This window comes from Rhodoferax sp. GW821-FHT09E07 (assembly GCF_059416145.1).
The window spans coordinates 1-57,671 of the sequence record NZ_JBWKOP010000008.1; the positions used below are offsets into that span (position 1 = coordinate 1).

Annotated in this window: 51 protein-coding genes and 1 pseudogene (1 of these 52 running past the window's edge); 25 read left to right on the plus strand and 27 right to left on the minus strand. The window is 61.7% G+C overall.

Going from position 1 to position 57,671, the window contains the following annotated elements; genetic code table 11:
- Positions 1-55: 55 nt before the first annotated feature.
- From AC07OE_RS16145 to AC07OE_RS16160, 4 genes and pseudogenes are all read right to left on the minus strand, one after another.
- Positions 56-1,738 carry a putative bifunctional diguanylate cyclase/phosphodiesterase gene (locus tag AC07OE_RS16145; protein ID WP_495071601.1) on the minus strand — a complete coding sequence of 561 codons (1,683 nt, stop codon included), beginning with the start codon at positions 1,736-1,738 and terminating at the stop codon, positions 56-58.
- A complete protein-coding gene (locus tag AC07OE_RS16150) occupies positions 1,738-2,814 on the minus strand; it encodes a protein-glutamate methylesterase/protein-glutamine glutaminase (protein WP_495071602.1) in 1,077 nt (358 codons plus the stop codon). Before AC07OE_RS16150 ends, AC07OE_RS16145 begins: the two co-directional genes overlap by 1 nt.
- A pseudogene (locus AC07OE_RS16155) lies at positions 2,802-3,119 on the minus strand (chemotaxis protein CheD); the annotation flags it as partial. The pseudogene AC07OE_RS16155 and the gene AC07OE_RS16150, both read right to left, overlap by 13 nt.
- A 185-nt stretch (positions 3,120-3,304) precedes the next feature.
- Entirely contained in the window at positions 3,305-4,171 is an 867-nt protein-coding gene (locus AC07OE_RS16160; RefSeq protein WP_495071603.1) for a CheR family methyltransferase, read from the minus strand.
- Between the two features lie 320 nt (positions 4,172-4,491).
- On the opposite strand from AC07OE_RS16160, the gene AC07OE_RS16165 reads away from it, so the two are divergent.
- Both AC07OE_RS16165 and AC07OE_RS16170 read left to right on the plus strand, forming a co-directional pair.
- Positions 4,492-6,513: an ATP-binding protein gene (locus tag AC07OE_RS16165; protein WP_495071604.1), complete on the plus strand. Its 2,022-nt coding sequence runs from the start codon at positions 4,492-4,494 to the stop codon at positions 6,511-6,513.
- 13 nt (positions 6,514-6,526) lie between these two features.
- Positions 6,527-8,023, plus strand: coding sequence for a hybrid sensor histidine kinase/response regulator (locus tag AC07OE_RS16170; RefSeq protein ID WP_495071605.1), 1,497 nt, complete (start codon positions 6,527-6,529; stop codon positions 8,021-8,023).
- A 255-nt stretch (positions 8,024-8,278) separates the two neighbouring features.
- Here the strand turns inward: AC07OE_RS16170 and AC07OE_RS16175 are convergent, their stop codons facing one another.
- Positions 8,279-9,559 (minus strand): ABC transporter substrate-binding protein, encoded by a 1,281-nt coding sequence (locus AC07OE_RS16175; RefSeq protein ID WP_495071606.1) that lies wholly within the window; start codon positions 9,557-9,559, stop codon positions 8,279-8,281.
- 34 nt (positions 9,560-9,593) lie between these two features.
- Positions 9,594-11,672 carry a putative bifunctional diguanylate cyclase/phosphodiesterase gene (locus AC07OE_RS16180; protein WP_495071607.1) on the minus strand — a complete coding sequence of 693 codons (2,079 nt, stop codon included), beginning with the start codon at positions 11,670-11,672 and terminating at the stop codon, positions 9,594-9,596.
- A 545-nt stretch (positions 11,673-12,217) separates the two neighbouring features.
- Here AC07OE_RS16180 and AC07OE_RS16185 point away from each other — a divergent pair.
- Positions 12,218-13,687, plus strand: a complete 1,470-nt coding sequence (locus AC07OE_RS16185) for a DegQ family serine endoprotease (RefSeq protein WP_495071608.1) — start codon at positions 12,218-12,220, stop codon at positions 13,685-13,687.
- Positions 13,688-13,711: 24 nt separating this feature from the next.
- Here the strand turns inward: AC07OE_RS16185 and AC07OE_RS16190 are convergent, their stop codons facing one another.
- The gene (locus AC07OE_RS16190; protein WP_495071609.1) at positions 13,712-14,122 is read right to left on the minus strand and encodes a methylglyoxal synthase; all 411 of its coding nucleotides are present in this window, start codon (positions 14,120-14,122) and stop codon (positions 13,712-13,714) included.
- A gap of 10 nt (positions 14,123-14,132) precedes the next feature.
- A complete protein-coding gene (locus tag AC07OE_RS16195) occupies positions 14,133-14,690 on the minus strand; it encodes an HNH endonuclease (RefSeq protein WP_495071610.1) in 558 nt (185 codons plus the stop codon).
- A gap of 176 nt (positions 14,691-14,866) precedes the next feature.
- Here AC07OE_RS16195 and AC07OE_RS16200 point away from each other — a divergent pair, with 176 nt between their 5' ends.
- From AC07OE_RS16200 to AC07OE_RS16220, 5 genes are all read left to right on the plus strand, one after another.
- On the plus strand, positions 14,867-15,853 hold the full coding sequence (locus AC07OE_RS16200; protein ID WP_495071611.1) for a bifunctional riboflavin kinase/FAD synthetase: 987 nt from the start codon (positions 14,867-14,869) through the stop codon (positions 15,851-15,853).
- A gap of 93 nt (positions 15,854-15,946) precedes the next feature.
- A complete protein-coding gene (gene ileS / locus AC07OE_RS16205) occupies positions 15,947-18,835 on the plus strand; it encodes an isoleucine--tRNA ligase (RefSeq protein WP_495071612.1) in 2,889 nt (962 codons plus the stop codon).
- Complete coding sequence (gene lspA / locus AC07OE_RS16210) at positions 18,835-19,347, plus strand: signal peptidase II (RefSeq protein WP_495071613.1); 513 nt, start codon at positions 18,835-18,837, stop codon at positions 19,345-19,347. Before ileS ends, lspA begins: the two co-directional genes overlap by 1 nt.
- Before the next feature lie 21 nt (positions 19,348-19,368).
- Entirely contained in the window at positions 19,369-21,030 is a 1,662-nt protein-coding gene (locus AC07OE_RS16215) for a Na/Pi cotransporter family protein (protein ID WP_495071614.1), read from the plus strand.
- A gap of 44 nt (positions 21,031-21,074) precedes the next feature.
- Entirely contained in the window at positions 21,075-22,001 is a 927-nt protein-coding gene (locus AC07OE_RS16220) for a hypothetical protein (protein ID WP_495071615.1), read from the plus strand.
- On the opposite strand, the gene AC07OE_RS16225 is transcribed toward AC07OE_RS16220, so the two are convergent.
- A complete protein-coding gene (locus AC07OE_RS16225; RefSeq protein ID WP_495071616.1) occupies positions 21,998-22,993 on the minus strand; it encodes a quinone oxidoreductase family protein in 996 nt (331 codons plus the stop codon). The two genes, AC07OE_RS16220 and AC07OE_RS16225, sit on opposite strands and share 4 nt — an antisense overlap.
- 105 nt (positions 22,994-23,098) lie before the next feature.
- On the opposite strand from AC07OE_RS16225, the gene AC07OE_RS16230 reads away from it, so the two are divergent.
- Positions 23,099-24,001 (plus strand): DMT family transporter, encoded by a 903-nt coding sequence (locus AC07OE_RS16230; protein ID WP_495071617.1) that lies wholly within the window; start codon positions 23,099-23,101, stop codon positions 23,999-24,001.
- Here AC07OE_RS16230 and AC07OE_RS16235 read toward each other — a convergent pair.
- Positions 23,990-25,189, minus strand: coding sequence for an MFS transporter (locus tag AC07OE_RS16235; RefSeq protein ID WP_495071618.1), 1,200 nt, complete (start codon positions 25,187-25,189; stop codon positions 23,990-23,992). The genes AC07OE_RS16230 and AC07OE_RS16235 overlap by 12 nt on opposite strands.
- A 203-nt stretch (positions 25,190-25,392) precedes the next feature.
- Here AC07OE_RS16235 and AC07OE_RS16240 point away from each other — a divergent pair, with 203 nt between their 5' ends.
- The gene (locus tag AC07OE_RS16240) at positions 25,393-26,304 is read left to right on the plus strand and encodes a helix-turn-helix transcriptional regulator (RefSeq protein ID WP_495071619.1); all 912 of its coding nucleotides are present in this window, start codon (positions 25,393-25,395) and stop codon (positions 26,302-26,304) included.
- Positions 26,305-26,307: 3 nt separating this feature from the next.
- Here AC07OE_RS16240 and AC07OE_RS16245 read toward each other — a convergent pair whose 3' ends face one another.
- The 3 genes from AC07OE_RS16245 to AC07OE_RS16255 are packed head-to-tail and all read right to left on the minus strand — an operon-like array spanning position 26,308 to position 28,939.
- A complete protein-coding gene (locus AC07OE_RS16245) occupies positions 26,308-27,102 on the minus strand; it encodes an SDR family oxidoreductase (RefSeq protein WP_495071620.1) in 795 nt (264 codons plus the stop codon).
- Between the two features lie 13 nt (positions 27,103-27,115).
- Complete coding sequence (locus AC07OE_RS16250) at positions 27,116-28,039, minus strand: DMT family transporter (RefSeq protein WP_495071621.1); 924 nt, start codon at positions 28,037-28,039, stop codon at positions 27,116-27,118.
- Positions 28,040-28,057: 18 nt separating this feature from the next.
- Positions 28,058-28,939 carry a DUF808 domain-containing protein gene (locus tag AC07OE_RS16255; RefSeq protein WP_495071622.1) on the minus strand — a complete coding sequence of 294 codons (882 nt, stop codon included), beginning with the start codon at positions 28,937-28,939 and terminating at the stop codon, positions 28,058-28,060.
- Between the two features lie 133 nt (positions 28,940-29,072).
- Here AC07OE_RS16255 and AC07OE_RS16260 point away from each other — a divergent pair, with 133 nt between their 5' ends.
- Positions 29,073-29,564 (plus strand): 3'-5' exonuclease family protein, encoded by a 492-nt coding sequence (locus AC07OE_RS16260; RefSeq protein WP_495071623.1) that lies wholly within the window; start codon positions 29,073-29,075, stop codon positions 29,562-29,564.
- A 15-nt stretch (positions 29,565-29,579) separates the two neighbouring features.
- On the opposite strand, the gene AC07OE_RS16265 is transcribed toward AC07OE_RS16260, so the two are convergent.
- Positions 29,580-29,990 (minus strand): DUF3052 domain-containing protein, encoded by a 411-nt coding sequence (locus AC07OE_RS16265; protein WP_495071624.1) that lies wholly within the window; start codon positions 29,988-29,990, stop codon positions 29,580-29,582.
- Between the two features lie 112 nt (positions 29,991-30,102).
- Between AC07OE_RS16265 and AC07OE_RS16270 the strand changes: the two genes are divergently transcribed.
- On the plus strand, positions 30,103-30,573 hold the full coding sequence (locus tag AC07OE_RS16270) for an SRPBCC family protein (RefSeq protein ID WP_495071625.1): 471 nt from the start codon (positions 30,103-30,105) through the stop codon (positions 30,571-30,573).
- 101 nt (positions 30,574-30,674) lie between these two features.
- Here AC07OE_RS16270 and AC07OE_RS16275 read toward each other — a convergent pair whose 3' ends face one another.
- The 9 genes from AC07OE_RS16275 to AC07OE_RS16315 form a co-directional block, all read right to left on the minus strand.
- A complete protein-coding gene (locus AC07OE_RS16275) occupies positions 30,675-31,901 on the minus strand; it encodes a D-amino acid dehydrogenase (RefSeq protein WP_495071626.1) in 1,227 nt (408 codons plus the stop codon).
- Positions 31,898-32,851 carry an ornithine cyclodeaminase family protein gene (locus AC07OE_RS16280; RefSeq protein WP_495071627.1) on the minus strand — a complete coding sequence of 318 codons (954 nt, stop codon included), beginning with the start codon at positions 32,849-32,851 and terminating at the stop codon, positions 31,898-31,900. The genes AC07OE_RS16275 and AC07OE_RS16280 overlap by 4 nt, the downstream gene beginning before the upstream one ends.
- A gap of 34 nt (positions 32,852-32,885) precedes the next feature.
- A complete protein-coding gene (locus AC07OE_RS16285) occupies positions 32,886-34,502 on the minus strand; it encodes a methyl-accepting chemotaxis protein (RefSeq protein ID WP_495071628.1) in 1,617 nt (538 codons plus the stop codon).
- A 55-nt stretch (positions 34,503-34,557) separates the two neighbouring features.
- Complete coding sequence (locus AC07OE_RS16290; RefSeq protein ID WP_495071629.1) at positions 34,558-35,454, minus strand: amino acid ABC transporter substrate-binding protein; 897 nt, start codon at positions 35,452-35,454, stop codon at positions 34,558-34,560.
- 11 nt (positions 35,455-35,465) lie between these two features.
- Positions 35,466-36,869 (minus strand): amidase, encoded by a 1,404-nt coding sequence (locus AC07OE_RS16295; protein ID WP_495071630.1) that lies wholly within the window; start codon positions 36,867-36,869, stop codon positions 35,466-35,468.
- Complete coding sequence (locus tag AC07OE_RS16300) at positions 36,866-37,552, minus strand: amino acid ABC transporter permease (protein WP_495071631.1); 687 nt, start codon at positions 37,550-37,552, stop codon at positions 36,866-36,868. Before AC07OE_RS16300 ends, AC07OE_RS16295 begins: the two co-directional genes overlap by 4 nt.
- A complete protein-coding gene (locus AC07OE_RS16305) occupies positions 37,549-38,208 on the minus strand; it encodes an amino acid ABC transporter permease (RefSeq protein WP_495071632.1) in 660 nt (219 codons plus the stop codon). The genes AC07OE_RS16300 and AC07OE_RS16305 overlap by 4 nt, the downstream gene beginning before the upstream one ends.
- Positions 38,205-38,993, minus strand: a complete 789-nt coding sequence (locus AC07OE_RS16310) for an amino acid ABC transporter ATP-binding protein (RefSeq protein WP_495071633.1) — start codon at positions 38,991-38,993, stop codon at positions 38,205-38,207. The genes AC07OE_RS16305 and AC07OE_RS16310 overlap by 4 nt, the downstream gene beginning before the upstream one ends.
- 67 nt (positions 38,994-39,060) lie before the next feature.
- Positions 39,061-39,927, minus strand: coding sequence for an ABC transporter substrate-binding protein (locus tag AC07OE_RS16315; RefSeq protein ID WP_495071634.1), 867 nt, complete (start codon positions 39,925-39,927; stop codon positions 39,061-39,063).
- A gap of 152 nt (positions 39,928-40,079) precedes the next feature.
- Here AC07OE_RS16315 and AC07OE_RS16320 point away from each other — a divergent pair, with 152 nt between their 5' ends.
- Complete coding sequence (locus AC07OE_RS16320) at positions 40,080-41,180, plus strand: GlxA family transcriptional regulator (protein ID WP_495071635.1); 1,101 nt, start codon at positions 40,080-40,082, stop codon at positions 41,178-41,180.
- Between the two features lie 96 nt (positions 41,181-41,276).
- On the opposite strand, the gene AC07OE_RS16325 is transcribed toward AC07OE_RS16320, so the two are convergent.
- From AC07OE_RS16325 to ahr, 3 genes are all read right to left on the minus strand, one after another.
- A complete protein-coding gene (locus tag AC07OE_RS16325; RefSeq protein WP_495071904.1) occupies positions 41,277-41,639 on the minus strand; it encodes a hypothetical protein in 363 nt (120 codons plus the stop codon).
- 710 nt (positions 41,640-42,349) lie between these two features.
- The gene (locus AC07OE_RS16330; RefSeq protein WP_495071636.1) at positions 42,350-42,946 is read right to left on the minus strand and encodes a hypothetical protein; all 597 of its coding nucleotides are present in this window, start codon (positions 42,944-42,946) and stop codon (positions 42,350-42,352) included.
- Positions 42,947-43,182: 236 nt separating this feature from the next.
- A complete protein-coding gene (gene ahr / locus AC07OE_RS16335; protein ID WP_495071637.1) occupies positions 43,183-44,199 on the minus strand; it encodes an NADPH-dependent aldehyde reductase Ahr in 1,017 nt (338 codons plus the stop codon).
- A gap of 160 nt (positions 44,200-44,359) precedes the next feature.
- On the opposite strand from ahr, the gene AC07OE_RS16340 reads away from it, so the two are divergent.
- On the plus strand, positions 44,360-45,493 hold the full coding sequence (locus tag AC07OE_RS16340) for a beta-ketoacyl-ACP synthase III (RefSeq protein WP_495071638.1): 1,134 nt from the start codon (positions 44,360-44,362) through the stop codon (positions 45,491-45,493).
- Here the strand turns inward: AC07OE_RS16340 and AC07OE_RS16345 are convergent.
- Entirely contained in the window at positions 45,474-46,001 is a 528-nt protein-coding gene (locus tag AC07OE_RS16345; RefSeq protein WP_495071639.1) for a GNAT family N-acetyltransferase, read from the minus strand. The two genes, AC07OE_RS16340 and AC07OE_RS16345, sit on opposite strands and share 20 nt — an antisense overlap.
- Positions 46,002-46,084: 83 nt before the next feature.
- Here AC07OE_RS16345 and AC07OE_RS16350 point away from each other — a divergent pair, with 83 nt between their 5' ends.
- The 11 genes from AC07OE_RS16350 to AC07OE_RS16400 form a co-directional block, all read left to right on the plus strand.
- Positions 46,085-46,423, plus strand: a complete 339-nt coding sequence (locus tag AC07OE_RS16350) for a 2Fe-2S iron-sulfur cluster-binding protein (RefSeq protein ID WP_495071640.1) — start codon at positions 46,085-46,087, stop codon at positions 46,421-46,423.
- Between the two features lie 96 nt (positions 46,424-46,519).
- Positions 46,520-48,211 carry an AMP-binding protein gene (locus tag AC07OE_RS16355; protein ID WP_495071641.1) on the plus strand — a complete coding sequence of 564 codons (1,692 nt, stop codon included), beginning with the start codon at positions 46,520-46,522 and terminating at the stop codon, positions 48,209-48,211.
- A gap of 26 nt (positions 48,212-48,237) precedes the next feature.
- A complete protein-coding gene (locus tag AC07OE_RS16360; protein ID WP_495071642.1) occupies positions 48,238-48,972 on the plus strand; it encodes a c-type cytochrome in 735 nt (244 codons plus the stop codon).
- 3 nt (positions 48,973-48,975) lie between these two features.
- A complete protein-coding gene (locus AC07OE_RS16365; protein WP_495071643.1) occupies positions 48,976-50,268 on the plus strand; it encodes a c-type cytochrome in 1,293 nt (430 codons plus the stop codon).
- 9 nt (positions 50,269-50,277) lie between these two features.
- Complete coding sequence (gene ushA, locus AC07OE_RS16370) at positions 50,278-51,912, plus strand: bifunctional UDP-sugar hydrolase/5'-nucleotidase UshA (RefSeq protein ID WP_495071644.1); 1,635 nt, start codon at positions 50,278-50,280, stop codon at positions 51,910-51,912.
- Positions 51,913-51,996: 84 nt separating this feature from the next.
- Positions 51,997-54,117, plus strand: a complete 2,121-nt coding sequence (locus tag AC07OE_RS16375) for an ATP-binding protein (RefSeq protein WP_495071905.1) — start codon at positions 51,997-51,999, stop codon at positions 54,115-54,117.
- Positions 54,104-54,766, plus strand: coding sequence for an RluA family pseudouridine synthase (locus AC07OE_RS16380; RefSeq protein WP_495071645.1), 663 nt, complete (start codon positions 54,104-54,106; stop codon positions 54,764-54,766). The genes AC07OE_RS16375 and AC07OE_RS16380 overlap by 14 nt, the downstream gene beginning before the upstream one ends.
- A gap of 22 nt (positions 54,767-54,788) precedes the next feature.
- Complete coding sequence (locus AC07OE_RS16385) at positions 54,789-55,643, plus strand: 3',5'-nucleoside bisphosphate phosphatase (protein WP_495071646.1); 855 nt, start codon at positions 54,789-54,791, stop codon at positions 55,641-55,643.
- 36 nt (positions 55,644-55,679) lie between these two features.
- Positions 55,680-56,303 (plus strand): L-threonylcarbamoyladenylate synthase, encoded by a 624-nt coding sequence (locus tag AC07OE_RS16390; protein WP_495071647.1) that lies wholly within the window; start codon positions 55,680-55,682, stop codon positions 56,301-56,303.
- 41 nt (positions 56,304-56,344) lie between these two features.
- Positions 56,345-57,013, plus strand: coding sequence for a site-2 protease family protein (locus AC07OE_RS16395; RefSeq protein WP_495071648.1), 669 nt, complete (start codon positions 56,345-56,347; stop codon positions 57,011-57,013).
- 31 nt (positions 57,014-57,044) lie between these two features.
- On the plus strand, positions 57,045-57,671 hold the 5' portion of the coding sequence (locus AC07OE_RS16400; protein WP_495071649.1) for a tryptophan--tRNA ligase. It continues 678 nt past the right edge of the window; only the first 627 of its 1,305 coding nucleotides appear in the window; it begins with the start codon at positions 57,045-57,047; its stop codon lies beyond the right edge, outside the window.

Sequence of the window (57,671 nt, forward strand, 5' to 3'; positions counted from 1 at the left end):
ATGACCTGTCTCCTGTAGAGTTCGAGAAGCAATATTTCCTGAGACTCAGGTCTGTCTAGGAAACCCGGGGCGATTCATACGGTAATGGTTTGCTGAAGTAATAGCCCTGCATCTCATCGCAATCGTGTGCCAGCAAAAAATCCAGTTGCGCACGTGTTTCCACACCTTCCGCAATGACCTTCATTCCCAAGGTATGCGCCATGTCAATAATGGTTCGAACAATGGCGCAATCATTCAAATCGTCTGGCAAGTCAGCCACAAAGGAACGGCCTATCTTGAGATAGTCCAGCGGAAAGGTCTTGAGGTAACTGAGCGACGAATAACCCGTTCCAAAATCATCAATGGAGAGGCGGACTCCAATCTCCCTCAATGCCTCCAGCGCTTGTAAAACCCGCGCAGTATCGTGCACTAGCATGCTCTCGGTCAGCTCAAGTTCGAGCAAGTGGGCTGGCAAGCCCGTTTCCTCCAGTACGCGAACGACCAGCTTGAAGATGTCGGTGTCCCGCAGTTGGCGAACGGATAGATTGACCGCCACGTTGACTGCGAGATGGCCCTCATCCTGCCACTGCCGTGCCTGGTGGCACGCCTCCAACAACACCCACTCCCCTATGGGCAGAATCATGCCATTGCGTTCAGCTATGGGGATGAAATCGGTGGGGGATATCGGACCCGCATCCTGCGCACACCAGCGGATCAGCGCTTCAACCCCGGTCACTTTCCCATTGGCCAGCGACACGCGTGGCTGGAAATGCAAGGTGAACTCAGACTTTTTGAGCGCACTGCGCAACCGGCTACTGAGGTCAACGCGCCCTTGTATGGCTGAATCCATTTCGGGGGTGAACCACTGGGCTCGATTTCTTCCAGCGTCTTTCGCTCGGTACATAGCGGCCTCAGCGTTACGCAGTAGCGCATTGCCATCCCCCTGATTGAAGGAATAGATCGCGACGCCAATGCTGCAACTCACAATGATTTCGTGGCCTTCAATGACACGTGGTCGAGCAACTTCGCTCAACAAAGCTTTCACCCGCTGGCCGATTGCCGGCTGGCTACCGCCGTCCCCGATCAGCACAGAGAATCCATCAGCCCCCATCCGAGCCGCAGTGTCAGATGTGTCCATTGAGGACATTAGCTGCCAGGCCACGGCTTTGAGCACCTCATCCCCAATGGCGTGCCCCAATGTGTCGTTGATATCCTTGAAGTTGTCGAGATCAATGAACAAAATGCCCAGCACCTGGTCGCGGCACAGCGCAATAGCCCGCTCCAGTTGCTCACAGAAGAATCTGCGGTTTGGCAAGGCAGTCAAAGCATCGTAGCTGGCCTGAAACAGCATCTGCGATTCGTATTGCCGCAGGTCCGTTGCATCACGTAACACAAGGAAAATACCATGCACATCACCCGTCGCGTCACAAAATTGAGTCGCATTGCAAACAATGTCCGTCACGCCACCACTTGTATTTACGACTTTCCAAGCGTTATCGCGCACTTCCCGCTCCAGCAATATTCGCTGAAGAATCAGCAGAACCAGTTCAGGCTGAGAAAAATAAAGAACAAACTCGCTGCCCAGCAGCTGGGCACACGAAACCCCTGTCATCTTGGCCATGGCTGCGTTAGCTTCAATAATCGTGCCACGCAGATCAACAACGACCAAAGGGTCCGAACTGAACTCGAACACATCCGTAAACAAACGTCCTCTGGCTGACATGTCGGCCCAAGCGGACTGCGTGAGCGAGCGGCCCATTAGCGCCTACCCTGCAGCGCCCGAAGAATCTCCGCGGGGATGTCATACAACGGCAACACCCGATCCACAGCCCCGAGTTTCACAGCCTCCTTGGGCATGCCATACACCACGCAGGTCTCTTCATCCTGGGCCAGCGTATGGGCGCCAGTGTCATGCAGCTCCCTCAACCCACGCGCACCATCATCCCCCATGCCGGTCATGATGATGCCCAGTGCATTGCGTCCCGCGCACTTGGCCACGGAACGAAACAGCACGTCAACCGAGGGACGGTGGCGGCTCACCGGCGGGCCATCGACAATCTCCACATGATACTGGGCGCCACTGCGCTTGAGCAGCATGTGGCGTCCCCCAGGGGCAATCAGCGCCCGCCCAGGCATGACGCGATCGCCATTTTTTGCTTCACGCACTTCGAGCTTGCACAAGCTGTCAAGCCGGTTAGCAAAGGCCTCTGTGAATTTTTCCGGCATATGCTGAACGATCACAAGACCTGGGCACACGCGAGGCAGCGAGGTGAGCACAGCTTCGAGCGCCTGGGTGCCTCCGGTGGAGGTTCCAATTGCCACCACCCGATCTGTGGTCTCTGCCATGGCGTGGGTGGATGCGGACAGCACCGCGTCAGCCGACAGCTTGGGCGGCACGGTGTGCTGCGCACCGGCCGGGACCAAACGGCGCACATTGGCGCGCGCTGCTGCCTTGACCGCGCTGATCAAATCATTGGAGGTGTCATGCAGGAACTGTTTGAGGCCCAGTGTGGGCTTGGTGACGATGCTGACCGCCCCGGCCGCCAGCGCCTGCATGGTGGTAGTCGCGCCCTTTTCGGTCAGCGTAGAGCAAATCACCACGGGCGTGGGACTCTCGGCCATGAGTTTTTTTAGAAAGGTGATTCCGTCCATGCGCGGCATCTCCACATCCAGCACAATCACATCCGGCCATTGAATGCGCATACGCTCCATGGCAAACACGGGGTCGGACGCAGCCCCAATCACTTCGATTCCCGGGTCCTCACCCAGAGTTGCCGTGAGCACCTGGCGTACCACGGCGGAATCATCGACGATCAACACCTTCACTGCGCGCATAGCACGCCTTTTGAAATGTCGCCAAGCACCGGTGGTTCGTGGCGCATCCAAACGCGACCATTCCACAAGTCAAACATCAGGTTGCGATTCCCTGCTCCCCCTAAGTGTTCGGCGTGTATCAAAAAGCCATGGCGCTTCATTAACGCGCGCGCCATCTCCACATTTTTTTTGCCTACATGATCAACGCCAACAGTTTGATGTGCAGAGAATATATGCCCGCCACCAAAAAGCTTGGCCTGGTATTCCATAGGTGTGGTGCAGGCTTCGCGTATCTCGCGCAACATTAACTCCATGGCTTCATCGGCACAGTGGCATGCGGTCTTTCACGCAGAATGCGTGGCAACATGTAATGACACATGCCACCGGCCAGGGCGCCACATCGTGATGACCACGCAAAAGCCCAACAAGGTTCGTATGCGTGTATCGCGTACCCCAAAAAAGACACCGCCCGGCTGCAGAAAAATGTCAACAGTGTTTGCCGGTTTGTGCATCAGTCGGGCTTTCTGTATATCGCCGGCGCAACGGGTTTAACCTCGACTGTGATCCCATTGAGCGTCTCCGAGTGCCCCACCAAGAAATAGCCACCAGGACGAAGCAAGGGCAACAGATTTTTCATCACTTTTTGCTTAGTTTCCTGATCAAAATAAATCATCACGTTGCGCAGAAATATCACATTGAACTCACCGAGCTTCGCGGGCACATCCGTCAGGTTGTGTTGCAAGAAACGTACACGTTCACGCAAGGTTTTATCAATTAACAAGGTACCGTCGTATTCGCCAACCCCCTTGAGACAATGGCGGCTTAGGTATGGCCTGGGGATCTCAGGCAAACGCTCCAGACTGAACAGACCATTGCGCGCCTTGTCCAGAATACGGGTGCTGATGTCAGACGCCACCACCTCCCAGGGCTGGTTTCCCAGCAACTCGTCGAGAACCATGGCAATGCTGTAGGGCTCCTCACCACTGGAGCACGCCGCGCTCCACACACGAAAACTCATGCCCTTGGGGCGTTCGGGAATGATGCGCTGGCGCAAAAAATCAAAGTGCTTGGGTTCACGAAAGAAGTGCGTCTCGTTGGTGGTCAACATGTCCACCGCCATCTGCAATTCGTCCTTTCCCTGGGGTGAATTGATCAACCGGAAGTAGTCGGCGTAGCTGCCTAGGTTGTGGTGTTTCAGTCGCTTGGCTAGGCGACTGGAAACCAGCGGTTTCTTGGTCGGGGCCATGCTGATGCCGGCAATACGGTACATCATGTCACTGAACTGCGCGAACTCCCTATCCTGCAAGACCACTACACCTGCCAGCACACCATTGTTGTGACGGGGCACGGACTTATATTTTTCTGCCGACACCGACATTGATTTTCCCCACTGTCAAAATCCGTTCGCCTTAAAACGAAGAACAGTGGAAGAAGAATGGCCCAGATTGGAGATGCCGCCTATCAGGCAATCTTGTTTGTTCTGTAGGGATTCAGCAATCGCATATAAGGATTTCCTTACCCGGGAATCGACAACTTTTCTTATTTCCAATTGCACAATCCCGCTCCGCAACGGCAATAATCCGGTAGGGCAATGGCACACGACCTAAATAGCAGGGTTTTCAGGCCTGTCGCTGCCTTGGCACGAGCCCGTTAAAAGCACCTGAACTCCACCACCAAGATAGCCAAAACGACCCCACCATGGAAAGCCCTCCTAACGCCCAGGTACCGGTGTCAACCATTTTGGACGAGAACCGGGAATTGGTCGAAAGAGACCTTGCCCGACGCTTGGGCAAGCAAGAGATGGCATCCGGTTTGTTTTCATTTCTCGGATACGGGCCGCAGGCACTGTTTTTGAAGGATGTGATCCGCCACGATTTTCTTTTGACATGGCTGGCGGTGCTTGTGTCAGCGGAAATGACCAATGCGACGATCAGTTTCTTCCTGCAAAAATCGTTCGAACAACCCACCCAACGCCGGCGCCTCACAGGATTTCTCATGGTCAGCCAGGCAATCAGTGGCAGCGTCTGGGGAAGTGTCATCCTGCTTCCCGGTTTGACAGATGCCCCCATTACCTTGGCTCTGCAGCTGGTTGCCATCGGAATCGTTGCCATTGCGTCCACACAGGCGCTCGCCGCGCACCGGGGCTGTCTGGCCATATTCACCTCTGGGATGCTCGCGTCGACGATCCTGTCGGGCCTTTTCGGCACAACCGTCCCCCTTCCCTTTGGCATCATGGCCATCGGTCTCCTCATCATGTGCCAGCTGTATGGCTGGACAACACGCAAGCTGATGATCGACACAATCGTGGCGGAGCTGAACATCCGCAAGGCCAAGGATGCAGCAGAAACCGCCAACAGCGCCAAAAGCGTCTTCCTTTCCAACATGAGCCACGAGTTGCGCACGCCACTCAACGCCATCCTCGGCTATACGCAAATACTGTCCCGGGAAGACAACATGACCGGGCAGCAGCGCAGGCAGCTCGGAGTCATGCACGCCAGCGGCGAGCACCTGCTGACCCTGATTGGCGACATACTGGACCTCAGCAAGATCGAAGCGCAGAAGATGGAGATCACCCCTGCGCCCTTTTTACTGGACAAGCTGCTGGAGCAGGTCATCGACATTACGCGCCCCCGGGCGATCCAGAAAGGCCTAGGCCTGCGCTTTGAGGCGGACCCGTCACTTCCACCCTGGGTGCAGGGCGATGAGATCCGGGTCCGGCAAATCTTGCTCAACCTCATGGCCAACGCGGTCAAATTCACCGGCGTCGGCAACGTCACACTGCGCGCCAGCTATGTAGCGGACAAAGGCGGTACGCTAGTGTGTGAAGTGACGGATACGGGCATAGGCATACCCGAGAACAAGTTGGAGACGATCTTCGAACCCTTCACGCAACTGGCTCCCGAAGCACAGCGACGGGAAGGCGCGGGCTTGGGTCTGACGATATGCCGCCGATTGGCCACACTGATGGGCGGAAACGTTACGGCCACCAGTCACCTTGGCTTGGGCAGCGTATTTCGCTTCCATGCATCGCTGCCCGCTGCCCTTGCTGGCGAAACGGTCAGCGCACCGCTGCAGAAAAAAATCTCCGGCTATCTTGGGGCACGCAAACATGTGCTGGTGGTGGACGACAACCCGATCAATGTAGTGCTGCTGGCGGATATCCTCGTACCCCTGGGTTTCGAGGTGAGAATGGCAAGCTCGGGCAGAGAAGCAATACGCCTTGCCCAGGAATCACCCCCCGACCTCTTTTTGCTGGACTTGGTCATGCCGGACCTAGATGGCATCGAAACTGCCGGCGAACTGCGGAGCCACACAAAGTTCGATGCCATGCGTATCATTGGAGTATCGGCGACGGTCACTGACGGCGAGCGCAAACAGGCATTTGCCGAGGCTTGTGATGCCTTTCTCGGCAAACCCGTGCAGTTGGACGCCTTGCTGAAAATTATCGGCAACTTGCTCGGTCTCGAATGGCAGATGGCCGATCAGGCCGCACCGAACCAACCTGCAGAAAAACTCACTCCGGACATGCTGATCGCTTTGACGCCCGATGTCCGCAAAGATCTTGGCGATGCCGCATTGGCTCTCGACGGCGAGCGCATTGCCGCCCTTGTCCACCATATAGAGACCTTTGACCCCGCCTTGGCCCGAACCTTGTCCGACCTCGTCGAGCGTTTCGATTACCAATCGATACTGAACGCACTCGGCGAAGAGCACATCTAAGCAAAGAAACACCGTGCCGAGCAAAGGGAGCATTCTCGCGATTGACGACACCGAAGCGTCGCTGAAGGTTCTCTCCGATCTCTTGAAGGAGGCAGGCTACTCGGTCCGTTCGGCGATCAACGGGGAACTGGCCTTGCGCTCGGCTGCCCATCAGGCGCCCGACCTCGTATTGCTCGACATCCGCATGCCGGACATGGACGGATTCGAAGTTTGCCGGCAACTCAGGGCACAACCAGAAACGCGGGATGTTCCGGTTATCTTCTTCAGTGCTTTGACTGAGACCGCCGACAAGATCCGCGGATTCGAGCTCGGTGCGGTTGACTACGTCACCAAGCCCTACCGCCGCGAAGAACTGCTGGCCCGCATCGCGACGCATGTCAATCTGCGACGAAGTCAGTTGCAGGTCACAATCCAGAATGAGGAATTGCGACACTATCGGGCAGAATTGGAAGAGTTGGTGGCCCGGCGTACCGCCGAACTGCAGGAAAGCAACCGGCAACTGAGCCTGGTGAGTTTCGCCCTTGACCAGGTCCGCGAAGCGGCCTACTTGATGGACGGAAAAGGCCGTTTCTTCTACGTCAACCAGGAAGCTTGCCGTGCACATGGCTACGGCGCCGAGGAATTGTGTCGCATGGATCTGACAGCGATTGATCCCGACTTTTCACCGGAAATGATTGACTCAGTCACGGCACTTATCTTGGCCGAAGGCTCCATTACCTTCGAGACCAGACACCGCCGACGCGACGGCACGATTTATCCTGTTGAAATCACCGCCAGCGCCATCCGCTTCGAAGGTCGTGACCTGTCACTTTCTCTTGCCCGCGATATCAGCGAACGCAAAGACGCTGAACGGCGTTTGCGTGAGTCCTACAGCCAGCTTCGGGAACTGAGTTCCCGCCGCGAATCCGACCGAGAACAGGAGCGCAAGCGCATTGCCCATGAACTGCATGATGAACTTGGCCAGCACTTGACCGCCTTGCACCTCGGGCTCAGCACGATTCTGTACCACATGGGAAAGGACAATCCCTGGCTGGCCGAGCGCCTAGAAGTGCTGACCGCTAACGCGCACGGAACCATCCAGGTGGTGCGCAATGTTGCTGCTTCGCTTCGCCCGCCAGTGCTCGACATGGGCATCGGGGAGGCATTGGACAGCCTGGTCGAACAATTCCGAACGACGACAGGACTGGTCTGCAATGTCACCCTGCCCAAGCCGTTCCGCTCGTTGACCAAAGAGGCATTGATCGCAATGTACCGCGTCGTGCAAGAAGCTCTGACCAACGTTGCCCGCCATGCGCAAGCTACCACCGTAGACATTACCGTCGGGCAGGACAACTCTCAGTGCTGTCTCGAAATATGTGATGACGGCCACGGATTTGATCCGTCGGTGAACCGGGGTAAGTCATTCGGGTTGCTTGGTATGCAGGAACGCATCGAACTACTTGGCGGAGAATTTTCTATCAGCACCGCCCCGGGAAAGGGCGTTCGCATCGAAGTACGCATTCCTGGTTAGCAACTCGCCTAGGGTAGGTCTACAAAACCACTGCTGAACTAGCGGTTCTGCTTTTTTCATTTGACGGAATCAAACGCAGCTCCTGGTTGCTTTTTTGGTCCAGTGCATTTCGGGTGCGGCAGTAAGGAGGTGGGCATCTCACACAGCGCCTCCTCCATCGCCTGGTCGCTTAGAGCCACCGTTGGAGGCAGTGGATGCGCATCATGGTCTCACGGCAGACGGCAGACATCCGCCCATTTTCCGCCCCTTTCTAGGTCATTTGTGCGACAAGACATCCGCTAACTGACGCTGAGCACTCTCGGGAGTGATCTTTGGATCATTGAAGAAATCTGCAACGATATCAATCCACCCTTGGGACATTTGCGAGGGCATGATCATGGATTGAGCCGAAACTTGGGTGTTTGGACGCGAAATCAAATCCAAACCGATTTTTCCGCAGGCATCCAGCGTTTTACGTTGAATATCGGTTCGCACCGGAATCGATCCCTTTGAGCGATTAAAGGCAAGTTGATTGTCAACATTCATGACTTGGCGCGCAAAGCGAAGCTGGGATTGGCGGTCTTGGTCATTATTGGTGGACGGAAAAGCAAACGCATCAATGACGACAAAATATACTGATTCTGTCCCCGGTGCCAACGAGCAACGATAGTCCTTATCGACAACAAGTCCGGCTGCAGTTAGTTCGCCCTTGGCATAGTCACCCATGAACTGCATTCCAGCCTTTCCCCGACCAACAGAGAGTGCCGCGTCGGCCCACGACTTACCAGTGCGCTCAGTAGGAACAAAAGCACTGAGACGCCGCAAAATGCCAAGCGCTTTTAACATCTCAGGGCGCATTGCGAAACTCGGATCGCCTGCGGCCATCAAGCGTGCATACCCACCAGGGCCATAAACAGAATACACAATGTCATTGAAGATAAGAGAGATCTCCCATGTGCCAGATCCAAGTGCAACAGGGGTATAACCGGCGGCTTTGATTTTGGCGGCGCTATCGAGAATACCGTCCCAACTTGTCGGAGAGGGGAGTTTTAGCTTGTCAAATATCTTTGCGTTAGACCATATCCAGTTCTCCGCGTGAATATTGGTCGGCGCAAAATAAATATGCCCTTTGTAGCTTATCTGATTAAGCACAATTTGAGGAAGAAATTCTCGCCAGCGATCGGCGGTTGCGACTTCTTCGATATCCTGGATGATACCCATCATCGGCAGTTCCTTGCTACCTTCATTCGCGTGCCATTGCATGACAGTAGGAGGATAGCCATTGGCAATCCGATCAGAGACCATTTTCAATTCAGCTTGCTTATCCTTGGTCGGCGTATCGATCCATTTGCCACCAAGATTCTTCCAAGCGCCGCGATATACATCAAGGGCATTGCTTTCACTTCGTGAAATCCAGAAATGCGTCACCTCTATGCTGGGTTGAACGGTACTATTGCTAGTTACCGAAGGTGATTCGGCATGCACGAATGATATTAGTGACAACGGGAACAGCAAGGCCACGCATCGCGAAAAAAAATAATACATGCTTCTTTTCATTATCAACTCTTTTTAGTAAGGGGATTTTATAAAATTACCTTGAAACGCTGCATGCAACGGCCTGGTCTCGATATTGTGCTAGATCAAACGAATCATACGGAAATTCACCTAATTCCAACCCACGCGTTACCATTTCGAATGGTTGCGGTTGTGCAAAGAAATATCCTTGCATAATATTACACCCTGCTTGTTGCAAAAACAGCAACTGTGCCTCAGTCTCCACGCCCTCAGCAATACTGTTATTCCCCAGATTTCTGGCTAGATCAATCATCGATTTAATAATTTGTTCTGATTTTGCATCAACTCCTATATTAAAAATAAAGCTACGATCAATCTTAATGTCGTCAAATGGGAAATCCCGCAGATTGGTCAGAGATGCAAAACCAGTCCCAAAATCGTCAAGCGCGATTGATACTCCAAGCTCGCGCAATCTGATGACGGTTGCCGAAATTTGTTCCGTATATTTACTCATAAAAACATCTTCCGTAATTTCAATCGCGAAGTCACTCCACTCGATTTCGTGACATTTCACTGCATGGGCCAGCATGTCGAAGGCCACTCCGGAAATCAAAATAGCTTCGGGCATATTGATTGCCACACTTCCAGGTGATAGCCCCTTATCACGCCAGCGTCGGATGTCTTGGGCTACCTGATTGACGACACACTCCGTCATCGATGTAATCGATGATCCGGTATTGAAGAGATGCAAAAAACGTCCCGGCGATAGAATGCCGTATTCGGGATGAGGCCACCGTACCAGCGCTTCAAACGCCACTTGGTTGTTTTGAATATTAATTTTAGGTTGATAATAAACAACGAGATCATCGTTCTCGACAGCCTTGAACAACGCGGTTCGGAGCTCACTTTCTGCAAGACGGTCCGCCATCATTTCCTCATTGAAGATGATCACGTTGTTACGCTTTGTTTTTGCTGCATAAAGGGCCAAATCAGCACACCGAATAATATTACCGGCGCTCGTTCCGTGATCAGGGAACATGGCACCACCGATACTGCCGGATATACGAAGCGTGTGTCCATCGGTAATAAAAGGTTTCGATAAATTTTTGCGTACTCGCAAAGCGACTTCTTCGGCCTCGACTGGGTTGGAAAGATTGGGCAATAAAATCGCAAACTCGTCTCCTCCCAAGCGCGCGGCAAAAGATCCGCCCTCCAAAGCTGAGGAAATTCGCTTTGCAGCTTCGACCAACAGCGCATCTCCGGTCTGATGCCCAAATATGTCATTAACCGACTTAAAATGATCCAGATCAATCAAAAGGAGTACAAACGAGTCACTCTTCAAATATCCTTCATCCGGGCTTTTGAGCTTCACAAGTTGATCAAACATCTGATTAAATGACATGCGGTTAGGCAGATTAGTCAGCTCATCCCTATGTGCACGAATTGACAATTCTTGTTCAAATATTTTCTTTCTTTCATACTCTGTCCGTAGTTTTTTTAATAATGGCATTAAGACAAAAATACCCACGATGAATAGTGCAACCAGAGGCGACAAGATCAGCAATGCGCTGATGCTCTTTGCCGTGCTGATACTCGCCTCGCTCATGGAAAATGATTTTTGAATCTGCTCTTGAAAGCTACGCATGATGACACCATCCGACGCAGTGGCAAAATCAATGGGGCCCCAAAAGGCGTAACGGCGACCACGACTAATATGGTCAATATCGGCTAGTCGCTCTGCCCGCTCTAAAAATGTTTGAAGACGAATATCAAGATCGCTGGGCGCAGAATTCTTGTCGAGACGGAGATGAAAAATAAGTAATTGCGCATTAATATCTCTGAGTTCTATGATCTCGTGGTGCATCTCTTCGGTTAACTTATCAAGCACTTTGCCTGGAATAGTTTCGTCTGCAGATGCACGCATTAATGCGCGCGCCGTATTGGCCAGTTGCTGAAATTTAATGAATTGATTACTGGTGAGAAAACTTACGTTTTGCTGCACAGAATGCCGATCAAGGACAAGCTGCATGGCAGCATAGATGATTAGCGCTACGATCGCAATCGCAGTTAATGCACTCACATAATAGCGAGAAGCCGATTTAATATACCGATCAAGTGAAGCACGATCAATTTTTCCGATATGACTATATTTCATGAGGGGATCTCAATACTATTCTCATGCTCCCATTGCGTATTGACCTGATCTTTCATCAGATTTGCTTGCAGAGTTCAGAATCACCTTCTCCTGGCGATCGCTTTGAAGCAACGTGCACCTCGGCTCCTTCCAAGAATGGAGGATCGGAAGAGCTATGGCTATCAGACATTCCTGAAATTCACGTCAGCAAATGACTACAGACCGTAGGGATAAAAAGGGTGGTGCTCGGCGCGGTTTAGGTGTAGCGACAGGGCCTAGCCGACCTGCGCAAGGTCACGAGGCTGAACCGCCACAATTTCCTGCTCAAGACTCTCCAGCCATGTCTTTGGAAGAGTGGGCCGTAGTGACGTGCTGGTGACCCACAAGCTCTTTGTCCAAGCCGTCCCATTTTTGGAGCAACACATTCTTCACAGTTCTTTGCAATCGGCCAAGGAACCCCTCTAGAAATTTGCACCTCTCACCCTACCTGCGGGAGAGTCGCCCGCGCAATCAGTGTGCGGCGCGGCGCTCCATAGCCATATTCTTTCTGACGGAGGTACTTCACCATGAAAGCCAAACAGAAATTGATGTACGTCAAAGCCACGGTGGCTGGGTTACTGATCTCCAGTTGCCTCATGGGGGGCTACGCACTCTCCCAGCGCAGCTTGCCGCCCCCAGTGGCGGACGCGGCTCCCGCGGCACTGGCACGCAGCGCCGATGCGCACACGCCAGCCCCGCCCAACTTCTCCGACATTGCAGAGCAGCAGGGCCTGGCGGTGGTCAATATCAGCGTGGCCGGCATGGTCAAGACCAGTGCCCGGCCGGGCCTGCCACAGCTGGACCCCGGAGACCCGTTCTATGAGTTCTTCCGCCGCTTCCAGGCTCCCGGTGGCCCCAACGGCCCCAGTGAGACGCCCACGCACGGCACCGGCTCGGGCTTCATTGTCAAGTCGGATGGCGTGGTGCTGACCAACGCCCATGTGGTGGCCGACGCCAACGAAGTGACCGTGAAGCTGCGCGACAAGCGTGAGTTCAAGGCCAAGGTCATCGGGCTGGACAAGCTCTCCGATGTGGCGGTGCTGAAGATCGACGCCAAGGACCTGCCCACCGTGAAGATTGGCGATCCCAAGGCCGCCCGCGTGGGCGAATGGGTGGTGGCCATTGGCTCGCCCTTCGGGTTTGAGAACACGGTGACCGCGGGCATTGTGTCGGCCAAGTCGCGCACCTTGCCGGATGAGGGCTATGTGCCCTTCCTGCAGACCGATGTAGCCATCAACCCCGGCAACTCGGGTGGCCCGCTGTTCAACCTGGCGGGCGAAGTCATCGGCATCAACTCGCAGATCTACAGCCGCAGCGGTGGCTACCAGGGTCTGAGCTTCGCCATCCCGATTGACGTGGCCATGAAGGTGGAAGGCCAGTTGCTCGCGCACGGCAAGGTCACGCGCGGCCGCCTGGGCGTCACCATTCAGGAAGTCAGCCCCGAGCTGGCCGAGTCCTTCGGGTTGGACAAGCCCACGGGTGCGCTGGTGAACGCGGTGGAAAAAGGCACGGCGGCCGACAAGGCTGGCCTGCAGCCCGGTGACGTAATCCTGAAGTTCAACGGCACCGCAGTGAGCCAATCATCCGAGTTGCCGCCGCTAGTGTCGGACACCGCGCCAGGTGCCAAGGTCAGCGTCACTGTCTGGCGCAAGGGCCAGACCAAGGACATCAGCCTGAGCGTGGGCCAGATGGACGTGGCGCAAGCTGCACCCGAAGCCAGCCCGGCGTCGGATAAGCAATTGGGCCTGGCCGTGCGCCCCCTCACGCGGCAGGAGCGCAATGAAGCACAGGTGGCGGGCGGCCTGGTGGTGGAAGACGTGGCCGATGGCCCGGCCAAACGTGCCGGACTGCGCCCGGGTGACGTCATCCTGTCGGTGAATGGCGAGATGGCGGGGGTGGACAGCCTCAAGGCCCAATTGAGCCAAAACCGCAAGAAACTGGCTTTGCTGGTGCTGCGTGACGATGCCCGGTTGTTCGTGCCTCTAAACCTGGGCTAGCCCCCGTGGCGCCTGCGCCAGCAGCTATAGTTTCAGGAGCATTTGCGCCAGCACCAGGCGCGCACTGGACAGGTTGGTGGCGCAGGGCACATCGTGCACGTCGCAGGCCCGCACCAGGGCGTTGATGTCGGGTTCGTGGGGTTGGGGTGTCATGGGGTCGCGCAGGAAGATGACCGCATCCACCTCGCCCACGGCCAGCCGCGCACCGATCTGCAGGTCGCCGCCCCAGGGGCCGCTGAGCATGCGCTCCACATTCAGCCCCACTTCGTTGACCAGCCGGCCGCCCGTGGTGCCGGTAGCCATCAGCTTGCACTGCTGCAGGTAGGGGGCGAACTCTTTGGCGAGTTCGACCATGGTGTCTTTTTTGCGATCGTGCGCAATCAGCGCGATGCGCGGGCGGTCAGAGGGTGTGGGAGTTGCGGGGGCGTTGCTCATGCCCCCAATGCTAATCCAGCAAGCGCGAGGACTTGGGCACATGCGCCATCAAAAACTCCATCTGGTCCGCCAGGATGCGGCGGTTGCGCAGGATGAAGTCCTCCCACAGACTGGGCACATAGGGCGTGTAGAGCAAGGGCATGTGGGCCTGCTCGGGCGTGCGGTGGCTCTTGCGGTGGTTGCAGGGTTTGCAGGCCGTGACCACGTTCATCCAGGTGTCGATGCCGTGCTGGGCAAACGGGATGATGTGCTCGCGGGTCAGCTCGCTCTCGTGGAAATGGCCACCGCAGTAGGCGCACACATTACGGTCGCGGATGAAGAGCTTGGCGTTGGTCAGGCCGGGGCGCAGGTTGAAGGGGTTGATATTGGGTACACCCCGCGTGCCGATGATGCTGTTGACCCGCACGATGGACTGCTGGCCCGTGACGGCGTTGTGCCCGCCGTGGAACACGGCGACCTCGCCCCCCGACTCCCAGCGCACCTCGCCGGAAGCGTAGTGGATCACCGCCTGTTCCAGCGAGATCCAGGACTGGGGAAGCCCCTGGGCCGACAACTTCAAGACTTTCACGCAACGCCTCCATCAACGGTAAAACCTACCACCAACACGGACTGCCAAATGTCTGCAAGTGCGCGCCAGACATGCGTCTGGGCCCTGCTAGGTGACAATATACAGTGTTTCCATGACAAATTGGCTTCAAGCCCCGGCAGCGTTTGCGCGGCCTGCTATCAAAAAGATAACAACTCATGAAGGTTTTCCGCGGTTTCAAGCACCCGGGCGTCGCCAGCGCCAGTGCGGTCACGATTGGCAACTTTGACGGTGTCCACCGGGGCCACCAGGCCATGCTGGCCCTGCTCAAGGGCGAAGCCCAGCAGCGCGGAGTGCCTAGCTGCGTGCTGACCTTCGAGCCCCACCCGCGCGACTATTTCGCCGAACTGCACAAAAAACCCGAGCTGGCCCCCGCCCGCGTAGGCACCCTGCGCGACAAGCTGGAAGACCTGGCCAAGGCCGGCGTGGACCAGACCGTGGTGCTGCCCTTTGACGCCCGGTTTGCCAACCAAAGCCCGCAAGAGTTCATTGACCAGGTGCTGCGAGGCGGCCTGGGCGCACGCTATGTGCTCGTGGGCGACGATTTCCGCTTCGGCAAGGCCCGTGCCGGCGACTACACCGTGCTGGACGCCGCGGGCGATGCCCAGGGCTTTGACGTGGCGCGCATGAACAGCTATGAGGTGCATGGCTTGCGCGTCTCCAGCTCCGCCGTGCGCGAGGCCCTGGGCCGTGGCGACATGGCTGCCGCCGCCCGTCTGCTGGGCCGGCCCTACTGCATCTCCGGCCACGTGGTGCACGGGCGCAAGCTGGGCCGCACGCTGGGCTTCAAGACCCTGAATTTGCGCTTTGCCCACTGGAAACCGGCCGCCAGCGGCATCTTTGTGGTGCTAGTACACGGCTTGGCGGCGAAACCGTTGCAGGGCGTGGCCAATCTGGGCGTGCGCCCTTCGCTGGACCCGACCGATGTGAACGGCGGGCGCGTGCTGCTGGAGACCCATTGCCTGGACTGGCCTTCTGAGTTGGGCCCTGAGGGGGCCTACGGTAAAATCATCCGCGTGGAACTGCTACACAAACTGCACGACGAACTCAAGTACGACGGTCTGAACGCCCTCACCCAGGGCATTCAAAAAGACCGCGACGATGCACGTGCCTGGCTCCAGTCCCACATCAGCACCCGAATTTGACGGGGCCGCCCGACGCACCTTGCCCCGCGTCTTGCCCCATCGCCTGCCTTGGCACGACTGCCGCAGGCCATCCAACCCCCATCGAGATTCGCCATGACTGACAAGCAAGATTACCGCAGCACCCTGAACCTGCCCGACAGCCCCTTCCCCATGCGCGGCGACCTGCCCAAGCGCGAACCGGCCTGGGTCAAACAGTGGAACGAAGAAGGCCTGTACAAGAAGCTGCGCGATGCCCGCGCCGGCGCCCCCCTGTTCGTGCTGCACGACGGCCCGCCCTACGCCAACGGCAAGCTGCACATCGGCCACGCGCTGAACAAGGTCCTCAAGGACATGATCGTCAAGAGCAAGCAGCTCGCCGGCTTTGATGCGCAATACATCCCCGGCTGGGACTGCCATGGCCTGCCCATCGAGAACGCCATCGAAAAACTGTACGGCCGTAACCTGAGCCGTGACGACATGCAGGCCAAGAGCCGCGCCTTCGCCACCGAGCAGATCGACCAGCAGCGCGAGGACTTCAAGCGCCTGGGCGTGCTGGGCGACTGGGAGCGCCCCTACCGCACCATGGACTTCAAGAACGAGGCCGGTGAAATCCGCGCGTTCAAACGCGTCATCGAACGCGGCTTTGTGTACCGCGGCCTCAAGCCCGTGTACTGGTGCTTTGACTGCGGCTCCAGTCTGGCCGAGTTTGAAATCGAATACGCCGACAAGAAGAGCGACACGCTGGACGTGGCCTTCGAGTCCAACGACGCGGCTGGCCTGGCCCAGGCCTTCGGCCTGAGCGCCCTGCCCGCCGGCAAGCAGGCCTTCGCCGTCATCTGGACCACCACCGCCTGGACCATCCCCGCCAACCAGGCGCTCAACGCCCACCCCGAATTGGAGTACGCGCTGGTGGACACGCCCAAGGGCGTGCTGCTGCTCGGTGCCAACTTGGTCGAGAAGTGCCTGGAGCGCTTCGGCCTGACCGGCACGGTGCTGGCGACTGCCAAGGGCGAAGCCCTGCGCGGCCAAGTGTTCCGCCACCCACTCTATGATCTGCCTGAGAGCGGCAACGAATACAGCTACAAGCGCCTGTCGCCGATGTATCTGGCGGACTATGTGAGCGACGGCGACGGCACCGGCATCGTGCACTCCTCGCCCGCCTATGGCGTGGACGACTTCAACAGCTGCATCGCCAACGGCCTGAAATACGACCAGATCCTCAACCCCGTGCTGGGCAACGGCGTCTACGCCGAAGAGCTGCCCCTGTTCGGCGGCCAGCACATCTGGAAGGCCTGTGCCAACGTCATCAACACGCTGCGCGAACACGGCCGCCTGATGGCGACCGTGGGCATCACCCACAGCTACCCACACTGCTGGCGCCACAAGACGCCGGTGATCTACCGCGCCGCCGCCCAGTGGTTTGTTCGCATGGACGAAGGCCCCGGCGTGTTCACCAAGGACAAGGCGCCCAAGACCCTGCGCCAGCTGGCGCTGGACGCGATCGAACACACCAGCTTCTACCCGGAGAACGGCCGCACCCGCCTGCGCGACATGATCGCCAACCGGCCCGACTGGTGCATCAGCCGCCAACGCAGCTGGGGCGTGCCCATCCCCTTCTTCATGCACAAAGACAGCGGCGAGCTGCACCCCCGCACCATGGAGATCCTGGACCAGGCGGCCGACATCGTTGAAAAGGGTGGCATCGAGGCCTGGAGCCGTGTGACCGCTGAGGAAATCCTGGGCGCGGCCGATGCGCCGAGCTACACCAAGAGCACCGACATTCTGGAAGTGTGGTTCGACTCCGGAAGCACCTTCCAGCATGTGCTGCGCGGCAGCCACAAAGACGCCTACGCCCGCCCCCCCTTCCACACCGAAGGGCCCGAGGCTGACCTCTACCTCGAAGGCCACGACCAGCACCGCGGCTGGTTCCACAGCTCGCTCTTGCTGGGCTGCGCGCTCTACGACCGCGCACCCTACCGCGGCCTGCTGACCCACGGCTTTGCCACCGACGGCCAGGGCCGCAAGATGAGCAAGAGCTTGGGCAACACGGTAGACCCGCAAACCGTAACCAGCAAGCTGGGCGCCGAAATCGCACGCCTGTGGGTGGCCAGCACCGACTACTCCGGCGACCTGAACATCGACGACAAGATCCTGGCCCGCGTGGTGGACACCTACCGCCGCGTGCGCAACACGCTCAAGTTCCTGCTGGCCAACGTGTCCGACTTTGACCCGGCCAAGGACAGCGTGAGCGCCGACCAGCTGCTGGAAATCGACCGCTACGCCCTGAGCCGCGCAGCCCAGTTGCAGGCCGACATCCTGGCGCACTACGAGGTGTACGAGTTCCACCCCGTGGTCTCCAAGCTGCAGGTCTACTGCAGCGAAGACCTGGGCGCGTTCTACCTCGACATCCTGAAAGACCGCCTCTACACCACCGGCGCCAACAGCCTGGCCCGCCGCTCCGCGCAGACTGCGCTGTGGCAGATCACCCAGGCCATGCTGCGCTGGATGGCGCCCTTCCTCAGCTTTACCGCCGAGGAAGCCTGGGCCGTGTTGGGCGCAGAAGGCAAGACGCCTGCGGCCACCAAGCTGTCCATTTTCATGGACAGCTACGTGCAGTTCGCCGCACCCGACGAGGCCCTGCTGGCCAAGTGGGACCGCATCCGCGCGGTGCGCGAAGCCGTCAACAAGGACATCGAAACCCTGCGTGCTGCAGGCCAGGTGGGTGCGTCCCTGCAAGCCGAAGTGACGCTGACTGTGCCGACCGAAGAGTTCGCCCTGCTGAGCAGTCTGGGCGATGACCTGAAGTTTGTGTTCATCACCTCCGCTATCACTTTGGTAGCTGGTGGCGCACAGTCCATCGGGGTTACCGCATCTAACGGCACCAAGTGCGAGCGCTGCTGGCACTATCGGCAAGACATTGGCGTGGACGCCGTGCACCCCACGCTGTGTGGCCGCTGCACCAGCAACCTCTACGGCGCTGGCGAAAAGCGGGTGTACGCCTGATGGCGCGCGGCGGCAAATCCTTCAGCGGGGGCAGCAGCAGCCAGGGCCTATGGCAGTGGCTGGGGCTTGCCTTCATCGTGCTGCTGGTGGACCAGTTCACCAAAGTGCTGATCATGGGTTACTACCACCTGGGTGACAGCACCTATGTGACCAGCTTCTTCAACGTCGTGCGGGCGCACAACACGGGCGCGGCATTCTCGTTCCTGGCCGGCGCCTCGGGCTGGCAGCGCTGGTTCTTCACCGCGCTGGGCGTGGTGGCGGCCGCGGTCATCATCTGGATGCTGCGCTCGCACGCCGGGCAAAAGCTATTCAGCTTTGCCATGGCATGCATTTTGGGCGGCGCGGTGGGCAATGTGCTGGACCGCGTGCTGCACGGCTATGTGGTGGACTTTCTGGACTTCCACTGGGCCGGCATGCACTTTCCGGCGTTCAACGTGGCGGACAGCGCGATCTCCATCGGTGCAGCCTGCCTGATTCTGGACGAACTGCTGCGCGTTCGCCGCACGCGCTAAACCCCTGCAAGGACTGCCCGCTTGACCCACCTGCTGAACCTGTTTGCCGCCATTGCCCTGTTGGTGTGGGGTACCCAGCTGGTGCGCACCGGCATCTTGCGGGTGTTTGGGGCCAACCTGCGCAGCATCCTGGCACGCAGCACCAGCAACCGTTTCACGGCGGCGGTTTCCGGTATCGGCGTTACCGCCGTGGTGCAGTCCAGCACCGCTACCGCGCTCATCGTCTCGGCCTTTGTGGGCCAGGGCCTCATGAGCCTGCCCTCGGCACTGGCCGTGATGCTGGGCGCCGACATTGGCACCAGCTTGATGGCCGTGGTGTTCTCGAGGGACCTGTCCTGGCTCTCGCCACTGTTCATCTTTGTGGGCGTGGTGCTGTTTATCTCGCGCCAGTCCACCACCTGGGGCCGTGTGGGCCGCGTGCTCATTGGCCTGGGCCTGATGCTGCTGGCGCTTCGCCTGGTCACACAGTCGGCCAATGTGCTGATCCAGGCCGCGCCGGTGAAGGCGCTGCTGGGCACGCTGACCAGCGACCTGCTGCTGGAAATCACCGTGGGCGCCACGCTGGCCCTGGTGTCGTATTCCAGCCTGGCCATCGTGCTGTTGACAGCCACACTGGCGTCGTCGGGCGTGGTGCCGGTGGACGTGGCACTGGGCCTGGTGCTGGGTGCCAACCTGGGCAGCGGCGCACTGGCCGTGCTGACCACGCTGAGCGCCAATATCGAAACCCGCCAGGTGCCACTGGGCAACCTGGTGTTCAAGGTGCTGGGCATTGCGGTGGCCGCGCCGTTTGTGGGCCTGTGGGTGCGCTACGCCAGCCCTTACCTGGCTGACACGGCCACACTGGTGGTGGTGTTCCACCTGGCCTTCAACCTGGCGGTAGGCACCTTCTTCATCGGTATCACCCAGACCATTGCGCGCTGGGTGGAGCACTGGCTGCCCAAGCCCACGCAAACCACCGTGGCCGGACGCCAGCGGCACCTGGATGCGTCGGCCCTGGCCACGCCCTCGCTGGCCATCTCTTGCGCGGTGCGCGAGGCCATGCACCAGGCCGACGTGGTGGAAACCATGCTACTGGGTGCCCTGAACGTGATCCGCAACAACGACCAGGAACTGGCACGCGAACTGCGCCACATGGACGACACGGTGGACGCGCTGTACAGCGACATCAAGTACTACCTGACCAAGATCTCCCGCGAGGCACTGGGTGACAACGAAGCCAAGCGCTGGACCGACATCATCAGCTTCACCATCAACATGGAGCAGATCGGCGACATCATCGAACGCGTGATCCAGGATGTGGAAGACAAGAAGATCAACAAGGGCCGCGAGTTTTCCGAAGCGGGCATGTGCGAAATCTGCGAGCTGCACGGCCGCCTGGTGGACAACCTGCGCCTGGGCATGAGCGTATTCCTTAACGGCAATGTGCGTGACGCGCGCCGCCTGCTGGAAGAGAAGACCCGCTTCCGCGATCTGGAGCGCGAATATGCCGCCACCCACATCGAGCGCCTGTCGGACAACACACTCTCCAGCATCGAAACCAGCTCGCTGCACCTGGACCTGATCAGCGACCTCAAGCGCATCAATTCCCACATCTGCTCCATCGCCTACCCCATCCTGGACTCGGCCGGCGAACTGGCGCCCAACCGCCTGCGCTCGGCCCAGGACCCGCTGGTGGGAAAATAGGCGCCAAACCGTTGCCACTGCTGTCACCGCACCAAAATTCACCTATGCAAACCCTGTTCAAACATTCCCTGGCCGCTGCGGCCCTGTGGGCCGCGGGCTCCGCTGCCTTGGCCCAAAGTGTGGTGCTGGCGCAAAACGCCACCCCGGCGGACGCAACGCCCGCTGCCAGCGCCAACTCGGCCACGTCTGCCAAAGTGGACCGCGCACTGAACCAGGACGGCAACTGGTATTTCTCCTGGGGCTACAGCCGCCAGCAGTACGCGCCGTCGGATATCCATGTGTCCCAGCCCAGCCAGGGCAATGACTTCACGGTGCACAACGCCAAGGGCAGCGACTTTCCGTCCAGCATTCCCGACACCATCAACTCCCTGTTCAATCTGGACTTCACCAACCCGCAGGAAAACCTGCGCATCGGCAAGTTTATGAACGAGGAGAAGACCTTTGCCATCGAGTTCTCGCTGGACCACAGCAAGTACAACGTGGACGCGGACCAGACCGCCGATGTGAGCGGCACCATCGGAGGTAACCCCGCAGCCAGCAGCATGGTGCTGAATTCGCAGAACTTCAACTACGCGCTGCACAACGGCCTGAACCACGTGATGATCAATGCCGTGTGGCTGCGCCACCTGGCCGGCCCCGAGCGCAAGCCAGGTGATCTGCAACTGATCAGCCGTGTGGGCGCGGGCATCTTGCTGCCGCATGCGGACAACACCATCCTGGGCAAAGCCAACCAGGTGGGGCCCAAGAACGAAAACATCTGCTGCTTCAACAGCAACGACTGGTGGCAGGTCAACGGCTGGACCGCCGGCGTGGAAGTGGGCGTGCGCTACCGCGTCTACAAGAGCATGTTCCTGGAACTGACGCAGAAGTTCGCCTACGGCGTCTTGAAGGGCGTGCCCGTGTACCAGGGCACCGCCGACCAGAAGCTGTGGATGAGCGAACAGGTGCTGTCCGCCGGCTTCCTGTTCTAAAGCGTCAGGATGGTGCAGCCCGTGGTCTGGCGGGCTTCCAGGTCGCGGTGGGCCTGCTGCACGTTTTCCAGCGTGTAGCGCTGGGCGATGTGGATCTTCACCGCACCGCTCTGCACCACCGCAAACAGATCGTCCGCCATGGCCTGCGTAGCCTCGCGCGTGGCGATGTGGGTGAACAGCGTCTGCCGCGTCACGTAAATGGACCCCTTGGCCCCCAACATGCCCGGCGCAAACGGCGCCACCGGGCCGGAGGCATTGCCAAAGCTGGCCATCAGACCGAACGGCGCCAGGCAGTCCAGCGACTTGTCCCAGGTGTCCTTGCCCACGCTGTCGTACACCACCTTCACGCCCTTGCCGCCAGTGATCTCTTTCACCCGCGCCGCAAAGTCTTCTGCTGCGTAATTGATAGCAAACTCTGCACCATTGGCGAGGGCTAGGGCGCACTTTGCATCTGAACCCGCAGTGCCGATAAGGCGCAGGCCCAGCGCCTTGGCCCACTGGCAGGCGATCAGGCCCACGCCACCGGCGGCGGCATGGAACAGCACAAAGTCCCCGGCGTTGAGCCCGCCCTGCGGCAGCGTGCGCTTGAGCAGGTACTGCGCGGTCAGGCCCTTGAGCATCATGGCCGCGCCGGTGTCAAAGCTGATGGCGTCAGGCAACTTGCAGACGCACCTGGCGGGCAGCACACGCACCTCGCAGTAGGCGCCGGGCGGGTTGCTGGCGTAGGCCGCGCGGTCACCTGCCTTCAGGTGCGTCACGCCCTCGCCCACCGCCTCGATCACGCCGGCGGCCTCCATACCCAGCTGCACCGGCAGCTGCTGCGGGTACAGGCCGCTGCGCTGGTACACATCAATGAAGTTCAGGCCCACCGCATGGTGGCGGATGCGCACCTCGCCCGGGCCGGGGTCGCCCACGGTGACGTTGACGAGCTGCAGCTGTTCGGGGCCACCGTGCTGGGCGATGTGGATGGCGCGGGAGGGAATGGCGGTCATGGACAGGGCTCCTGAAAGGGTTTGGCGGAATCTGCGGGCATGTTGCCAGAAATGTGCGTCAGCCGCTCGCAAGCGAGGGCATTTGTGCCTTGCTACAGTGGCCGCATGACCCAACGCCTGACCCCGACTGCCGCGCTGCTCCTGGTGATTCCGCCCCTCATGTGGTCTGGCAACGCGGTGGTAGGTCGCCTTGTGGCGCCCCTGGTCTCGCCCATGACGCTGAACCTGCTGCGCTGGAGCATCGCCTTCCTGCTCTTGCTGCCACTGGCCGGCAACGTGCTGCGACGCGATAGCGGCTTGTGGCCACAGTGGCGCCGGTTCACGCTCCTGAGCCTGTTCAGCATTGGTGGCTACAACGCCTTGCTCTACCTGGCGCTGAACACCTCCACCGCCATCAACGTGACGCTGGTCGGCGCCAGCACGCCTGTGTGGATGCTGCTCATCGGTCGCCTGTTCTTCGGGATGGCGGTGACACGGCGCCAGCTACTGGGCGCACTGCTCTCCATCAGCGGCGTGGTGCTGGTGCTGGGCCGGGGGGACTGGCAGGTGATTACCCACCTGCGCCTGGTGCCGGGTGATATTTACGTGCTGCTGGCCTCCATGGCCTGGGCGCTGTACAGCTGGCTGCTGGCGCACCCCACCGAGGAATCCGCCAGCATCCGCACCGACTGGACCCAGTTTCTGCTCGCCCAGGTCGTCTTCGGGCTGGGCTGGTCAGCGTTGTTTACCAGTGGAGAGTGGGCGCTGACCGCGGCCCACATCGATTGGAGCTGGCCCCTGGCCGCCGCCCTGGCCTTCATTGCCGTGGGCCCGGCGGTGATTGCCTATGGGGCCTGGGGCGCCGGTGTGTCCCGCGCGGGGCCCGCAGTGGCGGGGTTCTTCATCAACCTCACGCCGCTGTTCACAGCCGTGCTGTCCTCAGCCTTTCTGGGCGAAACGCCCCGCACCTACCACGCACTGGCGTTTGTGCTCATCGTCTCCGGCATCGTGCTGTCCTCACGCAAGTGAGGGTTGGCCAGCCGCCCCTGTGGGCTGCTTGTCGGGAACGTAGTGCGCGCTCAGCGCCAGGATGGTGGCAGTGACCACCACCACGCCCATGGCCGCGGTGAGCGATGCGTGCTGGGCAATGGCGCCAATCAGCGGCGGCCCTATCATGAAGCCGCTGTAGCCAATGGACGACACCGCCGCAATGGCCGCGGCCGGCGTAGTGCCCGGCACCCGGCTGGCCGCACCGAACAGGATGGGCACCACCATGGCAAGGCCTGCACCAATGACTGCAAAGCCCACGATGGAAACCGCCGGGCTGCCGCTAAGCAGCACGATACCCATGGCCACCGCCGTCACCACCCCGCTGCCACGCAGCAGCAGGCGCTCGCTGAAGCGGGCGCGTAGCATGTCGGCCAGGAAGCGCATGACCGCCATGGCACCCGCAAACGCGGCGTAGCCAATGGCTGCTCGGTCCTGGGGCATCAGCACCTCCTGTTTCAGGTAGAGAACGCTCCAGTCCTGCATCACGCCTTCGGCGCTGGCACCCGCAAAAATCAGCAGGCCCATGATCAGCAGGGCGCCGCGTGGCCAGACGAACTGCGGGGTCTCGGCCGACTCTTTCGTCTGCGGCGCAGTAGGCAGCATCCAGCGCGAGGCGAGCACCATCCACACGCTGACACCCAGGCCCACACCGCCCAGCTGCCACGCCGCTGGAACCTCCACGCGCAGCATCAGCGCGGTCAGTGCCGCGCCAGACATGGCGCCCACACTGAACATGCCGTGCAGCCCGCCCATGATGGGGCGGCCACCGGCCGCCTCCAGGGCCGAGCCCTCGGTGTTGATGCCCACGTCGTAAATGCTCATGGTGGAACCAAACACCATGGTGGCCAGCAGCAGCGGCACATAGCCGGGCCAGTGCAGCACCAGCGCCAGCATCAAGCCCATGGCCATGCCAGCCACGGCCACTGCATTGCGTGTGCCCAGGCGTCCAATGACGCGGCCTGCCACGAACAGCATGGCTACGGTGCCCAATGCAGCCGCCACCAGCACAAAGGACAGCGAACCTTCGGACAGGCCATACATCTCCTTGACCGAGGGGATGTGCACACCCCAGGCGCCGGCGACCACGCCCAGCGCGGCAAACAGCGAACGGGTGGCCCAGGTGGCCTGGCGGATTTGGGCAGGGGTTCCGTGGAGGGCGGCGCTCATGCGGCACCTCCGATGGCAATAATCAGGTTTATCTTGTGTGACATGCAATTGGACAAGGAAGGGGGAAAAGCAGCAAAATCGGCTTTTCCCCCATTGCTGTAGCGTACGGGCATGCACCGCGGCAGGCAACGCGAATCCATACCAGCAAAATGTCAAAAATAGCAAAATTCTTAAGTAGCGCGCAAGCACCCGATTGCTGCAGCGTGGCCTCCATCGCCAGCGACGACCCGCGCGCCCCTGCCCTGGCCCAGCGCCTGCGCCAGGACCTGGGGGACTTCATCGCACGCGCGGCCAACGGCAGCCTGCGCATGGTGTCGCCCCCGCCCCAACCGGGCTGGACCACCCGCGGCGCTGGCCACCTGCATCTGAACTCGGAGCTGTTTCTGCAGGTGCACGGCCACACCGAGTTCCGCTTCCCCCACGGCCAGGTGCTGCTGCAAGCGGGCGAGGCACTGGTGATGCCGCCCAAGCTGTTGCACGACGAATGGGTGGCCGGGGGCGACCTGCAGCCCTTCTCCAACATCGTGATCAACGCCGACCACCAAAGCATGTCCATCCACCTGGCCAACGAGGCCAAGCCCGGCCGCCCGGGGAATCTGTACCTGGAGACCTACCAGCACGTAGAGGCACAGCGCATCGAAGCCTGGCTGAACGATGCAGCCAAACCCCCTGCCGACGATGCCCACGGCCTGTGGCCGTTGCAGCAGCGGGCGCTGGTGCTGACCGCGCTGTCGGCGGTGTCGCGCATGGTGGATGCGCCGCAAAAGGCAGTCTCCAGCGAGCCCGCCCTGCTGGGCCGGCTGCGTGTGGCCGTGCAAAACCGGCTGGGCGAGGCCGACCTGACGGTGGCCAGCCTGGCCGAGGAGCTGGGCTGCACGGCGGACTACCTGTCGCACCTGTACAGCCGCAGCACGGGCGAACACCTGTGGCAGGTGGTGCTGCGCCAGCGCCTGGCGCGCGCCGCACGCCTGCTGGCGGAGAGTGATTCGGCGGTGAAAGAGATAGCCTGGTGCTCAGGCTTTGCCAGCGCCAGCTACTTCATCCGCAGCTTCCGCCAGCAGTTCGGCATGACGCCCAAGGCCTACCGCACGCAGGCCGCGGCCGCGGTGCATTAACGGCTAGTACGTGCCGGGGTAAGACCCGCCGTCCAGCAGCACGTTCTGTCCGGTCATGTAGGCGGCCTGCTGGCTGCACAGGAACGCGCAGACCTGGCCAAACTCTTCGGGCGTGCCGTAGCGGCCCATGGGAATCTGCGCCTGCTGCGCCGCGCGGATGTCGTCCACGCTCTTGCCGGTCTTGGCGGCCGCGGCCTTCACCGTGGTGGCAATGCGGTCGGTGTCGAACTTGCCAGGCAGCAGGTTGTTGATGGTCACGCCCTTGGCCGCAAGGCTGCTGCGCGCCACGCCGGCCACAAAGCCGGTGAGCCCGCTGCGCGCGCCGTTGGACAAGCCCAGGATGTCGATGGGTGATTTCACCGAGCTGGAGGTGATGTTGACGATGCGCCCAAAGCCGCGCGCGGCCATGCCGTCCACCGTGGCCTTGATGAGTTCAATCGGCGTGAGCATGTTGGCGTCCACCGCTTTGATCCAGGCTTCGCGGTCCCAGTCGCGGAAGTCGCCGGGCGGGGGGCCACCTGCATTGGTCACGACGATGTCGAAGTCACGGCGCATGGCAAACACGGCGGCGCGGCCGGCCTCGGTCGTAATGTCTTGTGCACAAAAAAGCACTTCAGCCCCCGTGCGCACTGCGTAAGCTGCTTCTAAATTCATAGCACTTCGCTCCAGCGCCTCAGCACCGCGCGCCACGATGAGCACGTTCACGCCCTCGGCCATCAGCGCCTGCGCACAGCCCAGGCCCAGCCCCTTGCTCGCGCCGCACACCAATGCCCACTTGCCCTTGATTCCCAGATCCATGGCTCTTTCCTCCTCAGCGTTTACGGCTCACCACATATACCCCAGACAGCACCAGCACCGTACCGCCCGCAACCCACAGGTTCATGGGTTCGCCCAGTAGCAGTACGCCCATGATGATGGTGGACATGGGCCCCACCATGCCCACCTGCGCAGCCAGGCCAGCGCCAATGCGCTCAATCGCCATCATCACCATCAGCACCGGCACCACCGTGCAGGCTGTGGCGTTCAGTACCGACAGCCACAGCACCTGCGGTGCCAGCGCCGCCACCGTGTCCAGCGGGCGCAGCACCACAAACTGCGCGATGCAGAGCACGCAGGCCACGCTGGTGGCCAGGCTGGCCAGGCGCAGCGAACCCAGGCGCTGCACCAGCTCACCGCTGTAAGCCAGGTAGATGGCGTAGCTGATGGCACTGCCCAGTACCAGCAGCGCGCCCAGCGCCACATCGTGGCCGGCCAGGTTCACCTCGTGACCGAACACCAGCAGCACACCGGCATAGCTGATGACCATGCCCAGCGCCTGTGCGCCGTTGATGCGCTTGCCATACAGCACCAGCCCCAACAACAGCACCAGCGTGGGGTTGAGGTAAAGAATGAGCCGCTCCAGCGAGGCCGAGATATAGGCCAGGCCCGCAAAGTCCAGAAAGCTGGCCAGGTAGTAGCCCGTGAGCCCCAGGCCGAAAATGCCCCACGTGTCCCGCGCAGTCAGCGGCGGCAGGGGCTGGCCGGCGCGGCGCGCCTTGTGCCCGGTCCACCAGATGATGGCCAGGAAGAACGGCAGCGCAAACAGCATGCGCAACATGATGAGGGTGACGGCATCGACGCCGTAGCGGTACGCCAGCTTCACGATGATGGCCTTGCCGCTGAAGGCAATCGCCCCCGCGATGGCCAGAAACAAACCGGTTGCTATGGATTTCGGAGCTGCTTTCGCACTGTTCATGGGGGCCAGAGGCACTTTCTATTTAAAAAACTTCATCACGCGCTGCACGGCAACCACACCCAGCAGCACCAGCGCACCGGCCGCAACACCGACCACCGCGTCGCCCACAAAGGACAGAGGCATGCCGTCCAGCAGGTGGTGCAGGAACGGCAGACCGTGTACCAGAATGCCACCGCCCACCAGGAACATGGCTGCGGTGCCCGCCACGGACAACACCTTCATGAGGATGGGGGCCGCCCGCAGCAGGCCACGGCCCAGGGCTTGCGTACCACTACCGGATTGTCGGCTCAGGTAGAGGCCCGCGTCGTCGATTTTCACGATCCCTGCCACCACGCCATAGACTCCCACGGTCATCAGCACCGCCACGCCAGCCAGCACGGTGAGCTGCGTGGTCCAGGGCTGGCTTTGCACCGTACCCAGGGTGATGGCAATGATTTCTGCCGACAGGATGAAGTCGGTGCGGATGGCGCCCTTGACCTTGTCCTTCTCCAGTGCCAGCAGGTCCACGCCAGGATCGGTCAGCGCCTGCATCAGCGCTTCTTCGTGGGCTTGGTCGTCCTCAGCGCGGTGCAGAAACTTGTGCGCCAGTTTCTCAAAGCCTTCAAAGCAGAGGAAGGCACCGCCCACCATGAGCAGCGGCGTAACCAGCCACGGAGCCACAATGCTGATGGCCAACGCCGCAGGCACCAGGATGGCCTTGTTCACCAGCGAGCCCTTGCACACGGCCCACACCACCGGCAGCTCGCGGTCGGCGCTTACGCCGGCCACCTGCTGCGCGTTCAGCGCCAGGTCATCGCCCAGCACGCCAGCCGTCTTTTTGGCAGCCACTTTGGTCAGCACGGCCACGTCGTCCAGGATGGTGGCGATGTCGTCAATCAAGGCAAGAAGGCTGCTGGCCATGGCATGGGTCTTTGGAAGTCAATGAGGCGCCCATTGTCACCCGTTTGGCGTATGCCCCTTAGTGCTTACCCGTACAACTCTGGCGCAAAGCTTGCTGGACAATGGCCAAGACCAAGGCGCCGCCACACTCCCCATGACACAGACTCCCACGGTGCTGGACATCGAAGCCTCCGGCCTGGGCCGCAGCAGCTACCCCATCGAAGTGGGTTACGTACTGCCCGACGGCCACGCCTATTGCACGCTGGTGCAACCCGAACCCGAATGGACCCACTGGGACGAAGCCGCCGCCGCGCTGCACCGCATCCCGCGCGACTTGCTACAGGCCCGCGGCCTGCCCGCGCGCGAAGTAGCGCAGCGCCTGAATGCCCAGCTGGCTGGGCAGACGGTGTACTCAGACGGCTGGGCCAATGACTACACCTGGCTATCGGCCCTGTTTGAAGCGGCCGAGATGAGTCCGCACTTCAAACTGGAGAACCTGCGCGGCCTGCTAACCGAGCAGGAGGCCGACCAGTGGCACCAGGTAAAAGCGCAGATTGCCAGCGAACGCGGCACCCAGCGCCACCGCGCCAGCTCCGACGCACGGCTGCTGCAGCTCACGCTGCAGCGCCTGCGCGGACCGCACTAGATCACCAGGTACTCCTTAGCGCAGCTCCTTGCGCACCACCAACTTCAGGCCGGACCAGACCTCCGACACAGCGCACACCTTGATGTCCACCCAGCCCAATGGCAGTGCCAATTCACGGATCACGTCTTCGGTCACGGTCGTGGGCACCTTGGACGCCTTCTTGGGCCAGGATATCCATAGCGCCGCGTCCGGTCGCAGCGCCTGGCGCAGAGCGGCCAGATGTCCTGCCAGCACGTCCCGCTCCGTCACAAAAGCCTGCACCAGGTCCACCTGCGATGTGGCCCGGGCCACCAGTTGCACGTCTTCGGGCAGCGGCGCCAGCAGCGACAGGTAATCGGGAGGCGCCCCCAGCAGCAGGACGCAGGCCGATTCCTTGATGCCCAGTTTCTTGGCCAGGGCGGTGCCAGAGTAGCCAGGGGTTTGCATGGCCCCAGTGTGCCGCAAACCTGGCAATCTAGGCAGTCCACCCCAGTCGACCACAGAGTAAACCGCAGTAACATGCGCCGACAAACCCACCTACAACGAGGAGACACGCACCATGGCCGTTACCGTAGAGATCAACCTGGGCTACGAATTTGAAGTGAAGGCCAAGGCCGCCGAGGTCTTTGACGTCCTGTCGGACGTGCCCACCTCAGCCAGCCACTTCCCCAAGGTCGACAAGCTGGTGGACCTGGGCGGCGGTGCCTACCGCTGGGAGATGGAAAAAATCGGCATTGCCTCCATCAGCCTGCAAACGGTGTACGCCTCCAAATACGTGTCCAACAAGGCCAAGGGCACTGTGGTCTGGACCCCCGTTAAAGGTGAAGGCAACGCGCTGGTGTCCGGCAGCTGGAAGATCACCGACAACAAGAAGTCCACCAAGCTGGAGCTGGAGATTCAGGGCGAGCTGACCCTGCCCCTGCCCGGCCTCATGAAGATGGTCGCCGGCCCCGTGGCCGAGGCCGAATTTGAAAAGATGGTGGAGCAGTACATCGACAACCTCACCAAGCGGTTTGGCGGGGAGGCGTAAGCCAGCTTCTGGATTTTGTTTCTTCATAGCGCAAGTAATGCGCTATGAAAACAGGAGCTGCCAACGCATGATTTACGGGGTCGTCCCTTGCGCCTGTGCCGTCAAGCCACGGATGTACCCAGGGCCTGCTGTAGCTCTCGCCCCAGTGCAGCGGCACTGCCCGCAGCCAGCGTGAGGCCCAGGGCACCGTGGCCCACGTTGAGAAACAGATTGCGGTACTTGCGCCGCCCGATGATGGGCACCGAGGTGGGCGTAGCGGGCCGCAAACCGGCCCAACTGCTGGGTAAGGCCAGGTCACAGGCACCGGGAAACACGGCATCCACCGCGTCCACCATGCGCCGCACGCGCTCCTGCGGAATGTCCAGCCCGTAGCCCCCCACCTCGGCCATGGCCGCCACACGCAGGCGCCCACCCAGCGGGGCGAACACGGTCTTGCGCGACAGATCGGTCACGCTGACCCGGGGCGCCACGCCGCCCGCACGCAGCGGCACGGTGATGCTGTAGCCCTTGATGGGGTAGACCGGCACATACAAGCCCAGCTGCGCCGCATGCCGCGCCGCGTCAGGACCGGTGGCCAGCACAAAGGCATCGGCCTGTAACTCGCCCTGGCTGGTGCGCACGGCCACCACCCGGTCCCGGCGTGTGACAAAGCCCTGCAGCCGCGTCAGAAAGGAGGCGGTGGCGCCCCCGCGCAGCAGACTGGAGGTCAACGCCAGACAGAGCTGGTGCGGGTCGGCCACACGCTCATCGGGCGTCCACACACCGCCGGCAAACTGGCTGCGGTAGTGCTGCAGCGCGGGTTCGCGCGCCACGCATTCGTCTGCCGACAGCACGCTCTGCTCGCACCCCAGCTGGCGCTGGAAATCCACCTGCTGTGCCTGCCGCGCCAAGGCCGCGGCATCGCGGCACAGCACCAGCTTGCCGTTGCGCGCGAAGTCGAACGACCACTGCTCGGCCGCCATCCAGTCCGACAGGGTCTGCCGGCTGAGCTGCGACAGCTGCAGCAGCGCGCGCGTACCAGCCTGCACCTGATGCCGGGTGCAGGCTGCCAGAAACTGCAGACCCCAGGCCCACTGCCGCCAGTCTAGTTGGGGCGTGAAGCGCAAGGGGGACTGGGAGGACAGCAGCATGCCCGGCAGACCGGCCAGTGTTTGTGGCGAGGCCAGCGGCTCCACATAGCTGTAGCTCAGCTGCGCACCGTTGGCCAGACTGGTGCCCTGGCCGGGCCCATCGGCCGCGTCCACCAAGTGCACGTCGTAGCCCAGCCTTGCCAGCTCATAGGCGGTAGAACACCCCACAATGCCTGCGCCCAGTACGCATACCTTCATGCAGCCACCCCCTGCGGCGCTGCCTGGAAGACACGCGCACTGTTGCGGTAGGCCAGGTAGGCACATGCCACATCCGACAGACCTACCCCGACGGACTTGGCCACGATGATGTCGTCCTCTGCCGCGCGCCAGGGCTGGGTGCCTGCACACAAGGTGGGTAGATCCACCACCTTGTCACGCTCCGACCCAGACGCGGGTTGCCACAGCACCAGCTCTCCCGCCTCCTGCAAGCTCTGCGGCGCCCATTCCACGATGATGCGCTGGGCGCGCGACAGTGTGGTGTCGTCCAGCTCACGCGCCTTGGGGGTGCTGGTGCCAACGGCCGATACAAAGGCTCCCGGCTTGAGCCAGGCACCGTCCAACACCGGCGTGGCAGAGCGGGTAGCGGTGACCACGATGTCGGCCTCGCGCACCGCGGCCTCCGCGCTGCTCACGCGCACCCGGGCACCGCTGTGCAATGCCAGCTGGGTGCACCACTTAGCGTCCACCACCGGGTCGACCACGGCGATCTCCTCAAAGCGGAAGAAGTGGCACAAGGCCCGCGCCTGTGCCCGGCCCTGAAAGCCCGCCCCCACGAGCGCCAGTCGTTTCGCGCCCTTGCGTGCGGCCTGACTGGCCACCATGGCGGTGATGCCAGCGGTACGGAACTTGGTGACCTCAGCCCCGTCCAGCACCGCGAGTGGCCGGTTGCTCTCCAGGTCGAACAAGGTGATGAGGAAGGAGAACTGTCCCTGCACTGTGAGGTAGACCTTCAGACCTGCCACCTTGCGTGCGCCCCACACCGCGCCCATGGAACTCAGGCGAAAGCCGCCAGCGTCCGTGCGCTGGCGCGGGTGCACCTGGGCGCGGCCTGCGGCCAGGTCTTCAAACGATGACCGCAGGATGTCCACCACAGCGGGATAGTCGAGCAGACTGGAAATGGTTTTGTCATCCAGATGAAGAAGTTTCATGGTGCAGATTCCTTGAAGGTGGCAGTGGGGCTGATCAATGCGAGAGCGCCAGCGCCAGCGCCAGCGCCAGCGACTGCGCCGTGGCCGGTGGCAAGGCCAGGCGGAAGGTGCCCACCACGCGGGTGAGTTTTTCGGCATGGCCCTGGAGGCTCTCCGCCGCCGCAGCGCTTTGTTCGACCAGGGCGGCGTTCTGTTGGGTCATCTGGTCCAGCTCTCCCAGCGTGGTGTTGATGTGGGCCATGCCCTCGCTCTGCTGGGACGCAGCGCCGCTGATCTCGGCAATGACTTCAGTCACCCGCTGCACCGAAGCCACGATACTGGACATGGTCTGCCCTGCGGAGCTGACAAGCTGCGAACCGGCCTCCACACCATGTACGCTGTCGCCGATCAGGGCCTTGATCTCCTTGGCCGCCTCTGCCGAGCGGGTGGCCAGGCTACGCACCTCGCTGGCCACCACGGCAAAGCCGCGGCCCTGCTCTCCCGCACGCGCAGCCTCCACCGCGGCGTTCAGCGCCAGGATGTTGGTCTGGAAGGCAATGGTGTCGATCACCGCAATGATGCTGGCGATCTTGTGCGCGCTCTGGTGGATGCCGCGCATGGTGTCCACCACCTGCGACACCGCCGCCCCACCCTGCCCCGCCACCGTGGCGGCCGATGCCGCCAAATGGTTGGCGCGCTGGGCCGATTCGGCCGACTGTTGCACAGTGAGGGTCAGGGCACGCACCAGGGCGGCGGAACGCTGCAGGTCGCTGGCCGTTTGCTCGGTGCGGTTGCTCAGGTCCAGGTTGCCGCTGGCCACTTCGGCGCTGGCCAGGCGAATGGACTCTGCGGCTTCGCGCACATCGCCCACCACACCGCTGAGGGACGCCTGCATGGCGGCAACGGCCTGCAGCAGTTGTGCGGTTTCGTCGCGCCCGGTGATGACAATGGACTGGCTCAGGTCGCCGGCGGCTATGCGGCTGGCAATGGCCACCACGCGGTCCAGCGGCTGACAAACCGAGCGCAGCGTGAACCACATGAGGGGTACAAAGATCAGCAGCGTGATACCCACCAGCCCCAGGCGCAACAAGGAGGCTGCACTGGCCTGTGCAGCCATGGCTTCGCGTGCATCCACCTCCTCTGCCTGCAGAGCCTCCACCAACTTGCGGGTGTTGTCCTCCAGGCCCAAAAAGAGGATGTCTGCCTTGGCCGATGTGGCCAATGCGGAAATGCTGTCGATCACCCCTGCCTGCAGTTGGGTTAGCGTGGGCTCCATGAGGGTGGCATAGGTTTCGAGTTGCTGGCGCTGTGCGCCGAGCAGTTGGGTAATGGCGGCGTTGGCTTCATGGGTCTGGCGAATGGCATTTGCGGTGTCGCGCGCACGCGCAATCTCCTGCCGCCACCGCGCGATGAGCGTGTCCACCTGTTCGGCGTTGGAGTTGCCAATGGCCACGATGGCGCTCTCCCAGCGGCGCACGCGGCTCAGTGATTCGCGCAAGACGGCGATATCGGCTGCCGCCGCATTGGACTGGGTGAACAGCACCGTGGTGCTGGTCCGCAGCTGCGCCCCCGACACCCAGCCCCACACGCCCAGCGCCACCAGGGACAAAGACACGGCGACCAGCACGAGGTAAAAGCGGGAACGGATGCTGATGAGCTGAATGAGAAACATGGGGCACTCCTAACGACAGTTTTTTTGTTGATGCCAGCGGTCTGACAAGAACCGGCTAGGGAATTCCGTACTTGTTGGGGTAGCGGATGTTTTCCTTCATGTACACATTCATAGGCACATTCAGGGCATCGGTCTCAAACCATTTGGTGTAGAGCGCGCGCAACTCGCCCGAGGCCATGAGGGACAGCAGGGTCTTGTCCACCAGTGCTGTAAATGCGGCGTCGCCCTTGGGCAACATGAAGGCGTAGGGCTCCACCGAGAGAAAGCGGCCCGTCACCATGAGATCGGCCTTGTGGCGCGATTGCCCCATGAGGCCATAGAGCAGGATGTCGTCCTGCGCAAAGGCATCGGCAGCGCCAGACTCGACCAGAGCCAGACCTTCGGCATCGGTCGCCACGGTGAGCACCGTGAGGTTCTGCTCGGCCTGCAGCTTGGTGACCAGGCCTTCGGCCGTAGTGCCCTTGCTCACGGCTACCCGCTTTTTCCACAAATCTGCGTTCTTCTCCACCTTCAGCGATTTGCGTGTGAGCAGGCGCGCACCGGTGGTGAAGAAGGTGTGGGAGAAATCCACCTCCTTCTGCCGGGCCACCGTGTTGGTGTTCCCACCGCACTCCATATCGATGCTGCCAGACTTGAGCAGCGGGATGCGCTGCGCCCCCTGCAGCGGCTGGTAGGCCACGGTGAGTTCAGGGCGTTTGAGCGTCCTGCGGATGACATCGATCACCCGGTTGCAGATGTCGATGGAGTAGCCCACGGTCTGGCCCTGGGTATTTTCAAAGGCAAAGGTGCCCGGCGTGGGGATGTAGCCGACACGCACTACCCCCTTGTCGGCAATGCGCTGCAAGGTGGGTCCATAGTCGGACTGCGCCTGGACTGCAGTGCCAAGCAAGCCACAAACCAGCACCAGCCACCAGCCAGGCCGGACCTTGTTTTGCGAAACCAGAAGACTCACGGCAGCACTCCTCAAGCCCAGGCCGGAGGGACTGCCCGGTGCCACTCGGTCGCCTGTTCGAACGCATGGGCCGCGCGCAGGATGGTGGGCTCGGCCATGGGCGCCCCCACGATCTGGATGGAGATGGGCAACCCCTGCCGCGACAACCCTGCAGGCACGGCCACCGAGCAGAGGTCTAGCAAGTTGACGAAGCGCCCGAAGCGCGAGAGCGGTGTGGCCAGTTCGTCCACGTCGGCCACTGCAATGGCCGTGATGGCATTGGTGGGGAACACGCACACGTCCACGTCGGCCATGGCCTCCCCCATCTCGGCAATGGCGGCTTCACGCGATTTGAGCAGGCCGATGTAACCCGATGCGCTGATGTCGCGGCCGAGCAGGATGCGGCGCTGGATGTTCGGGTCAAAACGCAGGTCAGCGCGCTCGAACAAGGTACCCAGGTTGGCATAGCCTTCCGCACTCATAAGGTTGCCGGCAATCGCCATGGAGCTTTCCAGGCTTTGCGGCAGGGGCTTTTCCACCAGCACCATGCCCAGTTGCACCAGCGTGGCCAGGGCTTGGTCATAGGCGGCCAACACGTCAGCTTCTACGCCCTCACGCTCGGCCTGGGGCAACACCCAGACACGCATACCATCCACCGGCTTACCCAGTGAGGCGGACAGGCTGCGCACCGGCGCGCGCTGCGACACCGGGTCGCGCGGGTCCGCGCCCGCCAGCACATCCAGCAGCAGAGCACAGTCCTGCACGGTACGGGTCAACGGTCCCACGGTGTCATGCGTAGGGCAGAGGTCAATCAGGCCGTAACGGCTGATCAGACCGTACGTAGTCTTGAGCCCGACCAGCCCGCACAGACCTGCCGGAATGCGCACCGATCCCCCGGTGTCCGTCCCCAGTGCAGCGCAGGCCATGCCGGCGGCCACCGCCACCGCCGAACCGCTGCTGGAGCCACCAGGCACGCGGTGCACCGTCAGGTCCCAGGGGTTCCACGGTGTGCCCATGGAGGCATTGGTGCCCCAGCCGCCAAAGGCGTATTCCACGGTATGCGTCTTGCCCAGCACAATGGCACCGGCCGCACGCAGGCGCTCTACCGCAGAGGCGGTAATTCGGGAGGTCCGGGCGGGCAAGGCCAGGGAGCCTGCGGTGATGGGGTGCCCCTCGATTTCGAACAAATCCTTTATGGCAACCGTGATGCCATGCAGCGGCCCCACGGTGTAGCCCGCACGCCGCAGCGCGTCGAGCCCACGGGCCGCCTGCAAGGCCTCGTCGCGGTACACATCCAGATAGGCCTGCAGTTTGGGGTTAAGTGCTTCCACACGGGCAAGCTGCTGGCGCACCAGGGTTTCGCTGTCCACACGGCCGTTGGCCAGCGCCTCCAGTGTCTCGCTCACTGAAGCAAAGGTCCACGCGGTTTGACTCATGTGGCCCCCATGACTCTGCGTCCGCGCGCCAGGCGCCGCTCCAACCAGCGCGACAACATGGACAACGGGAAGGCAATGGCAAAGTAAAACAGGCCCACCAGCAGGAAGATGTGCAACGGCAGGAAGTACTCGCTGGACATGGCGCGGGCGGTCAGCATCAGTTCGTCTGTGGCGATCAGCGCGCACAACGAACTGTCCTTGAGCAGCGCCACAAAAGTGTTCACCAATGCCGGCAGCATCACCCGCAGGGCCTGCGGAAACACCACCTGCACAAACACCTGGTGCGGCAACAGGCCCACAGCCAATGCGGCTTCGCGCTGACCGCGGTGCACCGACTGCAAGCCACCGCGCAGGATCTCGGCCACGTAGGCCGAACCATGCAGGCCCAGCCCCAGCACACCGGCCCCAAAGGCAGGCAAAGTTAGGCCCAGGGGTGGCAAGGCAAAGTACAGCGTGAGCAGCAAGGCCAGCAGCGGCAAAGTCCGCACAAACTGGATAAACACCTGGGCCGACCAGCGCAGCACCAGTACCCCGCTGCGCTGCATGGCCACCAGCAGGGCGCCGCCCAGCAACGCCAGCGCAAAGCCTGCGGCAGACAGTTTGGCCGTCATGTGGGCCGCTTCCAGCAGGCGCGGAAACCATTCCGGCCAGTACTGCTGAAAGACAGAAAGAAATGCGTTCATCGTTGCCCCTCCATCAGGCGCTCCATGCGCGCAAAACCCCAGCTCACGGGCAGCGCCATGCCCGCATAGACCAGCATGGCAGCCAAATAGATCAGAGTGGTTTCAAAGGTGGATGTGACCAGGTTGCGGGCAAAGAACATGACCTCGGGTGCCGCGATGGCGGACGCAATGGAGGTGTCCTTGACCAGCTGGCTGCTGTAGTTGGTCAGCGTGGGCCAGGTCAGGCGAAACATCTGCGGAAACAGGACGTACTGCAGGGTCTGGCGCGGGCTCAGACCCACTGCCAAGGCGGCTTCGCGCTGACCGGCATGGATGCACTGCAGTCCTGCCGCAAACACATCGCACAACACGGCCGCCCCCACCAGGCCGAGCCCCAGAATGGCTGCAGCCATGGGCGAGAAGCGGATATCGAAGGTGGCCAGGCCGAAATAGATGACAAAGAGATGGGCCAGCGCTGGGATGTTGCGCATCCACTCGATATAGGCAGCTACACCCAAGCGTACGAGGCGCGCACGCACAAAAGTGACCGTGACCGCCAACAGCATGCCACCTGCCAGTGCAATGACGAACGCGCCCGCGGCAATTTGCACCGCGACCTTGGCTCCGCCCAGCAGGCCGAGCACGATGTGCGTGAAGAGTTCCAGGTCAGCCATCATGTGCGGGCCCCGACATGCCCGCTCGTCTGCCCCAGGAAGTTGCGTGTGCGCTCCTGTTGCGGATGGTCAATCACATCTCGCGCACTGCCCTGCTCCACGATATGGCCGCCGTCCATGAAGATCACGCGGTCCGCCACATCACGGGCAAAACGGATTTCATGGGTCACCAGAATCAGGGAGCGACCTTCTTCTGCCAGCTCACGAATCACATTGAGCACCTCGCCCACCAACTCGGGGTCCAGCGCCGAAGTGGGCTCGTCGAACAGGATGACCTTTGGTTGTTGGGCTAGCGTGCGGGCGATCGCCACGCGCTGTTGCTGACCGCCCGAGAGGCGGTCCGGGTACTCATGGGCTTTCTTGGAGAGATGCACCTTGTTGAGCATCTCATCGGCCAGCTCATAGGCTTGCGCCTTGGCCATGCCTGCGGCCTTGATGGAGCCGAGGGCCACGTTATCGCGCACGGTGAGATGGGGCCAGAGGTAGAACAGCTGGAACACCATGCCCATCTCGCGCCGCTGGGGGGCCAGCTCCTTGTCGGTCATGAAGCGCAGTTGGCCGGCCCTGTCTGCGCGTTGGCCAATGCGTTCATCGCCCAGGTGCACAGACCCGGTATCCAGCCGCTCCAGAAAATTCAGGCAACGCAGGCAGGTCGACTTCCCGGAGCCACTGGGGCCTATGAGCGAGAGCGTCTCACCCTTTTTCAAATCAAAGGAAATGCCTTTGAGCACCTCCAGCGTTCCATAGCGCTTGTGCAATCCATCGACGCGTAGCAATGCGTTGTTCATGTTGTCTGGCCCGTTGTTTTTGTAGGGGGAGTGCCACGGTGGCACTCCCGGTGGGTGCCTTGAGGCTTTACTTACAGCTTGGCAACTTCCAGTCCGCAGCGCGGTCCACGCCGGCGCGGAAGTTCTGACCTGCGGGCACGTACCAGACGTCTTGCACCAGGCCGTACTTGGTGCCGATCTTCTTGAGCTCGCAGCCCTTCCAGAGCTTGGCGATTTCAGCGTTCACCAGCTTGGCGAGTTCAGGGTTGTCCTTGTTCAGACCAAACACCACTTGACCCAGTCCGGTCAGCAGCGGGTACTCCGCGTTGTTGTCGACAAAGGCGTTGAATTTGAGCTTCCACTGGGGGTTGCGCGAGATGGCGTACTGCATGACTGGGGGATCACCAATCACCGCGTCAATACGACCAGACAGCAGATCGCGCACGGCAGCGTCTGAGGTGTCGTAAGTCGTGAGCTGCAAGCCACTGATCTTGCGCAGCTCGGGGATGAAAGAGAAGCCGGTGATAGTGCCAACCTTCTTGCCTTCCAGATCCTTCAGGTGGGACCAGTCGGTCTTGCTGGACTGGGTGATCCCGTTCTTGAAGTAGTGAATCGGGTCGCTCAGCGTCATGATCTTGGAGCGCTGCTCGGTCCATCCCATCGTGCCCGCCATCACGTCCACACGCTTGGCCTGCACCGAGGCAATGGTGCCGGACCACTCCATCAGCGCGGGTTTGACCTTGAGCTTCAAGGCATCGGCCACCTGCTGCAGGATCTCACCGTCGTAGCCAATCATGGCGCCGTCTTGGTAGCCGGTACCAGGCATATCGCCGGTAAAGGCAATTGTGAGCGTATCTTTTTCAACAGTCTGCAGAGACTGCGCCTGCGCCATAGGAACAAGCGCCACGGCGCCGAACAGGGAACACAGCAGGCGTGCAACGAGGTCTTTTTTCATAAAGAAGTCCTGAGTAAGGGGGTTGAAACAATGTCGTTGGATGACGGTTTGGATGGTATGAATCACCCTTCTTGCGGCATAGGAGGCGCTGGCATTCAAATAGAACGTATGCGACATTAAGGGTTCTTCCTGATATTTCTGAACGCACCGCCATGACCCGAGCACCCCGAAAAGCCAGCGCCCGCAGCAGCACCAGTTCCAGCGCCTCGCAGGACGATGGCGCAACCCTTGTGGGCAAGTTGGACCGCGGCAAAGCGACGGTGAAGGCCGATGCACCGGCATCCGGTGTCGAGCTGCGCATTGCCATCTTTCTGTGGCCCCGCTTCCCTCTGCTCTCCCTGGCGGGGCTATGTGATGCACTGCGCCACGCGGCCGATCTGGGCGACCAGAGCCGACAGATGCGCTGTACCTGGACGGTTATGAGCACCCATGGCCAGCCCGTGGCGTCCAGCTGTGGCGTGCTGGTGCCTACCGTGCGCGCCGATGACGCGGGACATGACTTTGATTACGTGGCGGTGATTGGCGGGTTGCTGCCCTATATGAAAAGCAGGGACCCACAGGGTGCTCAGTTCCTCAAGCAGGCAGTAAAAAAACGAATCCCGCTTATCGGCATTTGCACCGGAAGCTTCGTGTTGGCGCAGCATGGCTTCATGGAGGGGCGCATGACCTGTGTGCATCCCTTCCACGTGCAAGACTGGAAAGAGGCCTTCCCACAGTTAGCCTTCACGACACACAGCGACTATGTGTTTGACGGCGATCGGGTGACCTGTGCGGGTGGCATTTCCATCATTGAATTGGCTACGGAGCTGATCCGCATCCATTGCGGGTCCGACCGAGCGGCCAAAGTGGTGCACCAGATGACCGTGACGCAGAAGTCTGCCGTCTCACACCTGACCCGGCGCAGGGCACTGGGCTACGCGTCCAGCGACAGTGACAAACTCAAGGAAGCCATCGTGCTCATGGAGAAAAACATCACCACCCCGCTAGAAATAGCGGTGATCGCCAAGCTCATACGTTCCAGCAGCCGGCAGCTGGAAAGAATATTCTTGGCCGAAACCCAACTCTCGCCCTCCGAGTTCTATCGCAACTCGCGCCTCAAGTACGGTCGCTGGATTCTCAACAATTCGGATCAGCCCATCAGTTCCATTGCCTACGAATGCGGGTTTTCAGATGCATCGCATTTCATCCGGCATTTCCAGCAACTGTATGGCGTATCTCCGGGCCGCCTGCGCAAGGCTTCCAGTGCGACGTGACGCGGCAAGTTTCCCCGAGGATAGAGGCAACTGCGCGTTCTGGAATTCACTGACACACCGATCCTCGTGTGTGAGGCTGGCTTTAGAGCGTAGCCCTCACACCTTCAGCGAACGCTCAATGTCCGTCAGCTTGTAGCGGGCCAGGGCCAGGTTGCCCTTGGCTTTGTCCAACACCAGGTACAAAAACAGGCCCGCGTTGTTGGGGACCAAGCGGATCAGGTGGTACTGGTCGCCCAAGGTGATCAGGATGTCTTCAATGCCGCGGCGCAAGCCCAGGGACTCCATGGTGGCCAGCTTGGCTTTCACCACCTGGCTGTTGCCGGCGGCTGCCAGGTCCAGGTTCATGCCGCCACCCGCTTGCGCCAGGCACATGCCGCTGCGGTAGTCGACCAGGGCGGCCGCCAGGGCGCCGTCAATGGTCATCGTGTCGGTCATGCATTGCTTCAAATTGGAACTCATGTCGTCTCTCAGGGTAGGGGAAGGTTGAAGGGCCAGAAAATGCTTGAAGTCGAGCTTGCCCAGTTGCTCCATCAAGATGAACCACAGGGTCTGCGGACTGCTGTCGGGCAGCCGGAAGACCTGGACGTGCTGTGCTTGCGCCGGCGGGAGCGCCTTGAAGACGGCGTCCTCCATCAGCGCATTGGGCATGAGGAAGGCCCAAAGCTTGGGCGGCGCGGCAGAGGCCAGCCCATCCAGCGCGGTGCGCAAGCGGTTGATGGAGCCCGGCCCCACCAGCAGGATCGTGGCAGCTGCGTCGGCGGCAGAGGTGCCCAGGTCCAGGTCTTTGTCGGGACGGTGCCAGTCCAGTCGCAGTGGGGTGGAGCCGCTGCCCAGGGCAATTTGGGGCCAAAAGCCGGAACCAGAGGTGTGGGGCACGCCCAGTTGGGTTAGCGCGTGCAGGCCGAGGCTGGCGGTGAGGTCGAGAACGAGGACAGTGGGGAGGGCCATGGGTGGGTCTTGCATGAGTACCCTGCAGGGACTTCATGAAAGCACCAAGGGTTTGCGACGCTCAAGTGGACTGAGCAGCTACTCAATGATAGGGGCGCACGACCCAGTTTGTACCGGGCATCAAACTAATCCCAGGAAGATACAGGGGCATACCTCCCCATCCGTTCATCTTGCGGGCGCAAAGCTGCTGCGCCCGCAAGATGCGACGGATCAACCCGGGCTTACTTGGTGTGGTGCGCCGTGTGGGCGTTGTGCTTGTCGTTGAAGATGTCACCGCTCTGGTGGTTTTCAGCCGTTTGAATGCGGAACTGCTCGCCCCGGCCCACATGTCCGTTGCGGGCCGCTGCGGCTTCACGGCGATCCACACGGGCCTGGCCACGCTCCAATTGCCCGGCTTCCCGTTTCGTCAGCGCGCCCGACTGGACGCCGTCCTCAATGCGTTTTTCCTGATTCACATTGCGCTGCACATCGGCCTGCAAGCGCTCGGACGACTTGGACTCCGGGTTGCCCTTAGCGCTGTTGTTTTCAGCCGCATGGATGTCCTGGCTGGCCTTGTTTTGGGCACGGCGCAGTTGGGCACGTTCACGCGGTGTGAGGGATCCGTCTTTCAGGTCTTTGGCCTGTAGACGGTCAATGCGGCTCTGCTCCTTTTCCAGGCGCCCAGCCTCTTTGGTGTTCAGGCTGCCGTCCTTCAGGCCATCCTCAATGCGGGTTTGTTGGTTCACGTCGCGCTGCACGGTGTCGGCAGCGTTTTGCGCAAAGGCACTGGCAGAACCCAGTGCAATCAGGAGGGAAGCAACAAGAATGCGGTGTGTCATGGGAGTCCTTGGTTAGAAGCCACGTCGGCTCGCAATCACAACGCCACCCCAACGCACGCTGCCGACACAAAACCCGCGCAGAATTGTTACCGCAGAGTAAAGCCTAGCGAAGTGTCAACGCCCGGCTGAGCCCAGGCCAATCGGGGCCAACGAAACCAAAGCCACAGAAGCTGCTACTAAATAGAGAGCTGCAAGCCAAATATCCACGGGGGCTAGCAGCCTATTTCATTCACAACTCAGGCGAAGTCTGCATCCAGCACCACGCGGTAGCGCGCCTTGCCACTGCGCAGGTGGTCGAGTGCCTCATTGACCCTGGACATGGGGAAATGCTCCACTTGCGGCGCGATGCCGTGGCGGGCGCAGAACTCCATCATCTTGGCTAACGTGGCCGGCGATGGCGTGGGCGATGCCGAGATGCTGCGCTGCCAGGACAGCAGGCCGCCGGTGCGCACCTTCATGGCCTCGGTCACCACACCCACCATGTGCAGGCGGCCCTTGGGCGCCAGTGTGCCGATGAGCGCATCCCACTCCAGGCTGGCCCCTACAGTCACCAGCAAAAAGTCCAACTGGCCCGCATGCGCCTTGAGCTCTTTCACATCCACGCTGGACACCGTGCGGTGCGCGCCCAGCGCCAGTGCTTCCTCACGCTTGGAGGCGCTGGAGGTGAAGGCCGTCACATCGCAGCCCCAGGCCTTGGCAAACTTGACGGCCAGGTGGCCCAGGCCGCCGATGCCGACCACGCCGACCTTGTCCGTGGGCTTGATGTCGTGGATCACAAAGGGCAAGAACGCGGTGCCGCCGCCACACATGAGCGGGCCGGCCGCCGCAGGGTCCAGCCCCTCGGGAATCGGCAGGGCCCAGCTCCAGTGCGCACGCACCTTGTCCGCAAAGCCGCCATGGCGACCGATGATGGTGGGCTGGCGGGTGGCGCACAGGTTTTGTTCACCACCCACGCAAAACTGGCAGTGCAGGCAGCTCTTGCTGTGCCAGCCCAGGCCCACGCGCTGACCCACGCTGCGGCCCTTGGCATTCGTTCCTACGGCCGTGATGACCCCCACCACCTCATGACCGGGCACCACGGGGTAGCTGGTGGGGAACCACTCGCTTTCCACCATGGCCAGGTCCGAATGGCACACGCCGCAGTACTCAACAGCAATCTCTACGTCTTCGGCATCCATGGGTCCGGGGTCAAAGTCCAGCCGTTCCAAAGGGGCGGTCTTGCTGTGGGCGGCCCAGCCGCGAAAGTGGGTCATGCGTGTCTCCTGAATGTGAGGGGGCAAAGATAGCCACAGCGTAGCGCGAAGCACCCGGCTTGCACAGGCCCGCTGTAACGCCCGGGACTGCACGGCTTCAGCGGATAATGCGCCCCGGCGCTGGCAGCCGCTGCGTCCCAACCGAGCACAAAGAGTCACCATGCACCGTGTCGCCATCAGCAGTACAGGCCTGTTCACCCCACCCGAGGTCATCACCAACGCGGAATTGGTAGCGGCCTACAACGCCTACGCCGCCCTTCAGAACGCCAAGCACGCGGACGCGATTGCAGCGGGCACACAGACTGCGCTGACCGATTCCAGCGTGGAGTTCATCGAAAAGGCCTCCGGCATCCAGCGCCGCTATGTGATGGAGAAAAGCGGCGTGCTGGATCCCACGCGCATGCGCCCCCATTTCACGCCACGCCCTGACACCGAGATTTCGCTGATGGCCGAGATTGCCGTGAAGGCCTGCCAGGACGCGCTGAAAGCGGCGGGCAAAACCGCTGCCGACGTAGATGGCGTGATCTGCGCCGCCGCGAATATGCAGCGCCCCTACCCCGCCATGGCGGTGGAGATTCAGACCGCGCTGGGCGTGCAAGGCTATGGCTTTGACATGAATGTGGCCTGCTCATCCGCCACCTTCGCACTGGAGCAGGCGGTGAACGCGGTGCGCTGCGGAACGGCGCGCGCCGTGCTGGTGGTGAACCCCGAAATCACCTCAGGCCACCAGGCCTGGATAGACCGGGACTGCCACTTCATCTTTGGCGATGTATGCACCGCCATCCTCGTGGAACGGCTGGACCTGGCACCAGCCGGCGCATTTGAAGTGCTGGGGACCAAACTGCTGAGCACCTTCAGCAACAACATCCGCAACAACCACGGCTTCATGTGGCGTGCCGAAGACCGCAACCCCGAAGACCGAGACCAGCTGTTCCGCCAGGAAGGCCGCAAGGTGTTCAAGGAAGTGTGCCCCATGGCCGCAGAGCACATGGAACAGCATTTGGAGACATTGGGAATGACGCCACAGAACGTGCGCCGTTTCTGGCTGCACCAAGCCAACCTGGGCATGAACCAGCTGATTGCCAAGAAGCTGCTGGGTCGGGAAGCCACGCTGGACGATGCGCCCGTGATTCTGGACGAGTTTGCCAACACCGCGTCGGCCGGCTCCATCATCGCCTTCCACCGCCACCACGCCGACATTGCGGCGGGCGAGGTGGGCGTGATCTGCTCGTTTGGTGCCGGCTATTCGATCGGCAGCGTGGTGGTCAAACGCCTTAGTTCAGCGGACGCTTGAGGCGGATTTCCTCGATCTTGACGGTTCCGATGGGCACGGTCTTTGCACTGGACATTTCGCGCTTGAAGCCCGCCAGCTCGTGGAAGCGCATGGCGCGCTCGTTGGCAATGGGCAACCAGATGCTCACATGGGTGCAGCCTTCGTCCTGCAGACCTTCGCGGGCTGCGTCCCACAGGGCCAGGCCCACACCCTTGTCCCAGTGGCTCGATGCCACGTAGATAGCCCAGATCTCACCCATGGTGGGTGGAGTGCCCTTGTCACGCGAACGGTCGAAACCCACAAAGCCAACGATCTTGTCGTCATCCAGCGCCACCTGCACCTGGGGCTCGGCGTATTCGATGGCTTCACGCCAGTAGGCCTGGCGCTTGTCCAGGGGAACGGCGGGCACAGGGGTGTCGGCCAGCATGCTCTTAAAAGCTTCGCGCACGGTGGAGTTATGGAGCTCAGCGATGGCTTTGGCATCGCGTAGTGTGGCGGGGCGAACCTTGAAAGTAGTCGTATCGGACATGTCTAACGCAAACTCACGCAAAATTGAAAAAAAGAGCGTGATTGTCGCAGCATTCGTAGAAACCCTCCCTGCCCCGCATTTTGATGCCCGATTCCAGCCCTCCAGACACCCTGCAGCCTGTTGCGCCAGAAGCCTTTCAGGTCCGCATCCTTCCCGATGGTTGGCTCTTTGCCGCGCCACCTGACCGCACGGTGCTGCAAGCAGGGTTGGCGGCCGGTGTGGAACTGGTCAGCTCGTGCCGCAACGGTACCTGCCGCACCTGTCTGTGCCGGCTGGTGGAGGGCCAGGTGGTCTACCAGATTGACTGGCCGGGGGTGAGCACGGAGGAACGCGCTGAAGGCTGGTTTCTGCCCTGCGTGGCACTTGCCCGCAGTGACCTGGTGGTAGAACAGGCCATGGCCTGGCCTAGCCAGACACCGTAAAAACACCGGGTTCGCCAGCGCACGTCACCTAGGGTGAACACCATTGCCCTCAGGGCAGGGCGCCTCAAAAATGTGCGATTCACATAGGGAGCCTTCATGACGACGATCACCGTATCGCCCAGCGATCTGCCATTGCAATGCCTGTACCGTTGGGAGAAGGAACGTGGCAACCAGATTTACCTCTCGCAGCCCATGGGCGGCGGCGTGGTGCAAGACATCACCTGGTCCGAGGCGGCTTGGCAAGTCCGTTGCATGGCCAGCTGGTTGCAGGCCCAAGGCTGGCCTGCCGGCAGCCGCGTGGCCATCATCGGCAAAAACAGTGCGCACTGGATTCTGGCCGATCTGGCCATCGTGATGGCCGGCCATGTGTCCGTCCCCATCTACCCCACTTTCAATGGCGAAGCACTGGCCTACATCCTGGCACACAGCGAGGCCAAGGCCCTCTTCATTGGCAAGCTGGACGACACCGCCAACCTGCACACTGGTGTACCGGCAGATTTGCCGCAGATTGCACTGCCCCTCGCACCCGCAGTGCCAGCCTTGCAATGGACCGACCTGGTCAAGGCCAACGCCCCGCTGGCCGGCCATCCCACCGCGCCGGGTGACAAGGTCAGCACCATCATCTACACCTCAGGCACCACTGGCCAACCCAAAGGCGTGGTGCACACCTTCAACACCATGGCCTGGGGCCTCTCCAGCGCCACCGCCCGCGTGCGCATGGACAGCAACGACCGCTACATCTCCTACCTGCCGCTGGCCCATGTGGCTGAGCGCATGCTGGTGGAGCAGGCCTCGCTGCGCTACGGCGGCCACATCTTCTTTGCCGAGTCGCTGGACACGTTCCTGCAGGATTTGCAACGCGCCCGGCCCACCATTTTTTTCTCGGTGCCGCGTCTGTGGGTCAAATTCCAGCAGGGCGTGCACAGCAAAATGCCGGCCGCCAAGCTGCAAAAGTTGTTGCGCATACCGCTGATCGGCGGCTTGGTGCGCAAGAAAATCCTCAAGGGCCTGGGGCTGGACCAATGCCGTCTTGCCGCGGGTGGCGCCGCGCCCATGCCCGCCGATGTGCTGCAGTGGTACCGCAACCTGGGACTGGACCTGATTGAGGTTTACGGCATGACGGAAAACAGCGGTGTGTCGCACTCCACCCTGCCTGGCTCGCGCCAGACAGGCTCCGTGGGCCTGCCCTACGTGGGCGTGGAAAGCCGCATTGACCCCGAGACCGGTGAAATCCAGATGCGCTGCCCCGCCCTCATGACGGGCTACTACCGCGAGGAAGCGCAAACCGCCGCCGCGTTCACCGCCGACGGCTGGCTGCGCACCGGCGACAAGGGCCAGATTGATGCGCAGGGCTTCTTGAGCATTACGGGCCGTGTGAAGGACATGTTCAAGACCAGCAAGGGCAAGTACATTGCGCCTGCGCCCCTGGAGGACCTGCTGGTGCTGCACCCAGACATTGAGGCCTGCGCCGTCACCGGGGCCAACTACCCACAGCCATTGGCCGTGGTGATGCTGTCGCAAGACGCCGCCGCACGCAGCCAGACCCCAGAAGGCCGACAGATGCTGACCGAATCGCTGCAACAGCACCTCAAAACCACCAACGCCAAGCTCGCACCCCACGAAAAGCTGGACTGCCTGGCCGTGGTCACCACGACCTGGACGCCCGAGAATGGCTTTGTCACGCCCACACTGAAGGTCAAACGCCCGCGCATTGAAGCCGTCTATGGCCCGCAGTTTGACGCTTGGCTCGCGAAAGGAAAACCAGTGGTGTGGGTGGACCCGCAGTAAGCGCACCCCTGGGGTAAGCTCGCGGCATGCCTGCTTGGATACGCCGCCTCACACTCCCCCAATTTTCTGTTTCAGTTGCCCTTGCGCTGCTGATTGGCTTGGCCCCGCTGCCGGGCCATGCGCAGGACAAGCACCCCATGGCCGAGCGCACGCAAGCCTGCACAGCCTGCCACGGCGCCCAGGGCAAAGCTGGCCCGGATGGCTACTACCCGCGCCTGGCGGGCAAGCCTGCGGGCTACCTGTTCAACCAGTTGATGAACTTTGCCGAAGGCCGGCGCCACTACGGGTTGATGAACGGGCTGATTGCGCCACTCTCGCCCGAATACCTGCACGACATGGCCGACTACTTTGCCAGCCTGGATGTGCCCTACCCTGCACCGGCGGCCGCCACCGCACCCGCAGACGTACTGCAGCGTGGCAAGGTGTTGGCACTGCAAGGCGACCGCGCCCTGGGCCTGCCGGCTTGCGTGCAATGCCACGGAAGTGCGCTGACCGGTGTGCTACCCGCCACGCCCGGATTGCTGGGCTTGCCGCGTGACTACCTGAATGCCCAACTGGGCGGCTGGCAAACCGGCCAGCGCAAAGCCCGCGCGCCCGATTGCATGGCCGAGTTGGCCCGCAAACTCAGCCCCACCGATGTGAACGCAGTCACCCAATGGCTGGCAGCACAGGCCGTGCCGGTACCGGCGAAACCCGCGACGACGCGGCCACCGGCCGCCGCCAACAGCCTGGCCCTGCCCACCTGCAGCACTGCACCCTGACCCATGAAAACATCTGCCAAAGTTGCGTGGATGCTGGCACTGGCGTTGGCCACCGGGGCTCTGGCCACCTGGTGGTCTGTGTCCCGCCCCGCCACACCTTCAGCCGCCCATGCCACGGGCATCCCCACCACGGCAGCCCAGATTGCGCGTGGCACCTACCTGGCGCGCATTGGCAATTGCGCGCTGTGCCATACCGCCACCGGTGGTACGCCGTATGCTGGCGGCAAAGGCATTGCCACACCGTTTGGCACGGTGTACGCCAGCAATCTGACCCCCGATCCCACTACGGGCCTGGGCCGCTGGAGTGCCGACGATTTTTGGCAGGCCTTGCACCATGGCAAATCCAAAGATGGACGCCTGCTGTACCCCGCGTTTCCCTACACCAGCTACACCCGTGTGACCCGGGAAGACGCGGATGCGCTGTGGGCTTACCTGCAATCACTGCCAGCGGCCGCCAACGCCAACACACCGCACACCCTGCGCTGGCCGTATCGCACCCAAGCTGCGCTGTGGGTCTGGCGCACGCTATATTTCACGCCCGCGGACACCACCCCGCCCACTTCGGCCACTGCGCCAGAAATGGCACGCGGGGCCTACCTGGTGCAAGGGCTGGCGCACTGCAGCGAATGCCATGGCACGCGCAACGCCTGGGGTGCAGTAGACCCCCACAAATCACTGTCCGGGGAGACGTTACCCGGCGAGCTCTGGTATGCCCCATCCCTGACAACCTCTGACGAGGCATCGGTGGCCGGCTGGACCCGCGAAGACACCGTCGCCTTGCTCACCGCGGGCGTGAATCGCCACGCTGCGGTAGGCGGCCCCATGGCGGAAGTGGTGCGCCACAGCACCCAGTATTTGCTGCCGGAGGATGCGGCCGCCATGGCCATCTACCTGGCATCGCTGGGCACACCCCCTGGCGGCTCACCCACGCCGCGGGCAAGCACCACCAACAGTGCGGCCACAACGACGCCGGGTGCACGCCTCTACGACAAGCAATGTTCGCAATGCCACGGCAAACAGGGGGAAGGGCAAGCAGGCGCCTACCCCGCTCTGGCCGGTAACCGCGCAGTATTGATGTCTAACACCAACAACCTGGTGCTGACGGTGCTGCATGGAGGCTTTGCGCCAGCCACCGCGCAAAACCCGCAGCCCCATAGCATGCCACCTTTCATGCTCACTCTGTCCGATACCGACATTGCGTCGGTGCTGACGTTCATACGCAGCAGCTGGGGCAATGCCGCCGCGCCAGTCAGTGAGTTTGATATAAACAAGATACGCAATGCGCAACCGCGCTAGAACGCTGTCATGACCCCATTTCGTTTCGTCCCGCCCCTGCTGACCGCGTTGGTGTTGGTGGGCTGCGCGCCTTTGGGCGTTGCACCTGCCAAGGACACCACCACCGCCATCACCATCCTGCACACCAACGACCACCATGGCCGTTTCTGGAAAAACAGCGACGGTGAATACGGCCTCTCGGCCCAGAAAACGGTGGTGGACCAAGTGCGTGCCGAGGTAGCGGCCAAGGGTGGCCATTTGCTGCTGCTCAGCGGTGGTGACATCAACACCGGCGTGCCCGAATCGGACCTGCAGGACGCTGTGCCCGACTTCCGCGGCATGAACCTGCTGAAGTTCGACGCCATGGCGGTGGGCAACCACGAATTCGACAAACCCCGCGCCGTGCTGAAGATGCAGCGCGACCTGGCCACCTTCCCCATGCTGTCGGCCAACATTTACGACAACGGCCAGCGCATGTTTGCGCCGTACAAGATCTTCAACCTGGGCGGTGTGCGTGTGGGGGTGATGGGGCTGACCACCGAAGACACCTACAAGATGGTGCACCCCGACAACGTGAAGGGCGTGGAATTCCGCAGCGTCATTGCCGAGGCCAACCAGGTCGTGCCCGAGCTGCGTGCCAAGTCCGACGTGGTGATTGCCGCTACCCACATGGGTCACTATGTGGATGGCCAGCACGGCACCCAGGCCGAGGGCGATGTGGAGATGGCGCGCGCCGTGAAAGGCATTGACCTGGTTGTGGGCGGGCACTCGCAAAATCCAGTTTGCATGAAAGCGGAGAACGTACGCGACGAAGCCTATGTGCCCGGCACTCCCTGCGCTCCCGACCGGCAGAACGGCACCTGGATCGTACAGGCGCACGAATGGGGCAAGTACGTGGGGCGCGCCGACTTTGAGTACCGCAATGGCGAGTTCAAGCTGGTGCACTACGCGCTGATCCCGATCAACCTGAAGAAGACCGTACAGGGCGCTGACGGCAAACCCACCAAGGCGTTCTACACCAGCGAGATTGCCGAAGACCCTGCCATGCTGCAGCTGCTGACGCCCTACCAGAACGTGGGCCAGGAGAAGCTGGGCGTGGCCGTGGGTAGCAGCGATGCACGCATCGAGGGGGACCGTAGCGTCATCCGCTCGCAACCGGCCGCCATGGGCGTATTGGTGGGGCTGTCGATGATGGAGCGCACGCACGCGGACTTTGCCGTGGTCAATGCAGGCGGTGTGCGCGATTCCCTGCCCGCTGGTACGTTGACCTACAAGGACGTGCTGAAAGTGCAGCCCTTCGGCAACACCATCGCCACCGTGGACTTCACCGGGACCGAAGTCATGGCCTACCTGAATGCGGTGGCCAAGATGTCTGCCGGATCGGGCGCCTTCCCGCAGTTTGCAGGCGTGGAACTGGTCATCAGCGGCGGCGTGGTCAACAGCGTCCGCATTGGCGGCGCGGCCTTAGACCCCGCCAAAACCTACCGCATGGCCGTGAACAACTTCCAGGCCGTGGGTGGCGATGGCTATCCCAAGCTGGTCAGCCACGCAACGTATGTGGATACCGGCTTTGTGGATGCCGAGGTACTGCGCGCCTACATTGCGGCCCACAGTCCCCTGCAGGCACAGCGCTTTGCGCCTGGCAACCGTGTTGTGCGCCAGTAAATGAATTCCCTGTCCCGTCGCAAGAAAAAGCGCCTTGGCGCGCGCGCTGCCCTGTCCGAGCGCGAAGGCCGCACCAAGCAGCACATGATCATCGATGGCTACGCGCCGTCGCAGATGATCGAGGACCTGCGCAAGTACCAGGCCGAGCTGGAGATCCAGAACAAGGCGCTGCGCTACTCGCAACAGGAGGCCGAAGGTGCCTCCGAGCGCTTTGCCACGCTGTTCTCTAACGTGCCACTGGCCCTGATGGTGGTGGACGAGGAAGGGCTGGTGCTGGCCAGCAATGCCATGGCACTGCGTCTGTTCCAACCCCTGGAGAGTGATGCGCCGCTGAACTTCCTCCTGCCCTTTGTGGACACCGAGCATGCCGATGAAGTGGCCGTCGCGTTTTCCAGCGCCAAGCAGGAAGGCACCAGCGAGGTCCACGAGGTGGGCTTCCTGGCTGGCTCGCGCGGCAGCTTCACGGGGGACCTGCACATTGCGCGCATTGAAAACCCGCTGGACGAACTGGCGCATTTCATCTGCGCGGTGATTGACCAAGGCCCGCTGCTGACCCAGCGCCACGCGCTGCAGGAAAGCGCGGCCGTGCTGCGCCAGCGTAACGAGGACCTGCTGCTCAGCGAAAACCGCATGGCAGCCATCATCAACTCCTCGCTGGATGCCATTCTGTGCATTGACGAGAAGCACTGCATCACCGTCTTCAACCCTGCCGCCACCGCGCTGTTTGAGTGCCCGGCGGACCAGGCCTTTGGCGCCCAGCTGGGGCATTTCTTGCCGGATGTGGAGTTGGCGCTGAGCGCGGGCAGCGTGCCCGCCCAAGCCATGCTGGGCGAGTTCACCGCCACCACGCTGCTGGGTAAGCAGATTTACGTGGAGATCAGCGTGTCGCTGGAACGGCGGCTGCGCACGCGCGCGCCACTGCGCTTGCCCGAGAGCGACGCGGCCACGCGGCGCGGCGAGCAAAGCGCGCACGGCGCCGTGACCACCATTTTTGCACGCGACCTGACGGCCAAGAAGTTGGCCGAAGCCCAGCGCACCGCGCTGGAAACCCAGCTGCGCGAGTCGCAAAAAATGCAGGCCATGGGCACCATGGCCGGCGGCATTGCGCACGATTTCAACAACATCCTCAGCGCCATCCTGGGCAATGTGGACCTGGCCAAGCAGGACACGCCTGCCGATTCCCCCGCGCTGACCAGTCTGTTCGAGATTGACAAGGCCGGTCGCCGCGCACGGGATCTGGTGCGGCAGATTCTGACCTTCAGCCGCAACGAGCCGCCCAAACGCACGCCCATCCAGCTGGCCGAGGTGGTACAGGAAACCGCGCGCCTGGTGAAGGTGGCCCTTCCCCCCGCGGTGGAGCTGCGCATGGTGATCCCCGAACACTGCGATTCGGTGCTGGCCGATGCCACACAAGTGGAGCAGGCTCTGCTGAACCTCTGCACCAACGCACTGCTGGCCATCGGGCAACACAAGGGATCGGTCACCATTGAACTGGCCTGCTCCGACATTAGCCTGCCGTTCAGCGACCGCGTCGGGCTAGCCCCCGGCCGCTACGTGACGCTGCGTGTTCGGGACACAGGCGGCGGCATGTCGCAGGAAACCATGCAGCGCATCTTCGAGCCCTTCTTCACCACACGCCAGGTGGGCCAGGGCACGGGCCTGGGGCTGTCGGTGGTGCACGGCATCATGCAGACGCACCAAGGTGCCATCGACGTGCAAAGCACCCTGGGCCAGGGCAGCGTGTTCACGCTGTACTTTCCGGCCACGGCGCAAACACCCGTGGCGCCTGCCGAACCCGAGGTCGTGCAGGAAGTACGCGGCCGCGGACACCACGTGATGTATGTGGACGATGACCAGGCTCTGGTGTTTCTGGTGGCGCGCGTGCTCACACGCCGCGGCTTCGCGGTCACCACCTTCACGGATCCGCACGAGGCCCAGGCCGCGCTGCAAGAGCACCCCGAAGCGTTTGACCTGCTGGTGACGGACTACAACATGCCCGGCTACAGCGGCGTGGACCTCCTGCGCCAGGCCAAGGCCATCCGGCCGGACCTGCCCGTGGCGCTGGCTTCGGGCTATGTGACACCGGAGATCGAGCAGCGCGCTCTGCAGGAAGGCGCCAATGCGCTGATCTACAAACCCAACGATGTGAACGAGCTGTGCGAAACCGTGCAGCGCCTGATTGCCCCCTCCGATGCTCCCCACTGAAGATTTCGCTACCCTGCCGCTGGAGGTGGTCTACGCCGACGACGCCATCGTGGTGCTCAACAAACCCTCGGGCCTGTTGACTGTGCCCGGCCGCGGACCGGAGAAGGCGGACTGTTTGAGCAAGCGCGTCCAGGCACGCTACCCCGATGCGCTCATCGTGCACCGGCTGGACCGCGACACCTCCGGCCTGGTGGTAATGGCACGCGGCCTGCCGGCCCAGCGTGTGCTGAACCTCGCGTTTGAACAACGCCGCGTGGACAAGCGGTACACCGCCGTAGTGACCGGGCAGCTCGCCCTGGACGGTGAGTGGCATGAAATTGACCTCCCCATGCTGGTGGACTGGCCCAACCGACCCAAGCGCACCATCAATTTTGAAGAAGGCCAGAGTGCGCTCACGCGCTGGCGCTGCACAGCGGTGGATTGCGCCGCCAACACCTCACGCGTGGAGCTGGAGCCGGTAACCGGGCGCACCCACCAGTTGCGCGTGCACATGCAGGCCATAGGCCACCCCATGGTGGGTGACACACTGTATGCGCCGCCCGAAGTACAGGCTCAGGCCGACCGGCTGCTGCTGCATTCCGGCCTGCTGAGTTTTCCGCACCCGGTGACCGGGAACGTGCACGAATACACCGTCGAGCCAACGTTTTAGTGCCTGGGCCTAAAATGGTTCGGTGACCACCCTACCCAACGCCGACCTCCATTGCCACTCTGTGGTATCCGATGGCACGCTTACGCCCGAAGCCCTGGCCGCGCGCGCCAAGGGCAATGGCGTGGAACTGTGGGCCCTGACCGACCACGACGAAGTGGGTGGGCTGCAGCGCGCACGCGATGCGGCCCATGCAGAAGGCATGCACTACCTGACCGGTGTGGAGATCTCCATTACCTTTTTGAACCAGACGGTGCATATCGTTGGTCTGGGCTTTGACGCTGACAACGAGACACTGCGTCAGGGCCTGCGCCAAACCCGTGGTGGCCGCAAAGAGCGCGCCATGGAAATGTCGGACGGGCTGGCCAAGGTGGGCATTCAAGGCGCCTACGAAGGCGCACTGAAATTTGTAGGCAACCCCGAGCTGATATCGCGCACCCACTTTGCCCGCTTTCTGGTGGAAAGTGGTGTTTGCAAGGAAACCAACGAGGTGTTCCGCAAGTACCTGACGGAAGGCAAACCCGGCTTTGTGCCGCACCGCTGGGCCACGCTGAAGGACGCAGTGACCTGGATCACCCAGGCCGGTGGCATGGCCATCATTGCCCACCCCGCGCGCTACAAGTTCACGCCCAATGAAGAGTTCGCGCTGTTTACCGAGTTCAAGGGCTATGGTGGCCAGGGCGTGGAGGTGGTGACCGGCAGCCATTCGGTGCCCGAGTACCAGATCTACGCTGAGACGGCCAAGGAATTTGGCCTTGCCGCCTCGCGCGGCAGCGATTTCCACAGCCCTGATGAAAGCCACACCGAGCTGGGCACCTTGCCTCCATTGCCGGCTGGCCTCACCCCCGTGTGGGAGTTGCTGAGCTCCCGCATCCAATAAAAACAGAAGGACAAGCGCGCAAGCGTTTGCCGAGCCATGGCGCAGTATTTCGAAGTTCACCCCGACAACCCCCAGCCCCGCCTGCTCAAGCAGGCCGTGGGCCTGCTTGAAAAGGGCGGCATTTTGGCCGTGCCCACCGACTCCAGCTATGCACTGGTCTGCCACCTGGACGATAAGGCGGCGGCGGACAAGCTGCGCACCATCCGCGGCGTGGACGACAAACACCACCTGACCCTGCTGTGCCGTGACCTCAGCGAACTGGCCAGCTATGCACGGGTGGACAACGCACAGTACCGCCTGCTCAAGGCCGCCACACCCGGGGCGTATACCTTCATTCTGGAAGCCAGCAAGGAAGTGCCACGCCGCGTGAGCCACCCATCGCGCAAGACGATTGGCCTGCGCGTGCCAGAGCACAAGGCACTGCAGGAGCTGCTAGCCCTCCATGGTTCTGCGCTTCTAGCTACTACTTTGATAGCAAATGGCGAAACAGAACCCCTCAACGATGCGCAGGACATTCGCGACCGCTACGAGCACCAGATTGCCGCCGTCATGGATGCAGGCGCCTGCGCGGCAGAGCCCACCACGGTGATCGACCTGACCGGCGATGCACCCGAGGTGATCCGCCAGGGTGGCGGCGATCTCGCCGCCATCGGACTCTAGCCCCGCCCTTCGCTCCCATTTCACTCTGAGACAATTGCCCTGTGGACTTTGCACAACTGATCCAAACCGTTGCCCTCTACGCCCTGCCCGTGCTGTTTGCCATCACGGTCCATGAGGCGGCCCATGGCTACGCAGCCCTCTACTTCGGCGATAAGACCGCGTGGTCCCTGGGTCGCATCACGCTGAATCCGGCCAAGCACATCGACCCGGTGGGAACCATCCTGATGCCCCTGCTGCTGTACTTCGCTACTTCCGGTACGTTTTTGTTTGGCTACGCCAAACCGGTGCCGGTGCGCTTTGGCAACCTGCGCAATCCCAAGCGCGACATGGTATGGGTGGCCTTGGCTGGCCCCGGTGCCAACCTGGCCATGGCGCTGGCTTGGGGCATTGGCCTGTACCTGCTCCAAGGCGCGGGCGTGACCGAACCCTTCTTTTTGAAAATGTGCCAGGGTGGCGTGCTGGTGAACGTTGTGATGTTTGCCTTCAACCTGTTCCCCCTGCCCCCGCTGGATGGAGGCCGCATTTTGGTGGGCCTGCTCCCCCTCAAGCAGGCGTTGCTGGTCTCGCGCATTGAGCCCTGGGGCTTCTTCGTGGTGATGGCTTTGGTCGTAGCGGGCGTGATCAGCACGCTGTGGATGCAACCGGTGATGGCCCTGACCTTTGGGCTGCTGGACCTGCTGCTGAGCCCGCTGTCGGCCCTGGTGCATTGAAATTTTTTAGCCTTTTTGACTGTCTGTTTCCATGAGCACTGTTCGCTTCCTCACCGGCATCACCACATCTGGCACGCCTCACCTGGGCAACTATGTGGGCTCCATCCGTCCCTCGGTGCGCGCCAGCCGCACGCCCGGTGTGGAGAGTTTCTACTTCCTGGCCGACTACCACGCGCTCATCAAGATTGACGAGCCCGCACGCATCCAGCGCTCCACGCTGGAGATTGCGGCGAGCTGGTTGGCGGCAGGGCTGAACCCGGACCACGTGACCTTCTACCGCCAGTCCGACATCCCCGAGATTCCCGAGCTCACCTGGTTCCTGACCTGTGTCACCGGCAAAGGCGTGCTCAACCGCGCGCACGCCTACAAGGCCTCGGTCGACAAAAACACCGCGGCCGGTGTGGACCCGGATGCCGACGTCACGGCCGGCCTGTTCATGTACCCGGTGCTTATGGGTGCTGACATTCTGATGTTCAACGCGCACAAGGTGCCCGTGGGGCGTGACCAGATCCAGCACATCGAGATGGCACGCGACATGGCCAACAGTTTCAACCACCGCTATGGCGAGCACTTTGTGCCGCCGCAGGCCGAGATTGAAGAATCCGTTGCCACCCTGCCCGGCCTGGATGGGCGCAAGATGAGCAAGAGCTACGACAAC

Bases quoted from the DNA above. Each gene is read 5' to 3' on its own strand.
- AC07OE_RS16145 (WP_495071601.1), bottom strand. From the start codon at position 1,738: ATGGGCCGCTCGCTCACGCAGTCCGCTTGGGCCGACATGTCAGCCAGA.
- AC07OE_RS16150 (WP_495071602.1), bottom strand. From the start codon at position 2,814: ATGCGCGCAGTGAAGGTGTTGATCGTCGATGATTCCGCCGTGGTACGC.
- AC07OE_RS16160 (WP_495071603.1), bottom strand. From the start codon at position 4,171: ATGTCGGTGTCGGCAGAAAAATATAAGTCCGTGCCCCGTCACAACAAT.
- AC07OE_RS16165 (WP_495071604.1), top strand. From the start codon at position 4,492: ATGGAAAGCCCTCCTAACGCCCAGGTACCGGTGTCAACCATTTTGGAC.
- AC07OE_RS16175 (WP_495071606.1), bottom strand. From the start codon at position 9,559: ATGAAAAGAAGCATGTATTATTTTTTTTCGCGATGCGTGGCCTTGCTG.
- AC07OE_RS16180 (WP_495071607.1), bottom strand. From the start codon at position 11,672: ATGAAATATAGTCATATCGGAAAAATTGATCGTGCTTCACTTGATCGG.
- AC07OE_RS16185 (WP_495071608.1), top strand. From the start codon at position 12,218: ATGAAAGCCAAACAGAAATTGATGTACGTCAAAGCCACGGTGGCTGGG.
- AC07OE_RS16190 (WP_495071609.1), bottom strand. From the start codon at position 14,122: ATGAGCAACGCCCCCGCAACTCCCACACCCTCTGACCGCCCGCGCATC.
- AC07OE_RS16200 (WP_495071611.1), top strand. From the start codon at position 14,867: ATGAAGGTTTTCCGCGGTTTCAAGCACCCGGGCGTCGCCAGCGCCAGT.
- ileS (WP_495071612.1), top strand. From the start codon at position 15,947: ATGACTGACAAGCAAGATTACCGCAGCACCCTGAACCTGCCCGACAGC.
- lspA (WP_495071613.1), top strand. From the start codon at position 18,835: ATGGCGCGCGGCGGCAAATCCTTCAGCGGGGGCAGCAGCAGCCAGGGC.
- AC07OE_RS16220 (WP_495071615.1), top strand. From the start codon at position 21,075: ATGCAAACCCTGTTCAAACATTCCCTGGCCGCTGCGGCCCTGTGGGCC.
- AC07OE_RS16225 (WP_495071616.1), bottom strand. From the start codon at position 22,993: ATGACCGCCATTCCCTCCCGCGCCATCCACATCGCCCAGCACGGTGGC.
- AC07OE_RS16230 (WP_495071617.1), top strand. From the start codon at position 23,099: ATGACCCAACGCCTGACCCCGACTGCCGCGCTGCTCCTGGTGATTCCG.
- AC07OE_RS16235 (WP_495071618.1), bottom strand. From the start codon at position 25,189: ATGAGCGCCGCCCTCCACGGAACCCCTGCCCAAATCCGCCAGGCCACC.
- AC07OE_RS16245 (WP_495071620.1), bottom strand. From the start codon at position 27,102: ATGGATCTGGGAATCAAGGGCAAGTGGGCATTGGTGTGCGGCGCGAGC.
- AC07OE_RS16250 (WP_495071621.1), bottom strand. From the start codon at position 28,039: ATGAACAGTGCGAAAGCAGCTCCGAAATCCATAGCAACCGGTTTGTTT.
- AC07OE_RS16255 (WP_495071622.1), bottom strand. From the start codon at position 28,939: ATGGCCAGCAGCCTTCTTGCCTTGATTGACGACATCGCCACCATCCTG.
- AC07OE_RS16260 (WP_495071623.1), top strand. From the start codon at position 29,073: ATGACACAGACTCCCACGGTGCTGGACATCGAAGCCTCCGGCCTGGGC.
- AC07OE_RS16265 (WP_495071624.1), bottom strand. From the start codon at position 29,990: ATGCAAACCCCTGGCTACTCTGGCACCGCCCTGGCCAAGAAACTGGGC.
- AC07OE_RS16270 (WP_495071625.1), top strand. From the start codon at position 30,103: ATGGCCGTTACCGTAGAGATCAACCTGGGCTACGAATTTGAAGTGAAG.
- AC07OE_RS16275 (WP_495071626.1), bottom strand. From the start codon at position 31,901: ATGAAGGTATGCGTACTGGGCGCAGGCATTGTGGGGTGTTCTACCGCC.
- AC07OE_RS16280 (WP_495071627.1), bottom strand. From the start codon at position 32,851: ATGAAACTTCTTCATCTGGATGACAAAACCATTTCCAGTCTGCTCGAC.
- AC07OE_RS16285 (WP_495071628.1), bottom strand. From the start codon at position 34,502: ATGTTTCTCATTCAGCTCATCAGCATCCGTTCCCGCTTTTACCTCGTG.
- AC07OE_RS16295 (WP_495071630.1), bottom strand. From the start codon at position 36,869: ATGAGTCAAACCGCGTGGACCTTTGCTTCAGTGAGCGAGACACTGGAG.
- AC07OE_RS16300 (WP_495071631.1), bottom strand. From the start codon at position 37,552: ATGAACGCATTTCTTTCTGTCTTTCAGCAGTACTGGCCGGAATGGTTT.
- AC07OE_RS16305 (WP_495071632.1), bottom strand. From the start codon at position 38,208: ATGATGGCTGACCTGGAACTCTTCACGCACATCGTGCTCGGCCTGCTG.
- AC07OE_RS16310 (WP_495071633.1), bottom strand. From the start codon at position 38,993: ATGAACAACGCATTGCTACGCGTCGATGGATTGCACAAGCGCTATGGA.
- AC07OE_RS16315 (WP_495071634.1), bottom strand. From the start codon at position 39,927: ATGAAAAAAGACCTCGTTGCACGCCTGCTGTGTTCCCTGTTCGGCGCC.
- AC07OE_RS16320 (WP_495071635.1), top strand. From the start codon at position 40,080: ATGACCCGAGCACCCCGAAAAGCCAGCGCCCGCAGCAGCACCAGTTCC.
- AC07OE_RS16325 (WP_495071904.1), bottom strand. From the start codon at position 41,639: ATGAGTTCCAATTTGAAGCAATGCATGACCGACACGATGACCATTGAC.
- AC07OE_RS16330 (WP_495071636.1), bottom strand. From the start codon at position 42,946: ATGACACACCGCATTCTTGTTGCTTCCCTCCTGATTGCACTGGGTTCT.
- ahr (WP_495071637.1), bottom strand. From the start codon at position 44,199: ATGACCCACTTTCGCGGCTGGGCCGCCCACAGCAAGACCGCCCCTTTG.
- AC07OE_RS16340 (WP_495071638.1), top strand. From the start codon at position 44,360: ATGCACCGTGTCGCCATCAGCAGTACAGGCCTGTTCACCCCACCCGAG.
- AC07OE_RS16345 (WP_495071639.1), bottom strand. From the start codon at position 46,001: ATGTCCGATACGACTACTTTCAAGGTTCGCCCCGCCACACTACGCGAT.
- AC07OE_RS16350 (WP_495071640.1), top strand. From the start codon at position 46,085: ATGCCCGATTCCAGCCCTCCAGACACCCTGCAGCCTGTTGCGCCAGAA.
- AC07OE_RS16355 (WP_495071641.1), top strand. From the start codon at position 46,520: ATGACGACGATCACCGTATCGCCCAGCGATCTGCCATTGCAATGCCTG.
- AC07OE_RS16360 (WP_495071642.1), top strand. From the start codon at position 48,238: ATGCCTGCTTGGATACGCCGCCTCACACTCCCCCAATTTTCTGTTTCA.
- AC07OE_RS16365 (WP_495071643.1), top strand. From the start codon at position 48,976: ATGAAAACATCTGCCAAAGTTGCGTGGATGCTGGCACTGGCGTTGGCC.
- ushA (WP_495071644.1), top strand. From the start codon at position 50,278: ATGACCCCATTTCGTTTCGTCCCGCCCCTGCTGACCGCGTTGGTGTTG.
- AC07OE_RS16375 (WP_495071905.1), top strand. From the start codon at position 51,997: ATGATCATCGATGGCTACGCGCCGTCGCAGATGATCGAGGACCTGCGC.
- AC07OE_RS16380 (WP_495071645.1), top strand. From the start codon at position 54,104: ATGCTCCCCACTGAAGATTTCGCTACCCTGCCGCTGGAGGTGGTCTAC.
- AC07OE_RS16390 (WP_495071647.1), top strand. From the start codon at position 55,680: ATGGCGCAGTATTTCGAAGTTCACCCCGACAACCCCCAGCCCCGCCTG.